This window comes from Methylobacterium mesophilicum, assembly GCF_036441335.1.
GTDB lineage: Bacteria > Pseudomonadota > Alphaproteobacteria > Rhizobiales > Beijerinckiaceae > Methylobacterium > Methylobacterium mesophilicum_B.
Window position 1 is genome coordinate 169,854 of the sequence record NZ_MLBW01000028.1, and the last position, 49,787, is coordinate 219,640.

General features: G+C 67.7%; 40 protein-coding genes, 1 tRNA gene and 2 pseudogenes (1 of these 43 only partly in view). 19 read left to right on the forward strand and 24 right to left on the reverse strand.

The window, feature by feature from the left end:
* Positions 1–646, reverse strand: partial view of a hypothetical protein gene (locus MMR14E_RS18955; RefSeq protein ID WP_331316387.1) — the 5' portion only. The gene continues 122 nt to the left of window position 1, outside the view; the window shows 646 of its 768 coding nt (coding positions 1–646); it begins with the start codon at positions 644–646; its stop codon lies beyond the left edge, outside the window.
* A 354-nt stretch (positions 647–1,000) separates the two neighbouring features.
* On the opposite strand from MMR14E_RS18955, the gene MMR14E_RS18960 reads away from it, so the two are divergent.
* Positions 1,001–1,838, forward strand: a protein-coding gene (locus MMR14E_RS18960) for an IS5 family transposase (protein WP_331316388.1) whose coding sequence is annotated in 2 segments (ribosomal slippage) — positions 1,001–1,357 and positions 1,359–1,838 — 837 coding nt in all. Because the reading frame shifts where the segments join, the coding sequence is not laid out codon by codon here.
* Positions 1,839–1,956: 118 nt separating this feature from the next.
* Here MMR14E_RS18960 and MMR14E_RS18965 read toward each other — a convergent pair.
* The gene (locus MMR14E_RS18965; RefSeq protein ID WP_331316389.1) at positions 1,957–2,820 is read right to left on the reverse strand and encodes a M15 family metallopeptidase; all 864 of its coding nucleotides are present in this window, start codon (positions 2,818–2,820) and stop codon (positions 1,957–1,959) included.
* A 70-nt stretch (positions 2,821–2,890) separates the two neighbouring features.
* Positions 2,891–3,544, reverse strand: coding sequence for a DUF1906 domain-containing protein (locus MMR14E_RS18970; RefSeq protein ID WP_331316390.1), 654 nt, complete (start codon positions 3,542–3,544; stop codon positions 2,891–2,893).
* A 1,502-nt stretch (positions 3,545–5,046) separates the two neighbouring features.
* On the opposite strand from MMR14E_RS18970, the gene MMR14E_RS18975 reads away from it, so the two are divergent.
* Both MMR14E_RS18975 and MMR14E_RS18980 read left to right on the forward strand, forming a co-directional pair.
* Positions 5,047–6,084 (forward strand): DUF3616 domain-containing protein, encoded by a 1,038-nt coding sequence (locus MMR14E_RS18975; protein WP_331316391.1) that lies wholly within the window; start codon positions 5,047–5,049, stop codon positions 6,082–6,084.
* Positions 6,085–6,511: 427 nt separating this feature from the next.
* Positions 6,512–6,892, forward strand: coding sequence for a hypothetical protein (locus tag MMR14E_RS18980; protein ID WP_331316392.1), 381 nt, complete (start codon positions 6,512–6,514; stop codon positions 6,890–6,892).
* Between the two features lie 120 nt (positions 6,893–7,012).
* Here MMR14E_RS18980 and MMR14E_RS18985 read toward each other — a convergent pair whose 3' ends face one another.
* Positions 7,013–7,645, reverse strand: coding sequence for a hypothetical protein (locus MMR14E_RS18985; RefSeq protein WP_331316393.1), 633 nt, complete (start codon positions 7,643–7,645; stop codon positions 7,013–7,015).
* 677 nt (positions 7,646–8,322) lie between these two features.
* Between MMR14E_RS18985 and MMR14E_RS18990 the strand changes: the two are divergent.
* The 4 genes and pseudogenes from MMR14E_RS18990 to MMR14E_RS19005 all read left to right on the forward strand — a co-directional run.
* Positions 8,323–8,490: pseudogene (locus MMR14E_RS18990) on the forward strand (IS256 family transposase); the annotation flags it as partial.
* 106 nt (positions 8,491–8,596) lie between these two features.
* On the forward strand, positions 8,597–8,800 hold the full coding sequence (locus tag MMR14E_RS18995) for a hypothetical protein (protein WP_331316396.1): 204 nt from the start codon (positions 8,597–8,599) through the stop codon (positions 8,798–8,800).
* A 1,016-nt stretch (positions 8,801–9,816) separates the two neighbouring features.
* Positions 9,817–9,966, forward strand: coding sequence for a hypothetical protein (locus MMR14E_RS19000; protein WP_331316397.1), 150 nt, complete (start codon positions 9,817–9,819; stop codon positions 9,964–9,966).
* 182 nt (positions 9,967–10,148) lie between these two features.
* Positions 10,149–12,806, forward strand: a complete 2,658-nt coding sequence (locus MMR14E_RS19005) for a transposase (protein WP_331316398.1) — start codon at positions 10,149–10,151, stop codon at positions 12,804–12,806.
* Positions 12,807–13,633: 827 nt separating this feature from the next.
* Here MMR14E_RS19005 and MMR14E_RS19010 read toward each other — a convergent pair.
* Positions 13,634–14,332 (reverse strand): hypothetical protein, encoded by a 699-nt coding sequence (locus MMR14E_RS19010; RefSeq protein ID WP_331316400.1) that lies wholly within the window; start codon positions 14,330–14,332, stop codon positions 13,634–13,636.
* A gap of 2,923 nt (positions 14,333–17,255) precedes the next feature.
* Between MMR14E_RS19010 and MMR14E_RS19015 the strand changes: the two genes are divergently transcribed.
* Positions 17,256–17,660, forward strand: coding sequence for a hypothetical protein (locus tag MMR14E_RS19015; protein WP_331316401.1), 405 nt, complete (start codon positions 17,256–17,258; stop codon positions 17,658–17,660).
* Positions 17,661–18,288: 628 nt separating this feature from the next.
* Here MMR14E_RS19015 and MMR14E_RS19020 read toward each other — a convergent pair.
* Complete coding sequence (locus tag MMR14E_RS19020; RefSeq protein WP_331316402.1) at positions 18,289–18,981, reverse strand: hypothetical protein; 693 nt, start codon at positions 18,979–18,981, stop codon at positions 18,289–18,291.
* 350 nt (positions 18,982–19,331) lie between these two features.
* Between MMR14E_RS19020 and MMR14E_RS19025 the strand changes: the two genes are divergently transcribed.
* A complete protein-coding gene (locus tag MMR14E_RS19025) occupies positions 19,332–20,267 on the forward strand; it encodes a hypothetical protein (RefSeq protein ID WP_331316403.1) in 936 nt (311 codons plus the stop codon).
* A gap of 268 nt (positions 20,268–20,535) precedes the next feature.
* Here MMR14E_RS19025 and MMR14E_RS19030 read toward each other — a convergent pair whose 3' ends face one another.
* From MMR14E_RS19030 to MMR14E_RS19055, 6 genes are all read right to left on the reverse strand, one after another.
* A complete protein-coding gene (locus MMR14E_RS19030) occupies positions 20,536–22,263 on the reverse strand; it encodes an AAA family ATPase (RefSeq protein WP_331316404.1) in 1,728 nt (575 codons plus the stop codon).
* Between the two features lie 42 nt (positions 22,264–22,305).
* On the reverse strand, positions 22,306–23,094 hold the full coding sequence (locus MMR14E_RS19035) for a metallophosphoesterase (protein WP_331316405.1): 789 nt from the start codon (positions 23,092–23,094) through the stop codon (positions 22,306–22,308).
* 84 nt (positions 23,095–23,178) lie between these two features.
* Positions 23,179–24,243 (reverse strand): DUF6634 family protein, encoded by a 1,065-nt coding sequence (locus MMR14E_RS19040; RefSeq protein WP_331316407.1) that lies wholly within the window; start codon positions 24,241–24,243, stop codon positions 23,179–23,181.
* Between the two features lie 4 nt (positions 24,244–24,247).
* A complete protein-coding gene (locus tag MMR14E_RS19045; RefSeq protein ID WP_331316456.1) occupies positions 24,248–24,640 on the reverse strand; it encodes a hypothetical protein in 393 nt (130 codons plus the stop codon).
* 46 nt (positions 24,641–24,686) lie between these two features.
* The gene (locus tag MMR14E_RS19050) at positions 24,687–25,538 is read right to left on the reverse strand and encodes a hypothetical protein (RefSeq protein WP_331316409.1); all 852 of its coding nucleotides are present in this window, start codon (positions 25,536–25,538) and stop codon (positions 24,687–24,689) included.
* Between the two features lie 569 nt (positions 25,539–26,107).
* Positions 26,108–27,100, reverse strand: coding sequence for a metallophosphoesterase (locus tag MMR14E_RS19055; RefSeq protein WP_331316411.1), 993 nt, complete (start codon positions 27,098–27,100; stop codon positions 26,108–26,110).
* A gap of 902 nt (positions 27,101–28,002) precedes the next feature.
* On the opposite strand from MMR14E_RS19055, the gene MMR14E_RS19060 reads away from it, so the two are divergent.
* A complete protein-coding gene (locus MMR14E_RS19060; protein ID WP_331316413.1) occupies positions 28,003–29,445 on the forward strand; it encodes a tyrosine-type recombinase/integrase in 1,443 nt (480 codons plus the stop codon).
* A gap of 74 nt (positions 29,446–29,519) precedes the next feature.
* On the opposite strand, the gene MMR14E_RS19065 is transcribed toward MMR14E_RS19060, so the two are convergent.
* The 3 genes from MMR14E_RS19065 to MMR14E_RS19075 form a co-directional block, all read right to left on the reverse strand.
* Positions 29,520–29,825: an ArsR/SmtB family transcription factor gene (locus tag MMR14E_RS19065; protein WP_331316415.1), complete on the reverse strand. Its 306-nt coding sequence runs from the start codon at positions 29,823–29,825 to the stop codon at positions 29,520–29,522.
* 60 nt (positions 29,826–29,885) lie between these two features.
* Complete coding sequence (locus MMR14E_RS19070; protein WP_331316417.1) at positions 29,886–30,308, reverse strand: hypothetical protein; 423 nt, start codon at positions 30,306–30,308, stop codon at positions 29,886–29,888.
* A 219-nt stretch (positions 30,309–30,527) separates the two neighbouring features.
* Entirely contained in the window at positions 30,528–30,899 is a 372-nt protein-coding gene (locus tag MMR14E_RS19075; RefSeq protein WP_331316419.1) for a hypothetical protein, read from the reverse strand.
* Between the two features lie 187 nt (positions 30,900–31,086).
* Between MMR14E_RS19075 and MMR14E_RS19080 the strand changes: the two genes are divergently transcribed.
* Positions 31,087–32,388, forward strand: coding sequence for a hypothetical protein (locus MMR14E_RS19080; RefSeq protein WP_331316421.1), 1,302 nt, complete (start codon positions 31,087–31,089; stop codon positions 32,386–32,388).
* 542 nt (positions 32,389–32,930) lie between these two features.
* On the opposite strand, the gene MMR14E_RS19085 is transcribed toward MMR14E_RS19080, so the two are convergent.
* Entirely contained in the window at positions 32,931–33,182 is a 252-nt protein-coding gene (locus MMR14E_RS19085) for a hypothetical protein (RefSeq protein WP_331316423.1), read from the reverse strand.
* Positions 33,183–33,332: 150 nt separating this feature from the next.
* Here MMR14E_RS19085 and MMR14E_RS19090 point away from each other — a divergent pair, with 150 nt between their 5' ends.
* On the forward strand, positions 33,333–34,145 hold the full coding sequence (locus MMR14E_RS19090; protein ID WP_331316425.1) for an IS5 family transposase: 813 nt from the start codon (positions 33,333–33,335) through the stop codon (positions 34,143–34,145).
* Positions 34,146–34,158: 13 nt separating this feature from the next.
* Here MMR14E_RS19090 and MMR14E_RS19095 read toward each other — a convergent pair.
* A pseudogene (locus MMR14E_RS19095) lies at positions 34,159–34,641 on the reverse strand (transposase); the annotation flags it as partial.
* On the opposite strand from MMR14E_RS19095, the gene MMR14E_RS19100 reads away from it, so the two are divergent.
* From MMR14E_RS19100 to MMR14E_RS19110, 3 genes are all read left to right on the forward strand, one after another.
* Positions 34,625–34,870 (forward strand): hypothetical protein, encoded by a 246-nt coding sequence (locus MMR14E_RS19100; RefSeq protein WP_331316426.1) that lies wholly within the window; start codon positions 34,625–34,627, stop codon positions 34,868–34,870. The pseudogene MMR14E_RS19095 and the gene MMR14E_RS19100 overlap by 17 nt on opposite strands.
* 752 nt (positions 34,871–35,622) lie before the next feature.
* The gene (locus MMR14E_RS19105; protein ID WP_331316427.1) at positions 35,623–35,877 is read left to right on the forward strand and encodes a hypothetical protein; all 255 of its coding nucleotides are present in this window, start codon (positions 35,623–35,625) and stop codon (positions 35,875–35,877) included.
* Between the two features lie 138 nt (positions 35,878–36,015).
* A complete protein-coding gene (locus tag MMR14E_RS19110; protein ID WP_331316429.1) occupies positions 36,016–36,276 on the forward strand; it encodes a DUF6894 family protein in 261 nt (86 codons plus the stop codon).
* 958 nt (positions 36,277–37,234) lie between these two features.
* Here MMR14E_RS19110 and MMR14E_RS19115 read toward each other — a convergent pair.
* A protein-coding gene (locus tag MMR14E_RS19115; RefSeq protein ID WP_419539371.1) for an IS3 family transposase occupies positions 37,235–38,493 on the reverse strand; the annotation gives its coding sequence in 2 pieces (ribosomal slippage) (positions 37,235–38,143 and positions 38,146–38,493; 1,257 coding nt in all).
* A gap of 53 nt (positions 38,494–38,546) precedes the next feature.
* Between MMR14E_RS19115 and MMR14E_RS19120 the strand changes: the two genes are divergently transcribed.
* The gene (locus MMR14E_RS19120; protein WP_331316431.1) at positions 38,547–38,867 is read left to right on the forward strand and encodes an HAD hydrolase-like protein; all 321 of its coding nucleotides are present in this window, start codon (positions 38,547–38,549) and stop codon (positions 38,865–38,867) included.
* 663 nt (positions 38,868–39,530) lie between these two features.
* Positions 39,531–40,406, forward strand: a complete 876-nt coding sequence (locus MMR14E_RS19125) for an alpha/beta hydrolase (protein ID WP_331316433.1) — start codon at positions 39,531–39,533, stop codon at positions 40,404–40,406.
* Between the two features lie 276 nt (positions 40,407–40,682).
* Here the strand turns inward: MMR14E_RS19125 and MMR14E_RS19130 are convergent, their stop codons facing one another.
* The 5 genes from MMR14E_RS19130 to MMR14E_RS19150 form a co-directional block, all read right to left on the reverse strand.
* Positions 40,683–42,089: an MFS transporter gene (locus MMR14E_RS19130; RefSeq protein WP_331316434.1), complete on the reverse strand. Its 1,407-nt coding sequence runs from the start codon at positions 42,087–42,089 to the stop codon at positions 40,683–40,685.
* Between the two features lie 434 nt (positions 42,090–42,523).
* Positions 42,524–43,450 (reverse strand): hypothetical protein, encoded by a 927-nt coding sequence (locus tag MMR14E_RS19135; RefSeq protein WP_331316435.1) that lies wholly within the window; start codon positions 43,448–43,450, stop codon positions 42,524–42,526.
* Positions 43,451–43,534: 84 nt separating this feature from the next.
* Positions 43,535–45,505 carry a S8 family serine peptidase gene (locus tag MMR14E_RS19140; protein WP_331316437.1) on the reverse strand — a complete coding sequence of 657 codons (1,971 nt, stop codon included), beginning with the start codon at positions 45,503–45,505 and terminating at the stop codon, positions 43,535–43,537.
* 270 nt (positions 45,506–45,775) lie between these two features.
* A complete protein-coding gene (locus tag MMR14E_RS19145) occupies positions 45,776–47,008 on the reverse strand; it encodes a hypothetical protein (protein WP_331316439.1) in 1,233 nt (410 codons plus the stop codon).
* A gap of 444 nt (positions 47,009–47,452) precedes the next feature.
* Positions 47,453–47,528: transfer RNA gene (locus MMR14E_RS19150), tRNA-Ala, on the reverse strand.
* A gap of 123 nt (positions 47,529–47,651) precedes the next feature.
* Between MMR14E_RS19150 and MMR14E_RS19155 the strand changes: the two genes are divergently transcribed.
* Positions 47,652–47,954 (forward strand): YggT family protein, encoded by a 303-nt coding sequence (locus tag MMR14E_RS19155; RefSeq protein WP_010684838.1) that lies wholly within the window; start codon positions 47,652–47,654, stop codon positions 47,952–47,954.
* A 12-nt stretch (positions 47,955–47,966) separates the two neighbouring features.
* Complete coding sequence (locus MMR14E_RS19160) at positions 47,967–49,010, forward strand: MaoC family dehydratase (RefSeq protein ID WP_331316441.1); 1,044 nt, start codon at positions 47,967–47,969, stop codon at positions 49,008–49,010.
* 58 nt (positions 49,011–49,068) lie between these two features.
* Here MMR14E_RS19160 and MMR14E_RS19165 read toward each other — a convergent pair.
* Positions 49,069–49,787 (reverse strand): hypothetical protein (locus MMR14E_RS19165; RefSeq protein WP_331316443.1); only part of this gene is annotated, 719 nt, incomplete at its 5' end.

Below are 49,787 nucleotides of genomic sequence, written 5' to 3' on the forward strand. Positions count from 1 at the left end.
CCATGGACTCTTCGTGGATCAGGTGGACAGTCATGCGGCTGCCAACCTCCGGCCAGACGGCGAGGTCGGCGTCGATGCCAGTGGCCTCGAAAGCTTCGCGCTCCTCGGGGCTGAGCCTCGCCAGCGGATCGAACGCGACATGGTCGGGCTCTTCGAGAAGCGGCTCGCCAATCTCATGGTAGGCGTGGCCCCGGGCATTCTTGACGATGACGCGCCGTACCTTCCCGATGTCCGGGAAGAGAGTGAATGGCTGCAGATCATCGAACAGGAGAAGCTGTCCGTCCGGCCTTTGCCTGAGCGAGCGGACCACATGCCGATTGCTCTTCAGTAGGGTTGCCGCCTCGGGATGCTTCGTCGGATCAGGGTAGAGGCTGCCCGCCATGACCGCATGAAGGACACAGAGGAGATAGTTCTCGTCAGGGGAAAATCCGGAGTTGCAGGAGCGACAGATGACGACCTGCGGCAGGTAGTCCATCTCGCCACCTGCGCCGCGATCATAGTCGGCGCCGCGTTTGCGCAGCGATTTCGTCAACAACGATTTGGTCGGAACATGATCGCGATTGCTCGCGATGTCAGAGATTGCAGTGCCGCAATGGATGCACCAGGCCTTCAGCCTGTCATCGGTGAAATCTTCTATCTCGCGCATCTTTCTGCCCGGTGCCGTTCTCGGCGAGACTGCAGGATGTATGGTTCCGACAGCCATTATGCACGAAAAGCCATGCTCGACCCTGCTGTCCGACGTTGGGCTGCCCTGCGCGGCCTCGCACCACGCACCTGCGGTTACGCGGCAGGGCCTGAGCGATCGCCAATTGGCGTCCAAGACGAGGGAGATCGGTCTACCCGCTGTCACGGCCGATTGCGAATTCGAGGCCTGGGCAAGGACGCACCTGACTGCTCATGGCTTCTTGGGTCGCCAGATTCATGGAACGTCAGGACGGTGCGGCCTAGGGCGTCTCTGCAAAGGGTTCACAGGCCGGCTGTTGGCCCCCATGTGGGCGTGATGCGACGCTTTGAACTGACTGACGCGCAGTGGGAGCAGATTGCCCCGTTGCTGCCTCCGCAGAAGCCGCGCACGGGCCGGCCTGCAGAGGATCACCGCCAAGTCCTCAACGGCATGCTGTGGATCCTGCGCACGGGCGCGCCCTGGGAGGACTTGCCAGCGCGCTATGGCCCTGTCGGCACGGTGTCGAGCAGGTTCTACCGCTGGCGCAAAGCGGGTGTGTTCGACCGCGTGCTGAAGCGCCTGCAAGCGCAAGCGGATGCGCGCGGGGATCTCGACTGGGACCTGCACTTCGTGGACGCCACGGTGGTGCGCGCCCACCAGCACGCCGCCGGGGCACGCCGGTCCGGCGCCGTCGGGGGGTGAGGCCACGGTCGAGGGCGTGGGCGAGGCACTCGGGCGCAGCCAGGGAGGCTTCTCGACCAAGCTGCATCTACGTGCCGAGGGCGTCGGTAAGCCGATCACGGCTGTTCTGACGGCGGGCGAGCGTCACGAGCAGTTCGCGCTGGATGCTCTGATGGACAAGGGGGCAGTGCCCCGCCCGGGGCGAGGCCGACCGCGCCTGCGGCCGCGCCGGACGGCAGGGGATCGGGGCTATTCCAGCCCACCGGCACGTCGCCGCCTCAAGCAACGCCGGATCGAGCCGGTCATCCCAACCCGCAGGGATCAGCCGCGCCAGCCCGACTTCGACGAAGCCGCATACCGCGAGCGCAACAAGGTCGAGCGGCTGATCAGCCGGCTCAAGCAGTACCGCCGTATCGCCACCCGCTACGAGAAGCGGGCCGCCAACTACCTCGCCATGGTCACGCTTGGCATGACCATGCTCTGGCTCAAATGACTTTGCAGAGACGCCCTAGTGGGTCGGATCCGACGCTTGGCACTGGCCGCGAGGGGCTGCTCACGATCCTTCTCGGAAATTCGGCTGGTCCGCTCTCAGGGACCTAACAGTCTATGCACTAAAAGTCCGCAAATTCGAAATGCATGCCATCCTTCGGAGAGCCGAAATGCCCGCCCCAGTAAAATCCGAGGTCATTTGCAGTCTGGACCAGCTCCCTGACAGAACCCCTCGCGGGACATAGACTTGGAGTTGCTTTGAACGGATTATCTTCGACATTGATATCGAAAGCCGATGCAAATGCGTGATTGCTCAACTCACTCACCTGGTCGCTGCGCTTCTCCCCATGGCCTCCCTTGCCGGGTGACTGGCCACGCTTGTAGCGCGGGCTGAACGATCCAGAATAACCGATAATCAGGTGCAGCAGGTCCAGCTCGGACCACCTTTCAAACAGGTTCTGGATGTGCGGTGCAACAATTCTATGGCATGTGATTTTGCCATTGAAACCGGCCGCGAAGATGGGCTGATTGATGTCGACTTCAACAATGTTTTCTTTTCTCCAATCTGAGATGCTTTTGTCGCAACTGCCAAGGATAACGATCTCGTCCTTGTCACTTCGATGCTCCAGAGGTAGCTGCTTGAAAAGAAAGCACCCGAGCCCGTTGTTTCTGTCGCCATTAGTAGGGCTTTTCAAATTTTTGGGGCGGCGGGGGTATGAAGCTGTTCGTTTGTCATCGTAGTAATTATCGGGCCTTACTGTGTATCCCAATTGCTTCGCGGCCGACAAGGTGATCGTATCGAGCTCACCCGAAACTTGCGCGATCCCCTGGGAAACCTGGAAGAATTTGGTGGCGGTCTCGGTCTTCAGGCCGAATTGACCATCGATTCGACCCGCCTGGACGATTCCCTGTCGCCGCAAGAAATACTGCCATCTCTGCACCTCTGCCGCGGTGTTGTTTCCACCGCGCTTCGACAAGAAAGGCATTCCTCTCTCCACGTCTATCAGAATGATCCTGGTCTTTGTTGAAAGTACACAATTTTCACTTTGCTCCAGACTAAGGTTCCAGCCAGATCGGGGAGTTACCAAAGCCGTCAACTTTCGTGACGTTCCGATCGATCTCGACGCCGCCGACCTTGTCACCTGCGACGATACGCTGAACCATGCAGTAGCCACGCTCGGGGATTCCTGGAACTTTGCTTCCTGATTTCCAATAATGTTTCGTTCTCAGCCGCCAATAGAGCTGATCTCCGTTTAATATTGCATTCGCTCCAACATAGATGCCAGGCATGTAGCCTGCTGCGCTGACCACGTCGAACCAGGCGTTACAGTAGGCGATGACCGTTTCCGCGGCGGCATCGTGCCTGACTCCCTCCAAGTCGAGCCAGACGTTGATCCCCGATGGGAACCCAATGGCGCTCGCATGAGAGGCGGCGTTCTCTCCGTTGGTCTTTCCCTTGGACTCGCTGGGCACCCATCCGGCAGCTGCGACGTGCTGCACCGGCATGACGGCAAGCCCAGCGTCCAGCATCAATTGCGCCTCGGCAGCTGTCAAATCACTCGCGGGCGGGGAAGCGTTTCTTGACAAATAACGCAGACCAAATACAAATCCGGCGTTGTGCAGTGCTTTGGCGGTAGTTTGTGTAAGTTTTGCGGAGGCGTCAAAACCATGAACGCCGCCAGCGGATGACTTTACATTACCCTGGAGCATGAGTCGACCCTCCCCGTCATGGCAGGCAGATAAAATATATCGCTTGTCGCTCCATGTCCATATCGGTCCGAATTATGCTGCATGACTCATCATATGCCGTATCAATTCCATGTATCAGGGGTTCCGGCCCGACTTCCGGAAGTGCGGATCATTTGTTCAATCGGTCTCGAAACTCCGAGGCCCGAGGTCCATCCGGACCAATGGGCGCGGACCGTTGCCGAACTGCTCAGTGTCGACCGACCGGCCCTTCCGAGACCGCTCGGGTTTGAACATCTGCCAGTTCGGTCCGTGCCAGGACCGCCCCACCTGCCTGCGCCACGACGCGTACGGCGAGGGCCCTTCCGAGCGTTCATCTCAGAGCCAGACGGAGGTCGGGGCCGCGATCCTGGACGGGATCGCGGACAGGCCCGGTTTCGTCGACGGGGAGGGGAGATTCGCCAACGCGACCGGGACGACCCTCGTGGTTGACGGGGTCGCGAAGGCCGAGGAACGCACCCGGGTCGGCAGCGAGATCGCGAACGTCGTTCGAGGGTTGGGCCGTGTGCCGGGACCAGGGGCCTCGAGAGACCACCTCGCGCGGAGCGAGCCTTGGGCGTACTGAAGCGCCGAAAATTCCGACCTGCCCCACATTCCTCATGCCTGAGTGCGGTTTGGGATCCGAGTATCGGTGGCACGACCTATCCCGGGGCAGCTTTGGTCCATACGGCCCGCACTGATCTGTGTATCTCCGACGCCGCAAAGCCGTTGACAGGTGACGAATATTGACGGCACCCTGCTGATCGCGACTTGAGGTCGGCGACGTGATGCTCGCGGGCGAATCCAAATGGGGATGCGGTCCGGGATGTCGTCTCGCGTGCGGCAGGTGTGCGGATGGTGGGGCCGCCCTCGATTCGCGTGAATGTTGCGCGCGATCGACAAAACGCCAAGAGTATAAAGATCAGATGTCGATGTGGTTTGCAAAGATGAATGCCCCAGGGATCCCGTGATCCGGTTCGCCGGGAAGGGCTGAGCACGGGTCGCAGCTGAGCGATGGTGCCGCCCGTCGTGCTCGCGGTCGTAGTGGGCTGAATCTTGGTCGGGTATCACGCGCGCGCCATGCAGTGCTTCGCGATCTTGTGCGGCCCAAGCGAAGCCTGATCATGAAAGCGCGCCGGACCCGATGCAGCCCCCAGGGATCCCTGTCCCAGCCGGGACGACCGCTCTCACCTGCAGGGTTCCTGGCGGCACCGGGCGGCAGAGAGCTCGGGTCCGGGCTTGCGGCCAGGCAACGGCTTCGAGGCGAGCCGGATGTCTGTCCGCTCGGTGGCGAATGTTCTGGCGCGTCCCGCACGTCGGGAACGGGTGCGGCCGAAGCGTCGATCTTCGGGATCGCAGCCCAAGCGCACCGGAACGGTCACGGCCATGCGGCATCCGGGGCTCGATCGACGTTGGCATCGGGGCGCGCCCGACATCTCGCGACTCCCAACGCGCCTTACGGACCGCCGCCTTGAAAGGAGCCCCCGATGAACGCCAGCGACCGGCCCCTGACGAGGCGCACCAGGCCACGCGGACGCTCGGCATGGGCCGCCTGCGCAGTGCCGCTGGCGATGCTGGGCGCCCCCGCTGCCGCCCATGCGGAAGTTCTGTTGCCCACGGCGAAGCTATCGGTGGATCCCCCGCTTTCCGCAGAGGATGACGAGGCGAACAACGTCAGCGGCGCCGCGTGCTATGTCGCGGACGGCAAGCGCAAGTCCTGCTTTCTCATCGGCGATGAGGTTCGATACGCGCGCCTGTTTTCGATCGACGGGGATACCGTCGTCCCTGGCGATAAGGTGTACATTCTGCCTGAGCGCGATGCACGAGGGGATAAGTTCAAGGAAACCGACGCCGAAGGCGTGGCCTTTGCCGACGGTTTCTATTACCTGGTTGGGTCGCATGGTCTCAACAAGAAGGGAAAGAAGCAGCTTTCCCGATATTTTGTCTATCGCGTCAAGGTCGACGCCGACACCGGACGACCGTCTGACCTCGGCGACGGCAAAAGTGCAAGCAGGGCGGTCGAGCGCAGCGATGCTCTTGAGCGATACATCGCGGCGCATCCGGTTCTCAACGCCCACATCGGTGACATCCCCGGCAAGCAGGGCGTGAATGTCGAGGGGATCGCCGTTCGGGGCAGTGACCTGTTCTTCGGCTTCCGCGGCCCGGTCGAGAAGAAGGCGGTGATCCTGAAGGTGCCAATCAGTGCGGTGTTCGAGGGCGACGTTGCGGCAGCCGAGCCTTGCGACATCGACCTCGGGGGAGAGGCGATCCGTGATCTCGCGGCGGTCGAGGGCGGCCTGCTCGTCCTTACCGGTCCTGAGCCCAGGACCCCTGGCAAGGCGCGCGTCTTCCTCTGGAAGCCGGACGAAACGAGGCTGTTGGCGGATCTCGGCGGCCCGCGCGCGGACGGAGGCCAGCCGGAGGCCCTTCTCGTCATGCGGGAGAGCGCGGCCGGCTACTCGATCGTCATATTCTCGGATGGGCCGACTGGCGGAGACCCGACCTCGTACGACATCAGCAAGTAGGCAGCGTGCGGGCCTGCGGCGAGGGCCGGCAGCAGCGAGTTCTGGGGCGCGGCGGCGCGCGGGCGGCCGACGAAAGGCCGAGGCCGGGAATTGGATGCAGTCTCCCGCGCCCGGTCGCTTTGAGCACAACCCTTGCGCACAGCTATCCGGGATACGTAAATTGCGCGACCCGGGAGGCTAGACGCGAGCATGGACGAATAGCGGCTGCTTGGCGCGCATCGGTTTTCTCTCCCCGCCTGCTGTTCGTCTGTCGCGTCAGCCCGGCGAGTGGTCTCAGCGGCCTGCTTCTGTTCCGGCAGATCGTGCAGGCTGGCAATCTTTGGCACCATTGTGTGAGATCGAAGCCACCCGGTGGTCGTCGAACTTCGGCGCTGTACAATGGTCCTAGACTGGTGCGTCTGCCACGGCGCCCCGTGGAGGTTGCCGCGTGACGAATTCCTCATTGCCTCCCCGTCGCAAGCGACCGATCGGCGACTACGTCCACGACCGGCTGTTCCCCGAGGATCTGGCCAGCCTGCGGGCGTGGATGGCCGAGGCGCAGGATGAGGACGAGCTCTCGGAGGCCTACTGCAACCTGTCGAATGCCGGGCATAGCGTCCCGGGCGAGCCGCCTTTCACGGAAGGCGACCTGCGCATGATGCTCGAGATCCTCGCCTGGGCGCGGCTGGAACCCCAGACGCGCCCCGTGGACTGGGAATGCCTGCTGTCCGGGGCGTTCGGGGGGCGCGCGGACGCCGTCGGGCAGCTCTACGACGAGGCGAGCGCGGCCGTGAAGATCCTGCCGTTCCCCCTCGGCGGTCGGCGCTGACGCCCCCGCCGCCCCCCGTGGGCTGCGCTCGCCCAGTGACAGCGCAGCCGAACGGGTGAACACGATCCGCCCCCTGCCGGCGGCCGCGCGAACCGTGCCGCCGCCCCACGTCGCGCCCGCTCAGCCGGCGCCCATCGCGATCAGGAACAGCAGCTGTTCCAGCGACGCGCGGGCCTCCCTGGTCTCACCCGACAGGTCAACCGAGAACCACCGACCCGGATTCGCGAACGTCCGGCACGACCTGGCCGAGCGACCGGTGGTCTCTGCGCCGTCATGCACTCCACGCTCGACTCGCACGATGATCCGGCTCGTCGGCTCGCCCGTCGTCGGCCACAGCAGCTGCCACGCGCTGCAGCCGGCGCCCTGATCCAGCGTTTCGCGGACGAAGGGGCTGTCGGACGGCAGAACGTCCGTAAACTCGGGCACGGGGACGGCCAGGCGCACGGGCAGATCCTCCTCGCCGTCGAAGCTGCCGACGACGACGTGTCGCCCTCCGGGGCCCGGGATCTGCCCGTTCGGCCAGAGCCGGCCGATCAAGGCCCAACCCTCCTTCGTGGGCAGGATCTCGCCGCCGAACTTGCCCGGATCCAGAATGGCCAGGCCCTCCAGCTCCTCGCGCGCGGCCTCCTCAGCGTCCAATCCAAGGCCGAGCGTCTGAAAGGCGAAGGGGTCGGAGCAGATGGTCCTCGCCGCGCTCGCGTAGGCCATCTGCAGGATGAGGACCGCCCCCTGAGAGAGATTATCGCGCTCCATCCTCATGCTCATCGATTTATAGCCCCGTCGCAAAAATATGTCCCTGCTTATGCGCATCCGATAATCCAACCTTATATTGCCATTGCCGAATGGGTTTGGTTGATAGACCTCGGATGCAGCATGGATAGAGACTATCAGCTTCAAGATATTCGTGAAGACAATCGGAGAGAGAATCGTTCCCGCGGGCATGTCGGCGGCACTTAGGGGGGGCGAAGCGAGGAAAAGCGGCCAGAGAAGGCCCGCCGTCGGCCCTGGCGGGTGCTGTTCGGGCGAATTGCCCTTGCTTCCGAGATTTCGCCGGATGCCGCCAAAACGGCCGTTCCCGGGCCTTCACGCCCCTGGTTCACGAAAGCGTGAGTGGGCACGGCGCCCCCTCTCTTGGAGAGGCGAACCCCACGTCTGGACCGCCCTTTCAGGAGGAGCGCCAAGGTTCCCGCTACAAATTCAGGGCAGAGTCGCGCGACGCTTGTCGCAATCGCCGTCGGGGCGGCCCCCCCAAAAACAACGAGCGCCCCCGGCGCACCGGTACGCATGCGATGCCGTGGCCCAGGATGCTCGCGGCGAGATGCTATCGCCGCGTTGCTTTCTCAGCAGGAATATCGACGCCGATGTGGACCGGTCGCGCCGTAACGTGATGGCCTCGATGGGTCTGCGTGCGTGGTCGCCTCGCGAACGCAGTGGTCGGCATCTTCCCCGACTAGGCTGCCATCACCCGCCTCGTCGGCGCGATCCTGTTGGAGCAGAACGACGAATGGGCCGCCCAGCGCTTGCGCTACATGTTCCTGGAAAGCATCGCCCCCATCGGCGATGATCCCCGCGTCGGTCTGTCCGCCTTGGCAGCCTGATCGTCCCGGCCCGAGCGGGTGATCGTGGTGGCTCCCAGCGAGCTGCGCCACACCCAGGGGCACAACCTGCCTCAACGGCGCACCGACGCCTGGCGACGATTGATCCATGTCGCGCCATCACAGATCCAACGCTGCCCGCAACGCGTCGCAGAAAGTGCTGGAAAAACCGGAAGTCTTCCTCTATAATGGCCACATCAATACAAATTCTGTACCTTTCGGTGTGCCCGTGATCTTGTCGCGGGAAGCGGATCCGTTGCGTCCCTCGAAGAATGCCTTGATCCGGTTCTCCCCGATCCAGGCGAGCGCGTGATTGCCACTGGGACGATGGCGGGGCTGGCAGTTATCTGCGTTGTCTCGCCGGCCCAGGTAGTCCGGGTGCGGGGCCCACACCCGCGCGACGTGGGCTGCCTGGATCAAGAACCGCGAGGCCGGCACGTCGTCGCCGAGGATGTGGCAGGTTCGCGGACGGTACCCTCCACCTTGATCGCGAGGCGACGGCCGTCGCTACGGCGGCTTGCCGCGGTGCAGATTGATACGCATCGTCGACGGGAGGCGCCTGGGCTTCGCGGTCCCGTTGCGCCGGGTGCCGTCCCGGCCCGGCCCTCGGACCAGTCCGTCCGGGCCGGAGCCTGAATGTTCCCAATCGTCGGGCAACGACGGCAAGATGCCCGTAGATGCAGCCACTCGCCGAGCCTGCCGGCGAGTGGGACCCCGGTTCTGAGCCGGCAGCCTTTCCTGCCGCTTTCCGCCGCGCAGCGCCGGATCAAGCGGTCCTCTCTCCTGCCGCTCGGTGGCTCCCCTGCGACGCAAAGGGGCCTGACGCGCCGCAGGGTCGGCCAACGGCGGCACCAAAGGACGGTGTTCGACGCGAGGGATCCGGGCGCCTGGAGGCGGCTTTCGGTCCAATCCCGTCGCGTCCGCTCCTTGCCGCCGCACGACCTCGCTGCAGCAAGCGCATCGCCAACATGGTCGGGCCGCCGGGTTGCGATCGCGAGATGACCTTCCACGGGTCCCTTGCTCTGCCGGATGCCCCTTCTGTTCCGCGCCGGTGAACCTGGCGCGCGGGTCCGGCGACGCCTGGCGCCTGTTTGCGACCTGCGCATCGCTGGCGCGCTCCCTTTCAGGAACGCGGCCAATGACGGAATGGCCGTTTGGCGATCGCCTCGGCCCTCAAGATCACCAACTGGGAGTTGGCCAATGAAGCGGTTCGACCGGATCAACCCGAAGCTTGAGCCGGCCGCAGATCCCTTGCGGTCGCCCGTGGATCCTCTGCAGGCGCGGGTGAGAGCGAGGCGCCCGCGCGGGGGCCGGTTCGGGCGTGGCGTCATGCGGCCGTTCAGCGACGCGACCTCGATCCTCGGCGGCGCGATCCCGGACGCGAGCGCCGTGTCGGTCGCGATCTTGGCGCTGGGGCAGATGCTCGCCGAGGCGGACGTGGCTCGCGCACGGACCTTCGTCCGCCGAGACGAGGGCTGAGGTCGTCGCGGCGCCCGGCGTCGCATATCTCGTGATGCCCACCCTTGACCCGATCGCTTCGGCCTCTCAAACACGCAATTAATTGCGTGTTTACGCGCGGCGTGTATTCCTTTCCAGGTCGGGCCCCGGGGCGAAACCGGGGCTGGGACGCTTCCGGCGCGAGTCGATCAGGAGGGCCGATCATGGACAAGATCAACGAGGCGGGACGCGCGGAAGAGATCAGCCTCACTTCCTCGGAGGATCGGGCGGACGAGCACTATCAGGTAGCCGACCACGGGATCGAAGACCTGCTCGACGGGCTCTTGGTGAAGCGCCTCCCGATTTTGAGGTCGCAGCCGAAGACTCCCACTGCCCTGCGCTTCGCCATATATGCTCGTTATTCGAGCGACCAGCAGGATTACGACAGCATCAAGCGCCAGGTCAGGCGCTGCCGAAAGTACCTCGGTGACCTCGGAGTCACGAAGATGGTCGAATTCATCGACGAGGGTCGCACCGCCACCAATGCTGCGGGGCGCGAGAAGCTGCAGGAACTGCTTGGCAGGCTCGACGAATTCGACGCCATCTGCTTCGAGCATTTCAGCCGGTGGTCGAGGGAAACCTACGATGCCGTTCACATCTGCGAGATCCTGGAAAAGAAGGGGATCGCGGCGCATTCCGCGCTCACCGGCCAGAGCCTCGATAAGGATGCGCTCGTCCGGGGCGTGCTGGACGCGGAGCGCGACATGAAGGCCCGCCGCGCCTGGACGTCGGGGGGCATCGACGAACTGGTCTACGCCGGCGGCAATCCTCGCGGCAAGTCCTACGGATTTCAGCCTACGGGCGTGCCGGGGTTCCCGGCAGTGGACCCGGTGCAGTCCGAGGCCGTGGTCCTCGTCACGACCCTGGCCGCCGCCGGCGTATCGGACAGGAAGATCGCCGTTCGCCTGATCGAGGAGGGGTACCTGACCCCGAGCGGGACGTTGGGGTGGTCGGGTAGCGCCGTCCGCCGGGTTCGTCGGCAGATCTTCAACACCGGTCGCGTCCGCCATCGCCTCACGTACGTCGAGACCAACCGTGAGACTCTGGAGAAGAAGTACCTCCGGCGCGAACCCGAGGCGGTCGTAAAGGGGAGGAACCCAAAGCTCCGCCTCGTCTCGGACGAGCTGTTCTTCCAGGCCAACAACAAGGTACGCCGTGGCAGCAAGCCGCTCCCGGTCGGCGAGGACAGAGCCAAGCTCTACGAGTCGACGCTCGTCGACTTGGCAACCTGCGACTGCCCCGGTGTCAAGGACCAGCGCTACTACAACGGTCGTTCGCGGGCACAGCCCGTCCTGTCGTGCAGCCTGGCGATCAACAAGGACGCCTGCGTCCATGCCCGCCACAGCGTGGATTACACCCACGTCGAGCGCGAGGTGGTCAGGGCGGTCCGCGAGCGGCTGCAGCGGTACGATGGGGAGGCCATCTTCGCCCAGTCCTACGAAGAGCGCCTGCGGCGGGCGGTACAGAGCCACGAGGCTCGCAGGATCCGCCTCCGCGAGGAGCTGGAGGCGGCGGAGCGTGTGGCCGACGCGTACATGAGGCACGCCTTCCGCAACGAGGCGCTGAACGAACGCGCCGAGCGCCAGATGGTGGACCAGCAGGCCACGGTGGACGCGCTGCGCAAGCAGCTCTCCGGGATGCGCGACCTAGCCTCGGCGCTGGGGAACATGCCTGGCCGGCTCGCGAGTCTCGGCCGCGCCCTCGACGGGCTCGAGGGCCGCCTTCCCTTCGAGATCCGCAGCCCGGCCGACCAGTTGTTCGTCGACGCGTTCCGGAAGCTGGTGCCGCAGGTGCGGCTGGAGCGGCACGCGCTACCCTACGGTGCGCTAAGGCTGCGCATCGAGATGCACCCCGAGGCCGCGTTTTTCGACAACCCGGAGGATGTCGGGGCGCCGCAGCCGGAGATCATCGTGGTCGACACCGTGCTCCAGATGAAGCGCGACTACTCCCATAATCGGCCGGCGCAGGAGCGTTCCGAGGATCGGGCCCGCTCGGGAATGCACGCCCTGACGGACCAGCAGTGGCAGCTCATCGCGGACCTCGTCCCGCCGCTGCCTGCGACGGAACACGGCCGGCCGCCCCTCTCGGAACGGACCGTGGTCGATGCCATCGTCTTCAGGCTGCGGGAAGGTATCCCGTTGCGCATGCCTCCCAAGGTCTTCGGTGACCGGCGGATGGTCTTTAACGCGATGCAGCGTTTCATCTATGCCGGTGTCCCGGAGATGCTCCTCCGCGAGATCGGCGCGCGGGATCCGGCCTGGGCGGTGGGCCTGGACTTGGACGCGCTCAGCGGGGCCCGGCGGACCCCGCGGCTGGCCGCGGGCGAAAGCGCCCACGTGCCTCCGCCTGTGGTGGCGCGCCGCCTCCGCCACGAGGGAGCCGTGACGCTGGACGGCGATCGCTGGGAAAGCGTGAAGGCCCTGGTCCCGGAAGACTTGGTGAGCCCGAGGAACGCCGAGGATTGCGACCTGACCCCCAGGCAGTTCTGCGAGGCGATGCTCATCAAGGCGCGGACCGGAGCATCGTGGACGGCGATCGCCGAAATCCTCGGTGCGGGCTCGTCCCCGGAGGCGTCCCGGGCCCTGAGATCGGTCGCCGGCCGGGCGCTCTATACCGGGTTGTGGGACCGCATCGTCGCCGTCTGGACGGACCGGCATCCGGGGTTGCTGCACGGGGCCGACATGGCGCCGCTGGAATCGCTCAAGGCGGCGGAGCTCCACAGGCTGGAAAGCATGAGGCGCAACAGCAAGGCGGCATACGCGGCCCGCCGGCGTGCCGCTTCGGACGGGCCGTCCCCGGAAGTGTGCGCGTCCGAGGCTTGAGTTCCGGCGTTTCCGTAGCCGGAGTTCCATGGCCTTCCGCTTCGAACGGGATGAGAGCGTCCATCGAAGCGCATCCGCTTTGGCCCGAAGCTCCGCTGCGAACGTTGGGGTTGATCCCTGTCCTACCTCGAGCCCCGTCGTGCACGCCGCGACTTGTGCCCGGCTTTCGGGTCGAAGGACTTCAGCCCTATCCTGATCGCCGAGGCAGCCACTCGAAAGAGAAGCGCCTGATCGAATCCAAGCGCAATGCCGGTGCGAAGCCAGGAAGCCGGCGTGCCGTTCGTGCTCATCCACGATCTTCAGGCCCCGGAGGCCAAGCAGGGGGACGCCGTACAGCGGCGGACCAAGGCGCCGTCCGCGCGGCTGATCCCACGTACCGCCGTATTCGGTCCCGCAAACGCCGCATGCTCAGGCATGGCCGAAAGCAAGGTGGCGCCAGCCGCTTTGGCGGCCGGCCATCGCCTAGGAAGTCGAACGACGCTCGATCTCGAGGGCGTCATGGTCACGGCAGGCGCCGCGACTTGGCGGATTAGCCTCCACACACGCCTGACAACCGGGTGTCGGTCGAAACGTTCGTTGATCTCACGGCGTCCGATCGCGCATCCGGCATGACAGGTTGCGCAAGGCATGTAGGTGCGCGCCTGGCCGGCAGCGCCTTCGCGCGCGGTCCGGACGATCGCGCGAAGCTTCGCGCCGCGCGATTGGGACTTCGGCCTGTCCTAGACGCCCGCGCGATGTTCGAGCGGGGACGCCGCGGTGGTGGTCCGGGCATCACCGCCGGGTCCCGAGGCGCCGCGTCTTCGCAAGGGCAGCCGCTAGCCGCGCTTTCACGGCGTCTGAATGTCCCTCCAGACGATCGCGATGATGCGCCCGAGGATCTCGTCTTCGGGGTCGACGGAGCCTTGGCCCGGCGAAGGCGACACCCGGGAGCCACGGCGGATGACGAGCGGCCCGCGCGCGGCCCGGTTCCGAACGCTTCGATCGATCAGGACGTGATCGCCCGCGCGCGGAGCCATGCCATCGGGACCGTCGTCCGTGATGACCGCGACCGCGAGATCGCCGTCCGGGACGCCCGATGACGCTGCCTGGCCGCGGGGTACCGGCCAGGGTGTCGCCGCGGCTCCGAAAGTCGCCGCCCACAGCACGGCCTCGGCGGGCCCAGACTCGCCCCTCGTCGATCCGGAAGCCGCTTGGTTGGATGCCGAAGGCGACGAGCGTAACTCATCCAGGGCGCCTGGGTCGGCACGCCGCGTTGGGTCCGGGGACGGCATCCGGCGGTTCCACGTGAGCATTCGGCACATGGACCAGGCCGTCTCCGGCCATTCGTCCGTCGTCGGCAAGCCGGAGGGCACCGCCTCGCCAAGTAGCCACGCCGGGGTGACGCCGTAGGCTCGGCCGTACAGTTCCGCCGCTCCTGCCGTGAACCGGTTCTGGCCGCTCTCGTGCGCCACGTAGGTCGTCGGCTTCCAACCGAAATGCCTCACCGCGTCGACCTTCGTGGCAAAACCCGCCATCTGCCGAGCCATGACCAGCCTCTCGCAGGAAGACGATCGCTCCCCCGCACCGGCGAGGTCAGCCAGCTCGCGCGGGATGTCGGCGATCGGAGCCGACGCAATGATGCGCAGCCTTTCCGACTTCCGCCTCGCGCGCTGGTCGACTCCCGGAGGTTCCGAAGGCAGTCTCCCATCGTTAAGCCAAGGCAGGGGGACGTCGAACGCCCTGGCATAAACATCCGCATCTGCCCTGGAAATGACTCGCGTGGCGTGCTCGTGCGCCACGTAGGTCCCGACACGCCACCCGAACGTTTCCGCCGCCCGCTTCGCTGATTTAAACCCGGCGCCGACGCGGGCGCGTCTGAGGCGCTCACCCAACGAGGTATCGCCGTACCGCCTTGTTCGGCCTTGGGGCATGCGTTGCCCAGCCCTTTCCTTCGTACGCTCGCTCCCCCTTAATGGATTTCTCGCCCTGACCGTAGCCTGACTCGGTCCGGCGCTCCTCACCGAACGTCGCCATCGTTTGCCAGCCACCTTCGTGCATCGCGCGATCCGCACCGAAGCGGTTCTGCTCTCTCCGTCCGAGCCGGATCGTTTCTTATGATGAGGTCGATCATGCCGCCTGGCTGTTAGGTGAACCGAAGCCGGCCTCGCCTGCGACGTGGCGCACCCGACTTGCCGGGTCGGGATCTACTCCATCACACCGACGTGTTCTCACGCGATCCGCAGCCATAGGGTGCGCGAGACGGGGCTTGGTCATGCAATTTCGGAAAGCTCCAGGGAAAGCAATTGCGCACCCCGGATCGAAGCCGAAGGTTCATCACATGCCGATGGAAACTCCCGCGATCGAGCGGGCGTTCGGCGTGGTGGATGCCTCGGATGGCGTCGAGCGGATCGAATGGCCTCCTCGTGACGGGCGATGTGCCGGCGCAGCAGCGGTCACCGACACGATGCGAACTTCGTTCGGGGCTACGAGCGTGATGCGGCTGGCTGCGTGGTCACCGTTCGCGCGACCCTCCCAGAACGGTCATAAGGGTTCTATTGCAATGCATTCAGCACAGGCGCCCCTTTGCTCTCTTGATTATGATAGAGAGAGCAAAGGGGCGCCTGTGCTGAACCCTGATATATATAAACGTGCTTCGCGACTGGCGGTGATAGCCTCGGTACGAGCTTTGTGGGACACGACCTGATGCAGCCTTTCCAGGTCACGATGCCGGCAGCCGGGATTGCGTGCCTGCAATTTGCGGCTCAACCGAGGTCTCGCGGCTTGAACCCCGTGTCGTCCGGCTCGGATTCGTCCTCCTTGGACGGGGGGGCGGGGTCCTCAAAATTGTGAAGGTGATCTTCGTGGCGGGAAGGGAGCGTAAGCTGCCGGGGAGCTTCCTGGCCTTGCTCATCAGGGCACCACGGCCCGTTAATCGCCTCTCACGATCCCGAGGGTGTAGGCCTGCGCCGCCGGGAACACGCCGATGCGGATGCACTCGATCCCAGCGCGAGACGCTCGCCGCAGATGCGAGCGGCGAGCTTTCCGACACGAGCACGGAAGCCCGTGGCAGACCTCGCACCGGTGCCAACTGACCACTTGGCGACGCCGTGCGCCTCCAGGCATGTCAAATTTGCCTCCCTCTCAGATCGGTTGGCGCGATCCCGGTCGGTCGAGCTGCCCCACTGCGGCGAGCTTCGGACCTTGTACCTGGGCGCAGGCCGCCGGCCCAGCCGCGATCCGTTGCGCTCCTGTCCCGATGACGCCAGCCAGCATGACAGCTTACTGTCGGCTTCGGACCATTGGTGATTGGTGCCCGGTACGGTCACATGCTCCGCAGCCGCCCGCACGGGAGGAGCAGCGAATCTTCCGCCGGCAGCGCCGACGCCAGCCTGCCGCTCAGCTGGCACCCTTGGCGATCAGGAACAGCAACTCGGCGAGGTCGCGGCGCCCTTCCCTGGGCCGCTCGGCTTTATCGGCAGAAACCCAAGTAGTGGAGACGGGACGCCGCCCTCGGGCCGCGCTTTGCGGTTGCCGCCCCACGCCGAAGGGTCGGTCACGACGCCCAGACGAATGAGTAAACGGTCCTCCGGCTTGCCTGTCGAAGGGTAGAGCAGCTCCCCAGCGACACACTGACAGCCGGCGGCGCCACCTTGCGCATGAACAGGCTGCTTGCCGGAATGCGGGAGGCCAGATCGGTGACTGGCACCGCTAGGCGAATGGGAAACTCGTGTTCGCCATCAAAATGACCCATGAGCAAGCGTTCCGAGACCGCGTCCGGAAGCTGGTCACGCTTCCAGGCCATGGTGGCTGGCAATCCAGGCGGTGAAGACGCAGGTCGCCAAAAGGTCGATCGCGTACCGAGATCGCCCCATCCGGCACCGCGCCATCAATCCTCGACGCAGACAGCCTGCTGTCGTGCTGTCAGCAGATGTAACGAAGCTATGAGGTCGCTCGGCCAGCGTCGCGACGTCCCGCCGACATTCCCGATGGCGAGCGGCGCGGCCGATCCCCGTGCAGCGCGTGCGCCGAGCATGTGGCGCCCTGCTGCCCGGCAGCCTCCGCCATTGGATGAGGTCGGGCAAACGACCGCTCGCCGTCGTGGCAGGAGCGCGGATGCCCGATCCATCATCACGACCCCGGTCCGCGACCGCTCGGGACCGTGGCATCAGGCAGGGGCGTGCGAGCGCAGTCGGCCGGCGTGTCGTCGTCGCCGAGCACGATGTCGTCCCTGAGTGCGGGCCTCGACCGCGTGCCGTCATCGCTCCGCCGGCCCGTATGAGGATCTCCGGCCGCCGGCCGACGCTCGCACACCTCGAGGCCAGGCCGGGCCCGCAGAGTCGGGTCAGCACCACGTTGGCCCCGTCGTTCGTCGGGTCGGTGCTGATGACATGTGCCCGACGGGTGCCAACGTCCCCTCGGTTGTGGCTTGCCGGTGTCGGATCAAGACTTCGTTCGGACAAGGAGACCGTGATGGCGAACGAGACGAACCTTCCTGCTCCTTCGGGCGACGGCCCGAACCAGCGCGAAGAGATCGGGAGCGGGCGCTTCCACAGGCAGCCGTTGTCGCGCCTCGCCAGTCTGCCGCGAAGCTTTGGCCGGGAGGAGGCGCCGGAGCCGGAACCCGTTCAGGTCAAGAGCCCGACCATACTCGACATCCTCGATCAGCGGGCGGCGGACCGCGGGACCGGGTTCGTTCCCTACGACGAGCGGACCTCTGCCTCGGCCCACCGGAGAAACGTCCGCGCCAACAAGCTCGCCAGGGACCCAGGCAGCAAAGGGACGCCGCTCACGTTTGACGACTATCACCAGTATTACATGGACTGCGACGGCGGGCTCGTGCTGGACGAGAATGGCGATCAGGTGTCCCCTCCCTAGGCCTGCCGTGCCTGCCCATGAAACTCCTGGAAGCCCCGGCATGGCGAGCGCCTGTCCGCCTCCGAGGCGTTTCGGGTACGCTTTGACGGCCGGCCGAAACTCAGGACCTCGATCGAGGGCAGGCCACCGTCGTCACCCATCTTGAAGCCGGTTCCGGCCGAAGGTGCGTGTGCCTCCATCCCGGATCAACGCCGACAAGCTCTGGGCTGCTTCGGTCACGGACCTCAACAAAGATAGCTTACAAGGCACGCAGATCAGGGCTTCGTGGCTCGTCGGCTGCGCCGTCCTCTCGCTGTTCTCCTCGCGCCTCAAGCGCGGGAAGGCTGCGGACGATGGAGGATGGAGACCATGTCATATCAGGCCAGGGAAGCGACTCGATTGCTTCGTCCGCCTGCCCGCAATCCCATTCGCCGTAGGGTTGAGCGAACCATCGACCGGCGATCAATCGATGCAGAGGGCGCGCCCAAGACCCGGTGACATCGGCGCGCTCATGGCGCGCGTGCCTCGTCCCAGCAGCCCCGACCATCCTTCCAAGACAGCTGCGCGGGTGTCATGGATTGAATCCCGACGCCCGGCCCACGGCACGAGTGCTTGAATTGGTCCAAGCACGTTCCGGATTATTGCCTCTCTATACGCTCTCAGAAGGCGCGGATCCCGCTTTTTGAGGCAGCTCCTCGTCCAACGGAATCGCGAAGCGAGCATTCAAAGCCTGTATGCGGGCCTTCAATCTTTCTGTCGTTGAAAATATATGGTCATTGAATTCCCTGGGATACCGTACGTTAGGATGTTCCGCCAGATGATCCGGAACCTTGCTGTCAGGGGAATCTGCGGCGTACCAGTCAAATATCAGCGTCGATGTGAAATAATCTGAGACATAGCCCTTCATTTCGGCGTCATCAAGCAAATGCATGTTAGCTACTAAAGTGGATCTCACTTTTTCATTCTGATCTTTGAACAATTTCTTGACAGTGAAATTCCTGTCTTCCAATTTTTTGCTCATCCAAAGGTCGTAGGTTTTCTGCTGGCCCTTGAGATACGCATAGACGGGACCATAGAGCATGGAGAGTTGGCGCTCCCGATATGCGAGCTCTGCTTTCATCAGGAAATCTTCTCGCAATATATTGCTTTCGATTGTCTTGACCGCGTGCGTATTGAGTTCCAGTGCGGCGCGGATTCTATCCGCGTCGGCGTGTGTTGCCAGATTTTTCATCCTAACGGAGAGATAGGCACTTATTGCACTGCTGAGAATAGCTCCGATTCCGGCTATGGCAGCGAAAATCTGAGTCGAATAGGCTGCGATAAAGACTCTGATCGCGTCCATTCCTGAAGGTCCTTGCGGAGCTGCCCGAAAACTTGCTTTCCCTGGCCTCACAAAAGGGCATGCCATGGCAGGATGCGCAAGCTGTTGGTCTGGAGCTGCCTCAACCTGATCATGACATGATGCGCGCCAATGATCCTTGCTCGCATGCTGTTGCTGCCGCGGGATGATCGCACGTTCGCGGGCTTCCGGTCTGGGACATACCCTTGAGCGTCGATCGGGCAGGGTCCTGCAAGCCAGTCCAAAGGTGACCTGTTCCGGCGGGCGCGGTTGTCGTCAGGTGCGCTCTGTCCTTCACCGCAGCGAAAGCAATATGCTGTCATGCTGTCCTGTGCGAACGAGGCGGAGACAGCATGGCGACCGAGGCGACGCGGACGACGGGCGGGTCTCGACACCGCGCAAGGGAGGAGCGGGTCCCGAAAGCCGACCGGCCGTCCTCCGGCCCGGCAGCCTCGAAGAACGCCAAGGTGATGGTGTACGTGCCGCCGGCGATGCACCGCGCCATTGCGGAGGTGGCGCTGGAACTCGGGCGCTCAAAAAGCTCGGTCTATGTCGATGCAATCGCCGCTTACCTCCGGCTGCGAGGTGGCGCGCGCCGGCGCGACGGAGCCGGTTACCGGAACGAACTGCCCGACGCATCCCGACCGGCCGTCCCGGCTGACCTGGAACTTCCCGGGTTGCCTGCCGCTACGGCCGCCCAGGCGGAAGCGCTCGACGCCATGACCGGGCGCTTGGCGACCGCCGACGCGGAACGCGGCGAACTGATACGGAGGATGATGAAGCTCGAGGAAGCGGTCTCGGCGATCGCACATCGCATCGATGGCGCCACTCCGCAGCAGGAGGAGACGAAACCAGTCTCCTCGGGTCGCCGGGTCCCGGCAAGGACCCGCAGTACGCGTGCCGCGAAGTCGGACGAGGCGGCAACGGTGCCTGAGCCGAAACACCTTCCGGACGGCGCCGTAGCCCAGGGGGGTCAGCTCGACGCGCCGCCGGACGAGAGCCCGAGCAGGCGGAAGCGCCCGCGCTCCCCGGATGGGGCCAGCTTGCGGGCGCAGGCGGAGCAGGCGATGCTGGCTGCGTTGCGCGCGGCGGGCCCCGGTGGACTGACGGGCGGGGAGCTCAACGGCGTCCTGGCGGCGGGCGGCTTGCCGAGTTGGGCCGGGGATGAAGGCAAGGTGAGACTGAAGCGTTCCGGCGAGGCGGTCCGTAACGAGAACGGCCGCTGGACGATCGTGCCTCAGGGCCCGACCACCAGCTCGCAGCCTTCGCGCCGCAAGACGCAGGTGTGATCATACCGGCTTGCGGCTTGTCGTTCTCCCGGAGCGTCGCCCAAGCCTGCCGGCAGTCGAGATAGAGCCGGCGACGCCGTGAGGGGGCGCCCGCCGGGATCGACGGCGTCGTAGACGCGGCCCGGGCCGCTGCCGTCCGGGTCGACCAGCGGGCTTATCGGCTCGTTCGGCGCTCGGCGGGGAAGGGGCCCGAGGCCCTCTGGCGTTCGGGAATCCAAGGTTCCCGTCATCCGAGCGTGCCTCCGCTCGCGCCGGCGCGGCGCAGAGCTCAATGCGTGTCGAGGGCGAGCGCCCGGTCGCGCACGCGCAGGATCGCCTCCACCGCGCACCGAAGCCGCCGCACGGATCCCCCGCGCCACCGCGAGCGAAGGGCGGCCCGTTCGACTCCGTCGAGGGGCGCATGGAACCGCGGATCCAGCCCCGCATCCCGCGCGACGGCGGCCAGGACACCCGGAAGGAGCGCGTCGAGGTGCTCCGCCCCCGGCTCGGGAAACCGGATCAGGCGCATCCGGTCCAGCAGGGGGCCCGGCAGGCCGGCGTGGGCGTTCGCCGTGCAGACGACCGTCACCCACGACAGGTCCAGCTCGGCCTGGAGGCTGGGGTCGGGGAAGCGGGAGGCGTTCTCCGGGTCCAGCAGCTGGAGCATCGCATCCCACAGGCGTCCGTATTCGGATCGCGTCGCGGCCTTGTCGATCTCGTCCACGAGCACGAGCGGGTTGGCCTGGGCGTGGCGGGCCACGGCCATGAACGGCCTGCACGGCTCCGACGAGTACCAGCGCCGCTCCGTGCCCCCGAAGCTGGCGCCCGCGTCGTTCGCGCCGTCGACGCGGAGCAAACCGACCCCAAGGGTCTCCCCCAGCCGCCGCACGAAGCGCGACTTCCCGGACCCGGGCGGCCCGACCACGAGCAGCGGCGACGCGTGCACGTGGGGACGGCCGGCGAACGCCCCGAGGACGGCGTCGACCGCCCGGACGGCGTACGGGAATTCCTCCGCCAGGGCGAGCCGCGCCGCGGAGAGGTCGGGCGTGGGGACCAGCGGCAGGGCCTTGCCGATCGCGTGCTCGTAGCCGCGCGCGATCTCCTTCCCCTTGGCGGTGCCTGTCGCGGCGATGCGGGCGCAAACGATGACATGGCCAGGCGGGACGGAGACCGGGTCGACCGCCTCGTCCGGGACGCTCTCGCGCGCACGCAACCTCTCCCGGAGAACCTCGACCTCGGTACGGGCCTGAAGCTCGACGCGCGCACGTGCCTCCCGTGCGGCGGCGAGGGTCAGCGGCTCCGAGACGGCGCGGCCGACACCGAGCGCGACCTGCGCGAGGCTGCCGTGGACCCAAGCCTCGCATGGCCGTCCTCCGGCGATGGCCGAGAGCCCGATGGCGAGCAGCCGCGCCTCGTGGCGCAGCGCCGCCCAGGCGGCGTCGACCGCCGCCTGCCACGCGGCCTCGGCGGACGCGAGGACCTCCGGTGGCGGCACGGCCTCGCCGAGCGCGTCGAGCTCTGGCCAGGGCGTATCGCCTTCCTCGGCGGCCTGTACCGCCGCCGTGGCGAGCGCGAGTTGATGGAGGACCGCACCGGTCTCCGCCATCCGGTCCAGGTACGACCACGCCGCGGCCGCAGCGCGCCCGGCCAAGGGCGCCAGCCGATCATGCGCGCCGATCAGCACCAGGCTTTCGGCGACCTCCCTGAGGACGGGGTCGTCCTCGCTCGCGGCCGCCCGGTCGAGCGCGGCAAGGCCTTCGGCCGGGTCGCCGGGCGGCAACCGTGGGAGAGGCGCCACGTCGTCGGTCCACCGCGCCAGGCCGACGCATTCCCCGACATGGCCGCGGATCCACGCCGCGACGACGGCGCCCAATCCTTCCGACGTCGCGTCGGCGTCGGCCGCGAGCTGCGCCGGCAAGGGGCCGCGCGCCGCGTCCGGATCGAGCCCGGCGCGCAAGGCGCGCGGGAGGTGACGCACGACGATGGCGCGCGCGACCGCGGGGGGCACTTCCTCCATGGCATTCTCCGTGAGGCGGTGGTGATCGCGGCGTGGCGCCGCTCAGGCCGTCGGGTCGAGGTCGATGACGAGGCCGGGCTCGAAGGACGGGTTCTCGCTCCCGTAACCCTTCGGATTGCAGACGATCCGGGTCGGCCCCGCGCGATGGTCCCGGCTTGCGTGGACGTGCCCGTGCACCCACAGCTCGGCCGCGAGCGACGCGACGAGCCCGTCGAGGCGCGAGGCGAAGGCCGGGTTGAGCGGCTTGCCGGCGAAGGCCGGGTCGAGCGAGGAGGCCGTCGGGGCGTGGTGGGTGACGACGATCCGCGCCCGGGCGCCCGTCCAGGCTCGTCGGCCGCCGAGTGCCTCGAGCCGGGCGCGACTCGCGCGATGGATCGCGGCCGCGTCCTCGGGGCGGAAGGGCAGGGGCCCCGGACGGCGCGTCCGGTCGATCAGGCGATGGTCGCTCATCATGCGCCGGGCATCGTCCATCGCCGCCCCGACCCCGTCCTCGCCGTCGAGCGCGTAATCGGTCCAGAGGGTGCAACCGGCGAAGGCGACGTCGCCGATCCAGGCGACCTCGTCCTCCAGGAAATCGACGCCGAGCCGGGCGGCGGCGGCCCGTCCGCGCGCCAGGTCGTCGGGCAGGCATCCGCGATAGAACTCGTGGTTGCCGCCGACGAACACCACCCGCATGTGCGGGCGGATCGTTCGAGCGAGCCACGCGAGCGATGCCTCGATGCCCTTGCAGACATCCCCCGCGACCACGGCGACGTCGGCGGCGGGAATCTCCGGTGGATCCCACGGCGGGCCGACGTCGCGATGGAGGTCCGAAAGAATCCAAAGGCGCATGCGCACGTCTCCTGCCGCCGGCGGCGCGCCGGCGTCGATCAGGGCGGGAAAGGGCGGGATTCCGGAAGGTATTCGCTGAGGCGGCTAATGCAGGCCATCCGTGGGCGCCCCTTCGGGCGTCCTCAGCACGTACCAACGCGACAGCGTCCGCGCCCACGTCGCCCGATCGGTCAGGAACACCTCGCTCGTGCGCGCCCGGTGGCCCTCCGCGATGCAGGGGTGCCCGCTCACCCGTCCCTTGAGGATCGGCGCGGTGACGGCGTCGTACGACCAGCCGTCGAGCACCGGGGCGCCGGCGAGGTCCGCCAGGGTCGGCCCGAACCCCGCCTCCACGGCCTCGATGTCGTCGGCGAGATCGCGAAGCCGGTCGGGGAGGGACCGGCCGTCGGCGGCGACCGCGATCCGTTCCTGCTCGTCGAGTGCGGCGGCCTCCAACGGCACGAAGCGTGTCGGCGCCGACGCGGCCATGGCCACACGGAGCGCCGCGAGGAGCAGGAGCCCGGAGCGAAGCGTCCGGCCCCGAAGGGCAGACCCTTCGAGTGCCGTGGCCTCGCCCCGCCCCAGGGGCGGAAGGGCGAACGGAAGCACGCGTGCACCCGGGACGAGCTCGGCCATGGCGGAGGCGAAGCGGGCGGCCGCGGGGGCTCCGCCGGCACGTCGGCAGCCGAGATACCAAGGCGCCGGATCGGCGCGGCGGTCCCGGCCCATGCCTGCGACTCGACGCTCGTCCGCCTCGTGCGGGCCGACGACGGCGACCGGCACGTCGAGGAGGGCCCGGACCTCGGCCCGTCCGAGCGAGCCCGGCGCGAGGTCGAGGACCAAGGATATGCCCTCGTTGCGGCTGGCCTCGACGGCCGAGCGCAAGGCCGGCTCGAGGCCCGGACCCGTCCTGCGGACAGGCACCACGGCCAGCGTGGCGTCCGAGGCTGGCGCGGCGGCAGGATCGTCGAGGAGCAGGCTGGCCCGCCCTTCGACCATCGCGATCGTGCGCGCTGCCAGGAGCGCCGCATGCGACGCGTCCGTGCGCCCGGAGGCGCCGGCGAAACCGATGACCATGTCTGGAACTCCCGACGCACGATGCATCGGCGGCGGAACCGCGACGCATGGCTGAGAATGCTGGGAGACAAAATGATAGTGATGCTCGATCATTAAGTCAATACAGATCAATTCGACAAATGAGAAATTCCATATTCTTCCGTACTATTTCGTACGTGTTCAGCAATTCGCGGTGATAGTTAACAGCGCAAGGGGGCCGATATTCGGCGAAGAACTTCCGGCCCGGCAAAGGCACAGCCTCTCGGAAATGATGGTCCGATCCCGTCGCATCCGTCATCGGCGGCCGCGTCCATCGGCGTGGACCGGCCGGCTGGCCGGCGGCTCGCGCGGCGCCGGCTCGCAGCCCGGTCCCGCCTGCTACGGCCACGGTGGCCGACTGGATGGCGTTGCCCGGCGCGTAGGGGATCGGCTCGTCGAGGCCGTAGCGGGCGAAGTCGATCCCCGTGGAGGCGGAGAAGTGCGCGAGCCGCCGGCCAGCCGGCCGGTCCACGCCGATGGACGCGGCCGCCGATGACGGATGCGACGGGATCGGACCATCATTTCCGAGAGGCTGTGCCTTTGCCGGGCCGGAAGTTCTTCGCCGGGTCCCGGGACCGAGACGTCTGCCTGCCCGGGCTTCCCGGACCGGCGTCGTCCGCCAGCCGCCCGTAGGCCTCGGCGAGGCCGACGAGACGGCCGGCCAGCCGGCGCTCCGCCGGCAGCTGCCGGGCTGCCATCAAGGTGGCGATGCCGGCGGCATCGATGGCCGCGGCCATCGGGTCCGAGGCGACCGCGATGGCCAGCGCGGCGAGCAACGTCGCCGTGCCGAGAACGGCGTCGTCCGCCCGCCACTCGTGCATGTCGCCCAGCGCGCGCGGCGACATGCGGGGGAGCGCCATCGGCAGCGCCCGCGCCGCGAAGGGCAGACGCGGCCCGCGCGCCGGGGAGAGCCTCGCCTTCGTCGCAAGGATCGACTGATCGGCCCCGGCGAGGAACCAGACCGGGATCGGATCGTAAGCCCGGTCGCGCGCCTCGCCGGGATCGACTGCCACGTACTGCGCCGCACGGAGGGCGCGCGCGGCGGGGACAGGTTCGCGTCCCACGGCGATGGCGGCGTCGAACTGGTGGCGAACCACCCTGTCACGCGCGTGGGCGAGCGGCAGCGCCGCCACGACGTCGGCCCCGCGCCCGTCCGTGTCCCGCAGCAGGCGCTCGACGTCGTACCCGTTGGCGCGGTCCGAGAGGGTGACCACCGACACGCCGTCGGGCGGCGTCGCGCGCCCGGCCACCGGCGCGGGTTCCTGCAGGGCGAGGACCGTCGTCCCGCCGAGCTGGGACAGGCCGAGACAGGTCAGCCGCGCGCAGAGCGTTCCGGCCTCGTCGTCGGAGAAGAAGGCGATCTTGGTCATGTCGGTGGTTCCTTTGCTTCCATAGTTCCGGAATAATCGAACTATAGTCGATCTTGGCCCTTCAGTCATCGTTCAACAGTCTGGGCGGTGCCGCGATGGTTACCGAAACCTTGACGGGGGGCATGTGGAGCTGGCCGATGGTAGTGGGCCAGCGAACATCAGGATGCGCAGTGCCAAGTCAAATATAAGAAAAATCGATATCATATTTGTCGGCGAGGAACAGAGATCCGAAGTCAGAAATCACATTATTGAATAGTATGCCGATTGATGTTCAAATTATGCCAGCAGCAGGACGATCCGGATCCGGAATATCCATGCGGCCGAACCGGAAAGGCGGCGGTCGCTTGCCTCTACCATTTGAAACCGAAGGCTTGGCCGCAAGGATCACTGCAATCGGCCACCGAAGCCGAGCGATGCCCGTGTCGGGCCGGAAGAGTCGACCATCCTCGCTATCCACAGGCGCACGCTTTCCGCAGTATCCGCGACCTGGGACCGCGCGGCGCGGCGATGCGGCGGAGTGGGACGACGCCATCGTTCCGGCGCGCCCGCGGCTGGACCGTTCCGGCCGTTCAGGCCTCGATCACGAGGGCCGGGTCGAACCCGGCATAGCCGCGCTCACCCACCCGAGGGTTCGCCACGACGCGCGTCCGGCCGATCCGGCAGTCGACGGCGCGAGGTACGTTGCCGTGGACCCAGAGCCTCGGGGCGCCCCAAGCCTCCATCGCGGCCTCGGCCTCCGAGGCACGGGACGCGGCCACCCATCCGTCCTCGTGCCAGCCTTCCCAATCGTCGGGCAGGGAGCGGGGGCTCGGTGAGTGGCAGGTGAGGACCACCGCGACGTCGCCCTTGCGCACGCAGTCCAGGCACGCGTTCGTGCCGGCCGCGAGACCCAGCGACTGGATCATCGCGCTGGTCAGGGCGTCCTCGATGTAGGCGCGCGAGCGCGCGTGCATCGCGAGGGAGTCGAGCGGCGTCAGCGCGCGCCCCCGCCTCAGCCGGATCGTCTTCCCGTCCTCGCCGGCCGTGCGGGCCATGACCCGCGCGCTGGGCCGTTCCGGCGACGCGCCCAGGCGCCAGTCCGTCCAGAAGGTGGCGCCGATGACGACGGTACCGTCACCGTCCGGGGGGCCGAAGCGGGCGGCGGCGTCGGAGAGGAGGTGGAAGCCCAGCCGATCGGCGAGTTCCCGCCCGCGGGCGAGCGCCTCGACCAGCGGCGTCGCCGAGCGGTACTCGACGTTCCCGGGCACGACGAACACGGGGCGGCCTGCCTGCCGCCCGCCGAGTGCGGCAGCCAACCGGTCGAGCGACTCGCACAGGCCGGCCCCGACGTTCCCGGCGACCAGCACCGCGTCGCAATCCGGCGGGTCCGGCAGGGCGTACCCAGGATCCTCGTCCAGGCGGAGGTCCGAGAGGATCCAGAAGGCGCGGCGGCTCGCCCGCGCGGCCACACCCGGACGGGAGCGGCTCGGCTCGACGCGTGCCGGCGTCGGCTCCGCTCCGACGTATCGGCGCGGTTCGGGAAGTGGGGCGGGTGTCTGCCGGACCCGCACAGGCGCGTTCATGGGACCTCCGGCTTCTAGATGGCGGGATCGCGGCGTCGGCCCGCGGCGCCGGCCGGTGAGCCGGGCTCCTTCGCGCGCACCGCGGCAGGGCGACGGGATGGCCCCGGGGACGGAATGGGATCGGCGAGGGATGGTCGACCAACCGGCGGGGTCGGGATCAGCGGCGGACCAGCGGCCACGCCGAAGGGATGCGGCGCGAACTCGGCGCCGGATCTGACCTTAATTCGAATATAATGGAATTATAGGGGATTGCGGGGCTGGGGTCGAGAGCGGCGGCGATCCGGCGGGCGTTGATTGCGGGGACATCGCTCTTGATAGCTTGTCCGCGGCCCCGAGACCGGCGGATCGGCTTGCGGAGCACGCCCCGGGGAAGAACGCCAAGGTTTGGTCCCCGGACGGTCCCGATGTCGTGTTGCCGCAACCGACCGTGCGGGCCCCGAACAAACGGGATATGTCCGCCGCTCTGCAGGCAGGGACCGTTCACCGTCGGTCGCGAGAGTCAGTCGCGTCGTGCCTCCTCGCCGCCGCCCGGGCTCGTCTTCCGCGACACTCGCGGACGCGTGGTCAGTCCGTCGAAGACCGCCGGGATTCCTCGTGGCTGTTCACCCTGGGTGCCCTGCGGGTGGCCATTCCCGGCTGTGCAAGGGCGATGCGCCCCGCGCAGGGCGACACCGGCAGGCGGCCGCCCGGAGTCGACACGGACACCCAGGTTCCCTATAATTTCAAAGTATCGAAATTATCGAATAAAAAAGCGAGGGGAGACGAGCCGACGTCACGCGGACCGTCGCGGCACGGCGGCTAGCATCGCCCGCACCCGCCCGTCGAACCGGATCCTTGCGGGCTCCGTGCTTCGATGGGCCCGCAGCTGCCGATCCGCCCCACCGCAACACACGGGAGATGACATGCCGCGCCCGGCCGACCCTCGGAAGGCGTACCTGGAGTTCCACGGCGCCGGCTGGCGCGTCGTGGTCTTCGTGCCGGCCGCGGTCCGCAGGGCTGTCGGCGCGACCAAGCTCGTCCACAACCTGGACACGGACAGCCTGCGGCAGGCGAACGCGCGCAAGAGGCCGTACGTGGAGCGGTTCAAGCGTCGGATCGCGGCCGCGCTCGAGAGCGTCGGCCGGCCGTCGGAGGACGATCTCAATCTCGCCGTCGAGCTGTCCAGGGTCGCGCGCGACCTGAAGCGGGATGGCACTCCCGAGGACCGCGACGAGTTCGACAGGGCCGTGTACGAGCGGCACGCGGAGATCCGGTGGAAGGATGCGCGCTGGATCCCGGCCGAGGATCCCGAGGAGGGTCCGACGCACGTCGAGCAGGCCCTTCCGGAGCAGGCCGCGAAGGCGATGCTCTTCTCCGCCGTGGCCCACGGCCGCGTCACGCCCTTCGACCTCAAGCACGAGGAGTACCTGGGTGGGCTCGACGTCAAGGGCCGCACGCTGGCGGATGACGCGCGCGCCCTGCGGATGCTGAAGGCTTGGTGCGAGCGCGAGGGGATTCCACCCATGCTGGAGGCGGTCGACGTCAGCGTCGCGCACGCGTTCGTCGACCACCTCGTGGCGAACTCGGGCCTCGACCACGTGACGTGCAAGAAGTACGTCGGGCGGCTGGCCGCCTACTGGCAATGGATGGCGCCGCGACTCCCCGCGGCGGCGGGGAAGAACGCGTTCGCCGGCATCGTCATCCGCCGGCCGAAGAGGAAGCCCGGGAAGAAGGAGCGCGCGTTCACCGACCGCGAGCTCGCCGACCTGCTGCTCGGGCCGGCCTCGCCCCACATGCAGGACCTGATGATGATCGGCGCCCTCTCGGGCGCACGCCTCGACGCGATCGTGGACCTCAAGGTGCAGGATACGGACAGGAATTGCTTCAGGTTCAAGGCGCAGAAGAGCGAGCCGGGCGACCGCTACGTGCCAATCCATCCCGAGCTTCGCTTGGTCGTCGCCCGGCGGAGGATGGGCAAGGCTGCCCAGGACGACCTGTTCCCGGAATGGCCCCCGGTGCGGAAGGCGGGTTCGATGCGGGAGCGCAGCTTCAAGACCTCGAACCACTTCACCCTCTATCGCCGGAGCGTGGGCGTCGACGACCAGGTGCCGGGCAAGCGCCGTTCCCTCGTGAATTTCCACTCGTTCCGGCGGTGGTTCATCACCCGCATGGAGCGCGCGGGCGTCCCCGGACCCATGATCGCGTCGATCGTCGGTCACACGCGCGGCTCGATCACCCTGGACGTCTACAGCGAGGGACCGGCCATGCGCGCCGCCCGGAAGGCCATCGCGCGGATCGGGCTGCCGCCCCTCGACGGCAGCCCGATCGAGGAGGAGATGGGCCTGCGGGCGCCGGAGGACCGGTAGGCGTCCGGCGAGGCGGGCGCCCCCGCCTGGACGGGATCGCCCGAATCCCGATCCCTGGCCTTCCGGGGTTGCCCCTACGCGGTAGGCATGTCCCCGGGGGTGAGGGCGGCCCGGGTCAGGAAGTCGACGAGCCCCGCCAGCGGGCCGGCCGGGGCGCGGCACAGGAGGACCGTGGAGCGTCTCTCCTGAGTGACCAGTCCGGCGTGCACGAGCTGGCGCAGGTGGTTGGACAGCGTCGACTTCGCGTCGATTCCCAGCCGTTCCTGGAGCGCGCCCACGGACAGTCCCGCATCCCCGGCTCGCCTGAGCTCGATCAGGGCCCGCAGGCGGACCGGGTTCCCCATCGCCTCGAGGAGGCTGGCGGCTGTCGAGGCGTCCATGGTTACGGGTTCGTCCGGGGGCGCGCGCCGTGTCAAGCCGCGCCGGCGGTTGGCGGGGTCTCAGCCTGGATTTCTATGGGGTCGAACGCCGAACGCCCCATGGATCCATTCGTCCAAGGCCTCGGCATCCAAGGTCGTGCTGCCAACCAAGAGGCGGCGCTCGTTCTCGAAGACCACCGCGATCTCAAGGGGTTTGCCCGGCTTTGCCGATGCCTGGACCGCACGAGAGCCGCCCAGCCAATTCCCCTCTATCTCGGAAAGGGCGATGTTGAACCGATATGGCAGGGCCGATTGGCAATTGGCCAGGCAATTTCGTGCAACTTCTTCGTCGTAAAAAGTTATGTAGATCCGCTCATGCTCGAAACTTACGGTCGCTGAAGCAGGCTGTCCGTCAAGTCCGAAGCCAATCGTCGTCGCACCATATCCCATTGCAGCCAGCTTCTTCCCGCGGCCCGCGCTTCCCCGGCGCAGGCACCGCAGCATCCGACAGGGTCGTCACGTTGTCCATGTACCATGGACGGCCGCGAATCGGACTCTTCAGGCTGGCTCTCGCCAAGGCCGATGCAGGGCCGAGATCACTCACGGAAGTTCGATCGGGCACCAGGCGGCGTGCGCGGCCACGGCAGCTCCGCCGACCCTCGCGCGTCGCCGGGCCGAACAGCCGCCCGCGATGATTCAGGCGGAACCCGTCAACCCGCCCCATCAAGGGCACCACCACTTCCCGTTCCCCAGCGGTATGCAAGGCCCTTTGCTGTTGGAATAGGTTCCATCGGGAACCAGCTGCGGCGCGTCCTGCATGGAGATTGGTGCGGGAGAGCCCGCATCGGCGTGGAGAAAGGTGCTCTCAAGCTCGTTCGCCGGGGCTCGCAGATAAAGGCTGACGATCGGAAGCAACTCATTATCGCGGATGGCTTCCCCGAGGTGCTCGTATCCGGTCACCGCCCCTTCGGGCACCTCGACCCATCTCGATCCGATCGCGGGCTTCGCGAAGGAAATGGCCGCAGGTCCGTTTGGCGACCTTCGGACGAAGCCCGTGAGCACCCGGGGCGGCCCATCCGCGAGTTCCTGGAACATCTGGCCCGCCGAGAACGGTCGAGCTGACGCGGAGGCTGATCCTTTGGACCGGCGTGTCATGCAGCACCCCAAGAATGCGACGTGTTTTCGGGAATTCGGACTCTCACCGAGGTTGATAAGTTGTCAACCGATTTTCCGTAAAGACTCGAGGGATATTCAGAGTGTCAACCGAATTGCCGTGTGCAGCATGAAACTGAACGCTCTTGCCGCCATGGCTTGCTCAATCGTGCTATCTGGGTGCATAGCAATAGATCAATATTCTTCGCGTGCAGTCAGTTTCAACGAACAGGCGGCCCAGGCCAAGGCCGAGTCCGTGCTGTTGAATATCATTCGAGCGACGTACTCCGAACCCCTGCAGTTCACGGACATCTCCACGGCGCAGGGGACTTCCTCCGTCACCGGCACCTTGGCGGCGACATCCAGCGTGCCGACGCGCGGGGGATTTCTCACGCCGCTGCCCCAGCAGTTCCTGGGGCTGAACCCGACCCTCAGCAGCCAGGGCGCGAACCAATTCAACCTCAACAACCTCAATACCCAGGAATTCTACAACGGGCTGCTCGCCCCCGTTACGGTTCCTCAGCTCGCCGCGTTCCTGCGCACCGGTTACGACCCGGTCGTCCTCCTCGCGATCGCCATCGACGAGGTCGAGATCCAGAACGGCAAGAACAGGGTCCTGCTCAGGAACGACGTCTCCGATCCGGACCAGCATGCCGGATTCATATTCGCGATGGACCAGCTCGTCTCCAGGGGGCTGAGCGCCGAGGATTCCGGGCCGGACACGAAGGTGGGTCCGCCTCTGGACGCGGAAGAAGCCAAGGCCCTCCTCGGTCCGATCCTCAAGTCGACGGCCACGGATGCGCCGGCCCTGAGGAAGGACGACCGCACCGGACAATTCCAGCTGACGAGGAAGGGCGGCGCGTCGAGGCTTTGCTTTGACCCGAGGCGGGCCAGTTCCAAGATGTTGAAGGGCGGCCCGGTCCGGTATCAGCTGGTGCCGGAGAACCCGCCGCTGACGCCCATACCCCTGGCGTTCCGGGAAGCGGTCGCAGGGCCACCGCAAGCGGTCTCGGATCTGGTCGTCCGGCCCAGGCCAGGAGATTTCTGCGGTGCGCGACGCGACGTCCAGCTGGATCGATCGCTGGACGTGACAGTCAGGTTCCGCCCGCGCTCTATACAGGGGATGTTCCAGTACCTCGGCACGATCGCGCGCATGCAGCTGGGCATGAGCGACGGGGTGCCGAAATCCCTCACCCACCATGGCTGGGGACCGGACGACCCCGGGTACGAACTCTTCAAGTTGAATCTCGGCCCGACCAATACGGGGTACGCCGTCACTCATCGGGGCCAGACGTTCAGCATAGAAATCGACCCGAGCGGCAAGCGGAACGGCTCCAGCCGGGCGTTGCAAATCCTCACCGATCTTATCGCGCTCCAGAGTTCGGTGAAGAATTTCCCCGCCCAGAACCTGATTACGGTCGTCGGACCATAATGAATCGGGGGGGCTCCGGCACCTCGATGCTGGATGGTCGGGCAGCTCGGTATGGGGCCGCGGCGCGGCGGCCTGTCAGGGCGCCGGATGCGGGGCGGACTGAGCTCCGGCACCGTCTGCGGAAAACTGGTAACGGCCCGCCGCGCCCCCCAACGGAGTCTTGCGAAGCTTACGGGGACCCGACGGGCCCTTCGACTTCGCGGGGGCCTTCTACCGAGTATGGCGGAGGGCGCCGCCGCGCCGTGTCGAACATCACGGGGGTGCGCGCCATGGTAGCCAATCATGCGTCCTGCGCCTTGGATAATCAGGACCGAGCGCGTGGAGCGCTGGGGGCGGGCAATCCGGGCCGTCGTCCATTGCGTCCCTTCCGATCCGACGCAGCAGCCGGAAGGGCGGAGCTGGAGGCTCGGCTGAAGGGGCGCCTACCGCTCGCGGGCAAGAATTTCGGCTGCGATCGATCCACCGTGCCGGAAGGTCCCGGAATCGCTCGGTGGTGCTGTGCCGGAATCTTCCACGAACTCGGAGGCCGCGGCCACCGCCGTTCAACACCGCTTCGCGGTGACGTGGGTGGAGGCCTCTTCATGCCCTTGTTTCGAACTATGCGTTTTCGCCGGTCGCGGATCGGCTGCGCTGCCGTGCCAGGGCGTGACTTCCGTCGGCTCGAAGATGGTGCCGATGACCATGATCGCCATCAGAAGGATGCAAGTGCAGCCGATCTGGGCACCGGTGTTCCGGAGTGACGCTATGGCATCGACGACGAAGTCCGGATCGAGGTCTCGCGTGGTCCGTCTCATGGCTCGCGTCTCCGGCTGCAGGTGAAGGGAAATGCTGGCGCGGGTCCCATTCCGATTCTCAGAGCCCGTCCGGTAAGGGTCTGAGGCGGGGTTGAGTGGCCGGGATGGCGATGATTCCAGGAGGGTGCTGAAGCCTGACCTGGAAGCGCCATGTGGACCCCGACCACCCGGCGGCAGCATAGCCGCGTGGGCCTTCGCTATGAAACCGACCTGACCGACGCCGAGTGGGCGGTGATCGAGCCACTGATGCCGAGGCCAGCGCCCTGTGGCCGGCCTCCGCTCTGGACGACACGGGAGGTCCTGAACGCCATATTCTACGTTCTGAGGGGTGGGATCTCCTGGCGGTTGATACCCAAGGATCTACCGCCGCGCTCGACCACGTTCGGCTACTTCAGCCGCTGGCGCGACACAGGGCTGTTTGGCCGGATCAACCACCACCTGGTCATGGCCGATCGCGAGCGTGTCGGACGGGAAGCCTCACCATCTGCCGCGATCCTCGACAGCCAAAGCATCAAGACGACGGAGAGCGGCGGCCCGCGCGGCTACGATGCCGGCAAGAGGGTCAAGGGGCGCAAGCGCCAAGCGCTGGTCGACATGGACGGGCGCGCGCTCGTCCTCGATCCTCAGCCTGCCGACGTACAGGACCGCGACGGAGCCGTGCCGGTGCTGCGCCTGTCGCGGCGGACCTTCCCGTTCATCGCCAAAGCCTTCGCCGATGCAGGCTATGCCGGCAACAGACCGGCGACCGCCACGATCATCACGGTCGAGATCGTGCGCAAGCCGCCCCATCAAGTCGGCTTTGCCGTGCATCCACGCCGCTGGGTGGTCGAACGGTTCTTCGTCTGGATCAGCCGCAATCGCCGCCTCTGGAAGGACCCAGAGGCGACTATCGCCTCGGCCAGAGCATTCCTCTACGCGGCAGCCGTCATGATCCTCGTCAGGCGACTGGCCCGCTCAGCCTGACTTCTCGGACGGACTCTGAGAACGTCCGCACGGGAATCGAACGCCGCAGTGCCGAGGGTGATCTGCAACGGCGCGTTTGGCTGCCGACACGCTCGCGCTGCGGAGCGAGCGCCCGGTCGATCGTCGCCGCGCTGATCGCGAGCAGCGCGGCCCTGATCTCGGGGGCGAGGTCGAGGTGTCCATGGCGCTCCATCGCCGGCAGCAACGTCGGGATCATCGCCTTCAGCCGCTTGCCGCAGATCCGGTCGGAGGCTTCCCAGAGTACGATCAGCGCCTCGCGCACCGCCGCGTGGTAGACGCGCCGCTCCGGTCGAGAGGTCAGCGACTGTCTCAGACGACCGGCCCGAAGCAGCCGCATCGCGTGCTTGCGGTGGTGGCCCGTCACGGACGCGAACTCATCCAGGATGCGGGTCTTCTCCGCACGTCCGCTGCCTCGATACCGGGCCGCCAACGCCACAAGCAGCTCATCGCGCGTCGCCATGCTCACCCGCCTCATCGTCACCCCCACCGCCGAACTCGCGTGGGGAGCAAATCAGATGCGGCAACGACCCAACGTCCGGGAGCATTTCAGGCGAGGCAATGCGCTGTCGCGCACCATCTGGCAGGCTCACGCCGCCGAGACGGTGACCGACTCAGAGGCGCAGGGCTTGGCCGAGGCGCTGCACACCCGCAGGGCTGCGATCCGCGAGGCCTGGCGCCCGTCGGCATCCCGCTCGGCCGAGTGACGCTCTTTCCTCCAAAGCGCCTCTAGCGGGCTCCTAGCGATCCGTAGCGATTGAGCGGCGCCGACGGCTGGCCTGCTCCGGCCCGATGCCCCCCCGCGCTCGCCAGCAGGTACACCACCGGGCAGCTCGCGATCCTGCGCGTCGTCGGGGATGAGATGGCACGTCACGGCGCCTGTGGGCTGTGCATCGACGCCATCGCGGCGCGGGCAGGCGTGTGCCGGCGACTGGCTCAGGCCGCGATCCGCCTGGCTGAGGGCGACGGGCTGCTGACCATCTAGGAGCGCCGCCACCAGGGCCGGAAGAGCGACCCGAACGTGGTCCGCATTATCGGCCGGGAGTGGCTGCAGTGGCTCCGAAGGGGAGGGCGATCCGCGGCCCCGGCGCTGCTGGGCGGCATAGGGTGCAAAACGGTGCGCCCCACGGATAAGGGAGATCCACAGAGACAGATTGTGGATGCGGAACCGAAGAAGGGCTGCCGGGGGGCAGCGGTCGACTTCGGCCGAAGCGATCCTATGAGATTTCTCGCGGGCGGTAGGACAGGCCGAGCTATGCGGTGACGGTCTGCGAGCGATCGATATGCCGAACGCGCGTTGCTGTCGCACCGAGCGCCAAATTCAACCTAGGTGGTTTCCGCCAAGCCTATGGTTCCGCACGGGGACGGACCGGACACGTTCCGGGAGGTCCCGTCGGCTGTGTTCAAGTCCCCCTCAGTTCACGGCCGGCGGGCCCGCTCCTGGGGAGAAACGAACTGGATGACAGATGGCGCTGCGCGAGGACCAGAGTTCTGGGAGAGGCTGGCCGACCACGTCACCGCCACTGTTCAGCCGGTGCTGCGACAAAACCGTCGTGGCCGCGAACCGGTGATCATCTATCTGCGTGATCTGGAAACGTTGGCGAGACGCGAATGCGACGACCGTGATGTGATCCAGATCATTGTATCGGCACGACGTCTCCTCGGCGATCGGGATCAAATTGGACCTGATAGTGGCCCATTCTCGCGAACCTGAGCCGTGTTAGATCGTTGATCCAAGTGATATTCAGCGCTGTGAAAAGCCGGCAAATACGTAGCTAATCGTGGCGTCCAAGCATGGCAGAGCTACGAGTGAGGGCATTCGACGCCCCCGCCGGAAGCTGTCCGAGGGCGGATGCCGCGCTATCACTTCAACGTCTACGATGGGTCGGGCTATCTTGACCACGATGGGACGGCGCTTCCAGACCGGCAGGCCGCTCGCCTGGCGGCGATCCGGCTAGCAGGCGAGATCCTAAAGGACGAGGCGGAACGTGTCTCTCTCGGCGAGGACTGGCGTATCGAAGTCACCGACGACACCGGGCTCGTCTTGTTCCAGATGACATTCCTAGTGGTGGAGGCACCGGCCATGCTGCGCGACGACCACCGCGAGTCCTGAGGCGTTGGGTCAGGTACAGAGCCGAAGTTATAGCGTCGCCGTCGTCCCGAGCGACAGAGACCCGCGCTGCTACGATTGGATCATCCGTTCGCCAGACGGGCGATGCGTGGCGCGCTCATCCTACGCTTTTGCCACGAGGCCGGCCGCTCGGTTGGCTGGCGAGTGCTCCTTACATGCGGTGATCGACATAGGCTCCGTGCTTTGATGCCCTGCTGGGCTCTCATCGGATGGGCGCTACCCCGCACAAGGCGGTGGCGGCGGCCCCTTCCGACACAGAACAACCCACACGATGTCAGCCAAAAGGGCACAGATCAGCAGGCCTAAGAACAAGCCTGTGTGTGGAGGCAGACCGGTCATCATTCGAACAGGGGGCGGCTGTGGGGTGCCCTGAGCCTGCGCACTCATTGGCGCCGTAGCTATAGCCGCAGCGATCAATCGGAAGAGACATTCCGGCGTCCGGCCCCGCATCTGGCCTCCATTTGGAAGAACGGCCAATTGGGGAACCGCATCGATGTCCGTCCGTGTTCCCTGAGGATACGCGCGATACGGAGATAGCCCATGACGAACCCCGGCATGCCCGATCCTGGAGGCCCCGATCTGCCGATGCCCGGCGAACCGCCCCGACCGAGCCGGGACCGGGCAACCCGCCAACCCCGCAACCGCCGACCGATCCCGTGCCGGGTGACCCGCTTGGGCCTGATATCGCGCCCGGTGATCCGACTGGCCCAGGCACCATCATGTAAGAGCGTACCGGTCCAGCGCTTCAATCAGGGGGCGTGCTCGGCGTAGTCGAGCATGCCGTCCTTCTTGATCACCAGCTTGTCGTCGTTGCTGGGCTCGCGGCCATAGCCTGAGCCCTCAACGGTGAAGCCGCATCCCCCGGGGCAATCGACCTGCGCCGTCGTGCCGGCTGCGATCTTCTGCTGGGTCTCTTTTGTACCCCGGTTGTTGTTGCCCCCTAAAAACCGGACAGGGTCTCCTGGGTTGATCGGGTGATGAACTCGCGCGGCGAGCGGTAGCCGAGCGCGCGATGAGGATGAAGGTCGTTGTAGTGCGCCAGCCAAACGGGGAGCTGGCGCAGCACGCTCTCGGCATCCGGTAGCACCGAGACACGCACGTAGTCGCGTTTCAAGGTTCGCACGAACGCTTCGGCCATGCCGTTGCTCTGCGGGCTCTCCAGCGGCGTCGTCTTCGGTATCAAGCCGAGTTCGCGGGCGAAGCGGCGAGTGTCGCGGGCGACGTAGCAACTGCCGTTGTCAGTCAGCCACTCGATCAGGCTCGGTAGCTGGTTGACCGCCCCGAAGCGATGCTCGACGGCCGCCACCATCAGGTCGCGGACGTCCTCGCCCGTGATGCCCGCCGTGGTCGCCACGTAGCTCATCGCTTCCCGATCGCAGCAATCGAGCGCGAAGGCGACCCGCACACGCTCACCGTTCTCTGCCGCGATCTCCAGCCCGTCCGAGCACCAGCGCGTGTTGCGCGTGGCCACCGCCACCTTGCCCTCGTGACGGCGCGTCTCGGCTCCGCCCACATGTCGCTGCAGCAGGAGACCGTGCACCTTCATGACCCGGTAGACCCGCTTGGCGTTCGGTGCAGGCCGACCGTCCCGCTCGGCCTGTCGGCGCAGAAGGGCATGGACGCGCCGATAGCCGTAGGTCGGCAGATCGGCGATGAGCGCCTGGATCGCGCCGAGCAACGCGGCGTCGGGTGCAGGCGGACGGCCGCGTCGGCCCCTGGGCTTCCAGGCGGGGGAGGCCTGCCTGGACGAGGCGAGGTGCGGGCGCGACACGCTCAAAGCTGCGGCCACAGCGCTCACCGGCCGCCCCCCGGCCACGAGGTCACGCGCGAGGGCAACTTTTTGGGGGCGGCGACCCGCTCCATCGCCTCGCGCAGGATCTCGGTCTCGAGCGTCTTCTTGCCCAGGAGCCGCTGCAGCTCACGGATCTGCTGCTGGGCAACGCGAAGCTCGGAGGCTGGCACCACCTCTTCACCGGCACCGGCGGCCGTGAACGCGCCGCGCTCCATCAGCCGACGCCACGTGAACAGCTGGTTGGCGTTCAGCCCGTGGCGGCGGGCGACGAGCGAGACGGACTGACCGGGCAGATAGGTCTCCTCGACGAGGCGCACCTTCTCCTGCGTGGTCCAATGCCGACGCCGCTGGACGGAGGTGATCACCTCGACGCGTTCGGCGCGGGGCGGGTCGTTAGAGCTCACCATACGGTCGGTCATAGGCACACACTTCCATAAGCGTGAGCCCCTGTCCGGTCATTTTGGGGGCTACTTCACTCGCGCGCTTCGGCGGGCTTCCCTGGGACATCATCACCGGCGCGGAGATCGCCAACAGCTACAAGCCCGCCCCGCAGACCTACCTGAAGTCGGTCGAGGCCGCGGGCTTCCGCCCCGGGCAGGCCGCGATGGTCGCCGCCCACAACGGCGACCTGGCGGCGGCGAAGGCCGTGGGCCTTCGCACCGTCTTCGTGCGTCGGCCGACCGAATACGGCCCCAATCAGACCGTGGACCGCGAGCCCACCGGCGACTGGGACGTCGTCGCCGACAGCCTGGTCGAGGTCGCGCATATCCTCGGAGCCTGATGGGGCGCGGGTCCGATCCCGCCGCCGCTCGGCCATGTGATCCCTCCCCGGGAGTCGAATTGTCGTGCCGGCGCCGGGCACGGGTCCGGGCTCGCGGCGCTTTCCTCGTGGATCGTACGATGGTCGCCGCCGGCGCAGGTCTGGCCGTTCCGCCGGGGCGTCGGATCGCCTGTCGCTCAGTCGGCCGCGGGCGGCAGTCCCCCGGTGCCGGTGAGAACCCGGACGGCGACGCGGGTCCGGCGACGGTCAACCCGCCGGGCGCATGGCGGTCACGATGCGGCAGGCGCAGTATCTCGATCCCTGACGCCATGGGTGCTGACAGGCGTCGCGGCTCGGTCGGTTGACGGGGATCGATCGCGGGGGTTGGCTGACAGCCGTGCGATGGAGCCGGCCGCGCCGGCCCGGCAGTGTTCCGCGAGGTCCGAAACCGCCACTGCCAGTCCCGATCGGGCCGCTCGACCCTTGATGTTCCGATCCGAAACGGGGACGCACCGCTGACGGCCAGATCCCGCCTGCGCACGCGATCCGGAAGCCGAACGAGAACGGGGACGACGCTTGCGCGGTCGGACCGCTCGTCAGGACCGGACAGCGGACCGCCCGACGGGAAACGCCGCGGGGGCAGGATCGATCGCGGCGGGCAGGCCGCCCGGACCCAGGAGGGCGATGATGCCGTTTGCCAGCGCAATCGACGGATACAGGCTGTACTACGAACGGCGCGGGGAGGGGTATCCGGTCGTCGCCGTCCACGGTTCGCCCGGCGATGGTTCGGAGTACGCCAAGGTCGTGCCGGAGATCGCGCACGCGGCCGACGTCATCGTACCCGATCTCCGGGGTTTCGGTCGTTCGGACAAGCACCTTGACGGACCACCCGACGCCTTCTCGCGGGACGGGCAGGTGAGGGCGGTGACCGCTCTGATGGACGAACTCCGGATCAGGAAAGCGGTGCTGGTCGGATACGACATCGGGGGCTTCGTCGTGCAGACGATCGCCGCCAAGCGCCCCGACCTGGTCGGGGCTTTGGTGCTTTCGCCGCCGCTCCCGGGCGCCGGGCGGCGCATCCTGACCCCCGATGCGGTCCAGGCCTTCTTCCATGCAACCCTGTTCAGGACCAGTCTCGTCGAGGAGGTGTTCGACGGCCGCCCCGAGGCGATCCGCGCGCTGCTCGGCTACTGTCTCGAGACATGGTCCGGCCCCGGCTCGACCGTCCGGGAGGAACTGGTCGACCACCTGACCGAGATGCATGCGGCGAGAGGCGCCTTCACCGCCGGGATTTCCTGGTTCCGGCACGATGACGGCAATCCCATCACGGCGTATGCCCGCGAGGTCACGCCGGCCCCGGAAGGCAGGGCGACCACCCCGACGACGGTGCTCTGGCCCGAGCACGATCCGCTTTTCCCGACGGCGTGGAGCGATCGGCTCGACGAGTTCTTCACCGATTTCGAGCTTCGATTCTTGCCCGGGGCCGGACATTTCGCACCGCTCGAGGCAGCCCGGGATTTTGCCGAAGCCATCCTCCGGCGGATTGACGCCACTCGATGAGGGGCCGGGCGCCGCAGGCGCCCGCGCGGGCCTCAAGGCTTCCGGGGCCGGGTCGTATCGGCGCGGTTGGATGATCTGGCCCGTCGATGCACCGTCCTGCCCTGGAACCCCGAGCCGATGAACCGCGTGCACGGTCGTCGACGACAGGTCGGGGTTCAGCTCCCACGCAAGGGACAGGACATCCGGAAGTCCCCCCGCAGAGCGATATGGGAAGCGGCCGACGGATCTGCCCCGCTGGGTGGCGACCGGGGCCGCCATTCATCTGCCTGAGCCGCGCTAGGCCGACCGCCCCGCCGTGTCCGTCCCGGGACGCACCGTGAGGCGCAGGAAGCTCACCACGCTCGCGACGCCCGCGAATGCGGCGCCAAGCCCGAGCGCCAGGGCCGGTCCGCGGGCGTCCGAGATCCCGAAACAGGCCGCGACGAGCGCGGCGCCCATGGTCTGGCCGAGGAGCCGCGCGGTCGCGACGATGCCGCTCGCGCCGCCGGAACGTGCCGGCGGCGCGCTCGTCATGATGGCGCGCAGGTTCGGCGCCTGGAAGAAGCCGAATCCGGCCCCGCACACCGCCATGCGCCAGCCTATCGCCGCGACGCCCGGATCAGCCGGCAGCGTCGCGAGCAGCGCCATGCCGACAGCCAGGACGGCCAAGCCGATCCCGCCGAGGAGGCCCGGCTGGAAGCGGTCCGAAAGGCGTCCGGCGAGAGGAGCCATCAACGCGACCACCACCGGCCACGGGGTCATCAGGAACCCGGTCTCGACCTGCGAGCGTCCGAGCGCGTGCTGGAACAGGAACGGCAGCGACACGAAGGCGAGTCCCTGCGCGGCGAACGAGCAGACCGAGGTCGCGGCCGAGAGCGCGAACAGCGGCCGCGTCAGGAGATCGGCGGCGAGCATCGGCGCCGGATGGCCCGCCTGCCGGCGCAGGAGGATCGCGCCGCACGCGAGCCCGCCGGCCACCTCCGACAGGGTGCGCCACAGGGGGCCGCCGTGAGCGGCCTCGCCCAGGCCGAGCACGAGGAGCGCGAAGGTGGCCGCGGTGAGGACGGCACCCGTGAAATCGAACGCGTGTCCGGAGCGCCCGGTGACTGGCAGCGCGGACCTAGCCAGGACCAGGGCGGCGAGGCCGATCGGCACGTTGACGGCAAACAGCCACGGCCAAGGGGCGACGGCGAGGATCAGGGACGCGACCGTCGGGCCCACCGCGAAGCCGACCCCGACCACGAACGCGTTGAGACCGACGCCGCGGCCGAGGTGGCGGGCGGGGTAGATGAACCGGATCAGCGCGATGTTGACCGCCATGAGGGCGCTCGCGCCGACCCCCTGGAGCACGCGGGCCGCGACCAGCGTCGGCAGGGACCAGGCCAGGGCGCAGACGAGGGATGCGCCCGTGAAAAGGATGAGGCCGTGGATGTAGATCCGCTGCTGCCCGACGATCTCACCGAGCGCCGCGATGGGGAGCAGCGTCGCCACCACGGCGAGCTGGTAGGCGTTCACGATCCAGACCGAGGCGCTTGGATCGACCCCGAGATCGGCCGCGATGGTGGGCAGGGCGGTGTTCGCGATGGCGGTGTCCAGCGTGGCGAGCGCCACCCCGGTCAGGACCGCGATCATCGCGCGTGCGCGTTGCCCGGATGGCAGACCGTCCTCGACGAGGGCGCCGGTCGTTGAAGATAGGGACGCCATCCGGTTGCAGCGCTCGCATCGGGATGGGAATGCCGGGTGCGGTCGCGTCCCGACGCCGCGCGGCCCGCCCAAGCGATCCCGTGTGCCTGATTGGCGCGCATGTCTGTGCGATTGCTCACACCTTAGACCCTGCAGCCTGCTCACCAGGGATGGACCACCTGTGGTCCCGGGGCGGCCTGCGAGGAGTACCGTGCAGGCGCATCCGACTCGGGCGAGGCACTTCCGGCCCGGGCCGGTGGGCTTGCAACCCGTCCCGCGCCCAGCGGCACCCTCGGGCACCTCGCCGGACGACCGGTCAGGTTTTGGCGACGTCGTCGGAGGCGGAGCCCGAGAGATTTATTGGGGTGCAGGTCCGAGAAGCGTTCGCGCAGGCCCTGGCAGCTAGCCCCGGCATCAGACCTGAATGAGGGGCCCGCGCGATCCTGCGCTCGCGGCTAACGCGGCTGGAGGAGGGCGGCGTCGACGAGCGACCGCAGCCTCTGCCTGTCGACCTCGCTGTCCGCCGTGACATCCTTCCACCGGACGTCGGCTGCACCCTGGGCCGGCGATCCGTGCATCGCCCCGAACACCGTCTCGGGAAGAAATGCCGGGAGGAAGGCGACAGCCGCCTCGTCATCCGAGGTCACGAGCACGCCCTTCTTCGTCGCGAACCCCAGGGCGGCGCTCGCGCTGGGCTCCAGCCCGGCGACCTTGAGCGCGGCCCCGACCCCGGTTGAGGCGAGCAGGGTGGTCAGCTGGTCGGCCGAGGCCTTCACGTCGACGCTTCCCTGGGCGCCGATGAAGACCTGCCGCTTGGCGGTAACCAGGCTGCCGACCACGGCCAGCAGGGGTGGCGGCTTGTCGGCGACGATCGGGATCGAGGCCTGGTTGACGACCGCCTTAACGTCCGGGCAGGCGTCGGAGACCGAGCGCCGCAACGCCTCCTGGGACACGCTGCGGATCTTGGCGTCGGTGTAGCGGACGACGACGGTCTGGTCGAAGCCGGCGCCCAGCCCGAGCGACGCGATCCTGTCCAGGCCCAGGGCGAGGTTGGCCTTCGTCGAATCGACGCTGAACGTGAACGCGAGGGTCGAGGGCACGGGCTCCGGCTGCGCCAGGGTCGGGAAGCATTCCTCGGACCGCGCCCGCAGGACGCCCCACTGCCGCACGTCGAAGACGTCGCCGGGCTTCTGGCCGGCCGCGAGCACGATCGGCAGCAGGTCCTGGCCCTTGAAATAGGCGAGCAGCACGCGCCGGTACTCGTCCATCTGCGCCGTGACCGCCTCGGCCGGCGGGCGCGCCATGGCGAAGGCCCGCACGCTTGCGCCGATCCCGCACGCCATCGCGCACGCCGCCGTGATCGCGATCAGGTTCCGCCTCATGAATACTCCGCAGTTTGCCGATGCCGCATCCCAGCGGATTCCAGACGGCCCCGCAAGTGGCCGCGGGGCTGCCGCGCGGCGCCGTCACTGCCTCAGGAGTGCGCGCAGGGCCTGGGCGGGGGTCCCGGGATCGGACCAAGCCTTGGCCATCACGTCGAGGTCGGTCATCCGCTCGCCCCTGACCATGCGCGCGTCGGTATCGGCTTGGTCGAGGCGGCCGCTGCCGTTGAGGTCGCACCGCGGCCACACGTTCTCGTCCGCCGAGATGGCGCCATCGCCGTTGAGGTCCGCCGCCGGGATGTCGGAGCGGCCCTCGACCTGGCGAACGGCGAGCCTGAAGAGACTGAAGTCGCGCATGTCGACGACCCCGTCGCCGTTGAGGTCGGCCAGATCGACCAGCGAGTCGGGCCGCGCCTCCAAGAGGGCCGCGAAAGCGTCGACGATCGGGGCGCCATCCGAGCGGGGCATGGCGGTCCTCTTCAGGATCGCGACGGCCTGTGCCGCGGTCAGCCCCGGGTTGTAGGCGAACATCAGCGCCAGGATCGCGGTGGCCTGCGGCGCTGCCATCGAGGTGCCGCTCTCCACCCCATAGGCGCGAGGGCTCGGCTCGCCGTCGATGGACGCGAAGGTGCTGAGGATCGCTTCCCCAGGTGCGGCGACGTGGCCGCCGCCGTTCGAGAACAGGGATCTCCGCCGGTTTCGCCCCACGGATTCGACCACGACGATGTTCTCGGTCGGTGCAGCTGCGGGGGAGGAGCTGAGGGCAGCCCAATTGAACGGGCTCGCGTATCGGGCGGAAACCGGCGGGATGTCGAAGACCGGGTTCGAGTCGTTGCCGGCGGCGGCGACGATGACGACGCCGTGGCGGGCCGCCATCTCGGCGACGCGCCGGACGATGAGGCCGTGGGCGGTGACCTGCCGCTGGACCTCGGTGTCGGTATCGGCGGTCCGCTGATAGTTCGCGACCCAGTTGTACCCGAGGCTGAGATTGATCACCCGCATGTCCGGGTTGGTGTCGATCATGTCGACCAGCTCGCCGACGACCTCGCTCAGAACGAGGAACGTGTCGGCCCCGTACTCGAAGCTCTGGGGCGCTGCGGCGACGATGTCGGCCATGGGCGCCCCGCCGTCGACGCCGATCCTGTTTCCGAACCGGGCCCCGATGATTCCGACGACGTGATTGCCATGGTTGTCGGCGGCCGCGGGCTGGGCGTCTCCCTTGATCTGGAAGGAGAGATCCTCGTGGGCGGCGAACCCCACGTCCAGCACGCCGACCTTCACGTGCGCGCTGCCCCTCCGCCGGATGGCGTCCAAGAGGTTCCAGGCCGCCGGAAGGCGGATCGCCTTCTGCCACCAGTTCCCGTCCAGCCCACGCGCGGACGGCGATCCGGGTGCGTCCGCCCAGTCCCATCGGATCTCGCGCCCGTCCGGCCCGACGCCGGATGTCGCCGACGAGCCCGGCAGGACCGATGTCTGCAGGCCGACGTTCAGGCCGGCCGCGCTGACGCCCGGCTCCTTCCGCAGCCGCGCGACGAGATCTTTCTCCGGCCCGGCGGTCTGGGCTGCCAAGCCGTCGGCCGCGGTCGGGCCATTCGCCTGGAGAACCGCCAACCCGATTTTCGGAACGGTCCTGACGACGTGCAGGCGGTAGCGCTTCAGCAGGCCCTCGATGGCGGCCTGGGACGCACCCGCGTCGAACAGGACGAGGACGGTCGCCTTCTGGACCGGGATGCCCTGGGCGGGCAGGACCGCGCGCGGCAGCTTGGCCCGATCGGCCTTCGCCTGGCCGATCTCCCGCGTAGAGCGTCGCAGATTCGAGATCGTCCGATCGAGCTGCGCCACGACCGCCGCGGTCTCCACCTGCGAGATGGTCGCGGAAAAGCTGTCCTTGAAGGGGCCCTCGACCGATCCGGTCACCCAGCCCGCCGAAGCCGGCGTGTCCGCCGGCCGAGCCGCGGTGTGCACGGGGGCCAGTTGCGACTGCAACTGGCCGCGGATCTCGCTGAGGCGACCGATCTCGGCCTGGATATCCTGAAAGGGCTTGGCCTGCGGCACGGCAGCCGCGATCGTCGCATTCGTGCGGTCGGCGACGAATCCGCTCGAAAGGTAGGCTCCGGAGCGCCGTTGCGCCCCGGGAAAAGCGGTTTCCAGGGTACGCGCGATGTCCGCGTAGGGCTCGGCGGCTCGCGCCGCCGGGGGCCAACCCGGAATGGCGAGAGCGAGCGCGAGCACAGCCGCGGCCAGGCCCCGGCTCGAAGATTCGGAATGGTGCATGCCGAGTGTCGCCTGACGCGCCCGCGGCGGCGGAACGCCACGCGGTTTATATCAGCGGGGCGGGACCACGGCGAGAAGATCCGCATTGCCGGACTTGATGCGGATCAGGGTATCAGCCACCACCTCGGCAAAGAGGTCGTCGGGGCCGCTGCCCTGCAGCGACCGCAGGGCCGTCATCACGAACTCGCGCTCCGCGGGAGCGGTGTCCGGCGGAAGGCGAAACGACACGAAGCTCTGGGGCGCCGGGGCGACCTGCAACGTGAGGACCCGGAGCATCCTCTCCAGCGAGACGAGATCGGCCGCCCGCGTCCGCTCGTTCGCGATCAGCAGGATCTGGGCGCCCGGACCGGTGGCGGGGCCAAGCGTGCCGCGGCGACTGATGGCGCGGGGAAGGTCGGCCAGCCGCGTCGACCATGGCACCGTCGCGCTTCCGAGCGTGACGGCGGGTTCGGCGTCGAGGGCCACGAAGTACGAACGCACCGCCGAGTGCTCCTCGGGACGGCTCAGCTTCGGAAACACGGACTGCGCCCAGACCAGCGATCTGACGCGCGCCAGCCCGGCGCCCGGCCGCTTCGACGGGCTGGAGAGTCCTGCGATGGCGCTGGCGTAGGCGCCGACCAGGGCCGTGCGCGTTTCCAAGATCCGCTCCCAGTCCTCGATCAGGGCGGGCTCGGCGCACAGGACGGTCGGCGACGCGTAGGTTCGATCCCGGGCCTCCGGACAGGATGCGGCCTCGCCCGGGCGCACCGCGACCGGGACGAACCCTGCCGGGGACCGGGCCTCGGCCGCGTCCGTCAACAGGGGAACCCCTTTCTCCCACGCCGCGCCGATCGCTTTCCAGAGCGCATCGTCGAAGTCGAGCGCGTCCGGGACGAATTCATGTGGGACGAATACGCTCGTCGCCCCACTCCCCAGAGACCAAGCGATCGCCCCGGCGAGGTAGGCTTCCCGGGACATGGTGGCGCGGGGGCGCGGCACGGCGCTCACGGCGGCAGGGCGCAAGACCCGGGCGATGAATTCGGCCACTCTGGAGTCCGAAGCGCTGACCGCGCCTCCATCCTCCTTCGTGACGAGCTTCGTGGAGCCGAGAGCCTGGCCGTCCGCGACGTCGAGACCGATCCAGCCGATATTGGACGTCGCGAGCCTGTCGCCGAGTTCACGCGTGAACTTCTGGCTGGCCTCGTCGGCCCTCGCGGGGCCCACGCATGGGGAAAGGGCAACCGACGCCGCCAAAGCGGCGCAGGCAGCGAGCCTTCCGAGCAGGGCTCTGCGCTCGAGGGACATCAACCCACTCCCCGATTCGACGCGAGCATTAGACAGGACAACGATTCCATCAACAAATCGTTCTGGGCGCGCGACCTCCGCACTCTGCCTATGGCCGCGGCGTCCGGGCCGATCGGAGTTGGGAATCCCGTGCTCCAACCGCAAGCTCGGCCGGGCCTGCGGTGGAGCGGCCGAGGTTGCGCTAGCCTCGGGTTGTTCGATCACCCGGGTCGTGCCGGGAGGCATGCCGGGACCGGCGTCGGTCGGGCAGGGCTGGTCGACCCCACGTCGGAACCGATGCTCCCGCCCCGGTGAGGCGGCGGCGCCGGGCCGGAGATTCGGAGGAGCAGTCGCGGCGCGCTCTGGGATAACACGCGACGCCGCCTGGGATTTATCGGGATTTATCAGGGAATAATGGCCCAACAAGGCCTTGATGCCACTCACTTATTTCCCGTCAGAAATAAGTGGTGGAGCTGAGGGGATTCGAACCCCTGACCTCCGCAGTGCGATTGCGGCGCTCTCCCATCTGAGCTACAGCCCCGTCGAGGCGCCGGCCTTGTAGGCGCGGGCGGCTCGGCCTGTCAATTCCCTGTTTCAACGTCGCCCGCCGCGCGCCGCTCCGGCGCTCGGGTGCGGGCGCCCCGAAGGATACGCGCGGACCCGCATGAACGCCCTGATCTGGCTCTTCGACACGGTCGTCCAGCTTTTCATCTACGTCCTCATCGCGAGCGCGGTGCTCAGCTGGCTGGTGGCGTTCAACGTGGTGAACGTGCGCAACCCGATCGTCGCGCAGATCGGCGAGGTGCTCTACCGGCTGACCGAGCCGGTGCTGCGGCCGATCCGCAACCTGCTGCCCAACCTGGGCGGCGTCGACATCTCGCCGATCATCCTGATCCTGCTGCTGCTGTTCATCAGCCGCCTGCTGCACGAGTACGCCGTGCCCGCCACCTACGTTTACGCGCAGTAGGACCGCCCGCCCGTGAAGACGAATCCCGGCCGCTTCTTCGAGGATTTCCGCCTCGGCGAGACCATCCGCCACGCCACCCCGCGGACCGTGACGGTGGGCGACGTGGCGCTGTACACGGGCCTCTACGGGCCGCGCTTCGCCGTGCAGTCGTCGGACGCCTTCGCCCGGGCCATCGGCTACCCGAAGAGCCCGCTCGACGACCTGCTGACCTTCCACATGGTGTTCGGCAAGACCGTCCCGGACGTCTCCCTCAACGCGCTGGCCAATCTCGGCTACGCCGAGGGCGGGTTCCGGCGGCCGGTCTATCCGGGCGAGACGGTCTCCACCGTGTCGGAGGTGATCGGCCTCAAGGAGAGCTCGAACCGGCAGACCGGCGTGGTCTACGTCCGCTCGGTGGGCTCCGACGAGCGCGGCGAGACCGTGCTGAGCTATTGCCGCTGGGTGCTCGTGCGCAAGCGCGACCCCGAGGCGGCGATCGCCGAGGAGCACGTGCCGAGCCTCGCCAAGGTGGTCGACCCGCAGGACCTCGCGGGGGCGCTGCCGAAGCTGTCGGCCGCCGCCTACGACACCGACCTCGCCGGCAGCCCGCACCGCTTCGCGGACTACGCGGTGGGTGAGAAGATCGACCACGTCGACGGCATGACCGTCGAGGAGGCCGAGCACCAGATCGCCACGCGCCTGTTCCAGAACACCGCCAAGGTGCATTTCGACGGGCTCGCCGCCAAGGACACCCGCTTCGGCCGGCGCCTGATCTACGGCGGCCACGTGATCTCGCTGGCGCGGGCGCTGAGCTTCAACGGGCTCGGCAACGCCTTCGCCCTCGCGGGCATCAACGCCGGCCGCCACGTGGCGCCGCTGTTTTCGGGCGACACGGTCTATGCCTGGAGCGAGGTGCTGGCGACCGCCGATGTCGGCCGCGACGATGTCGGGCTCCTGCGCCTGCGCACGGTCGCCACCAAGAACCAGCCCTGCGGCGCCTTCCCGGACCGCGCCGGCGACGGCTACGACCCGGCGGTGATCCTCGACCTCGACTACTGGGCGTTCGTGCCGAAATAGGCGGCCGCGCTCCGGCACCCCGGCCGGCGCCGCCGCGCGGCGGTTCCGGCGGGGCGCCTCAGCGGATCCCGCCGCCGACCACGCCCGCCTCGACGGCGAGCGACAGGCGGTCCGTGACCGCCCACTCGACGCCTACGCCGGCGACCGGCCGGACCGCGATGTCCTGGCGCGTGAACGGCAGCGATCCCGGGGTCGGCCCGACGCGCAGCGTCTGGTGCAGGGCCAGGGCGCCGGTCTTGGCGTAGACCAGCACGTCCGGCGCGACGAGGGTGCCGACCTTCACCTCCAGGGATCCGGCGAAGTCGTTGGAATAGGCGAGGCGCCCGTAGCCCGGCGTGAGGTTGCCGCCGAGGCCGGCCAGGTAATCGAACCCGCCGCTGATACCGTAGAGGATCGGGCCTTCCTGCCACATCCGGCCGCCCTCGAACCCGATGGTCGGTCCCGAATAGCTGCCGAAATGCCGGGACGTGCTGACCGCGTAGCCGGTCGACAGGCGGGCGTAGGAGCCGGTCCAGCGGCCGTACGCGTCCTCGGGCATCTGCGGCCACGCGAAGGAGGGCAGCGGCGCGAAGCCGATGGACGGCCAGAACAGCGCCTGGGCGGCGGCGGGGTCGGCCGGGAGCCAGCAGGCCCCGAGCGCGAGGCCGGCCGCGAGGCGGCGGAACGGACGGGAATCGGCGCGTCTGCTCATGCCGCCAMCCTTGACCTTCACGTCGTACGCGCAGGACGCGCAGTAGTCGGACATCCGGTCGATATAGGCACCCGAGGCCGCGTAGG

Bases quoted from the DNA above. Each gene is read 5' to 3' on its own strand.
- MMR14E_RS18965 (WP_331316389.1), bottom strand. From the start codon at position 2,820: ATGCCTTTCTTGTCGAAGCGCGGTGGAAACAACACCGCGGCAGAGGTG.
- MMR14E_RS19050 (WP_331316409.1), bottom strand. From the start codon at position 25,538: ATGACCAAGATCGCCTTCTTCTCCGACGACGAGGCCGGAACGCTCTGC.
- MMR14E_RS19035 (WP_331316405.1), bottom strand. From the start codon at position 23,094: ATGCGCCTTTGGATTCTTTCGGACCTCCATCGCGACGTCGGCCCGCCG.
- MMR14E_RS19100 (WP_331316426.1), top strand. From the start codon at position 34,625: ATGCTCACCCGCCTCATCGTCACCCCCACCGCCGAACTCGCGTGGGGA.
- MMR14E_RS19145 (WP_331316439.1), bottom strand. From the start codon at position 47,008: ATGTCCCTCGAGCGCAGAGCCCTGCTCGGAAGGCTCGCTGCCTGCGCC.
- MMR14E_RS19075 (WP_331316419.1), bottom strand. From the start codon at position 30,899: ATGTTCCAGGAACTCGCGGATGGGCCGCCCCGGGTGCTCACGGGCTTC.
- MMR14E_RS19105 (WP_331316427.1), top strand. From the start codon at position 35,623: ATGACAGATGGCGCTGCGCGAGGACCAGAGTTCTGGGAGAGGCTGGCC.
- MMR14E_RS19110 (WP_331316429.1), top strand. From the start codon at position 36,016: ATGCCGCGCTATCACTTCAACGTCTACGATGGGTCGGGCTATCTTGAC.
- MMR14E_RS19155 (WP_010684838.1), top strand. From the start codon at position 47,652: ATGAACGCCCTGATCTGGCTCTTCGACACGGTCGTCCAGCTTTTCATC.
- MMR14E_RS19135 (WP_331316435.1), bottom strand. From the start codon at position 43,450: ATGAGGCGGAACCTGATCGCGATCACGGCGGCGTGCGCGATGGCGTGC.
- MMR14E_RS19130 (WP_331316434.1), bottom strand. From the start codon at position 42,089: ATGGCGTCCCTATCTTCAACGACCGGCGCCCTCGTCGAGGACGGTCTG.
- MMR14E_RS19040 (WP_331316407.1), bottom strand. From the start codon at position 24,243: ATGATCGAGCATCACTATCATTTTGTCTCCCAGCATTCTCAGCCATGC.
- MMR14E_RS19085 (WP_331316423.1), bottom strand. From the start codon at position 33,182: ATGAGACGGACCACGCGAGACCTCGATCCGGACTTCGTCGTCGATGCC.
- MMR14E_RS19015 (WP_331316401.1), top strand. From the start codon at position 17,256: ATGGCGAACGAGACGAACCTTCCTGCTCCTTCGGGCGACGGCCCGAAC.
- MMR14E_RS19125 (WP_331316433.1), top strand. From the start codon at position 39,531: ATGATGCCGTTTGCCAGCGCAATCGACGGATACAGGCTGTACTACGAA.
- MMR14E_RS18975 (WP_331316391.1), top strand. From the start codon at position 5,047: ATGAACGCCAGCGACCGGCCCCTGACGAGGCGCACCAGGCCACGCGGA.
- MMR14E_RS19000 (WP_331316397.1), top strand. From the start codon at position 9,817: ATGCGGCCGTTCAGCGACGCGACCTCGATCCTCGGCGGCGCGATCCCG.
- MMR14E_RS19065 (WP_331316415.1), bottom strand. From the start codon at position 29,825: ATGGACGCCTCGACAGCCGCCAGCCTCCTCGAGGCGATGGGGAACCCG.
- MMR14E_RS18985 (WP_331316393.1), bottom strand. From the start codon at position 7,645: ATGGAGCGCGATAATCTCTCTCAGGGGGCGGTCCTCATCCTGCAGATG.
- MMR14E_RS19060 (WP_331316413.1), top strand. From the start codon at position 28,003: ATGCCGCGCCCGGCCGACCCTCGGAAGGCGTACCTGGAGTTCCACGGC.
- MMR14E_RS19025 (WP_331316403.1), top strand. From the start codon at position 19,332: ATGGCGACCGAGGCGACGCGGACGACGGGCGGGTCTCGACACCGCGCA.
- MMR14E_RS19090 (WP_331316425.1), top strand. From the start codon at position 33,333: ATGTGGACCCCGACCACCCGGCGGCAGCATAGCCGCGTGGGCCTTCGC.
- MMR14E_RS19020 (WP_331316402.1), bottom strand. From the start codon at position 18,981: ATGGACGCGATCAGAGTCTTTATCGCAGCCTATTCGACTCAGATTTTC.
- MMR14E_RS19005 (WP_331316398.1), top strand. From the start codon at position 10,149: ATGGACAAGATCAACGAGGCGGGACGCGCGGAAGAGATCAGCCTCACT.
- MMR14E_RS18970 (WP_331316390.1), bottom strand. From the start codon at position 3,544: ATGCTCCAGGGTAATGTAAAGTCATCCGCTGGCGGCGTTCATGGTTTT.
- MMR14E_RS19010 (WP_331316400.1), bottom strand. From the start codon at position 14,332: ATGGCTCGGCAGATGGCGGGTTTTGCCACGAAGGTCGACGCGGTGAGG.
- MMR14E_RS19080 (WP_331316421.1), top strand. From the start codon at position 31,087: ATGAAACTGAACGCTCTTGCCGCCATGGCTTGCTCAATCGTGCTATCT.
- MMR14E_RS18995 (WP_331316396.1), top strand. From the start codon at position 8,597: ATGTCGCGCCATCACAGATCCAACGCTGCCCGCAACGCGTCGCAGAAA.
- MMR14E_RS19055 (WP_331316411.1), bottom strand. From the start codon at position 27,100: ATGAACGCGCCTGTGCGGGTCCGGCAGACACCCGCCCCACTTCCCGAA.
- MMR14E_RS19070 (WP_331316417.1), bottom strand. From the start codon at position 30,308: ATGCTGCGGTGCCTGCGCCGGGGAAGCGCGGGCCGCGGGAAGAAGCTG.
- MMR14E_RS19030 (WP_331316404.1), bottom strand. From the start codon at position 22,263: ATGGAGGAAGTGCCCCCCGCGGTCGCGCGCGCCATCGTCGTGCGTCAC.